Source organism: Duganella sp. CF458 (genome assembly GCF_900113115.1).
Lineage (GTDB): Bacteria > Pseudomonadota > Gammaproteobacteria > Burkholderiales > Burkholderiaceae_D > Rugamonas.
Window position 1 is genome coordinate 115,343 of sequence record NZ_FOOF01000007.1, and the last position, 56,506, is coordinate 171,848.

Consider the following 56,506-nt stretch of genomic DNA (forward strand, 5'->3'; position numbering starts at 1 on the left):
AATCCGCCCCGAATTTCGTGGCGAGCCAGTCACTATATGGGCTTCTTCAAAAAACGCTACACACTTTTTTCAATTAATGTGCTAATCTGCGCGCTCCATTAACCAAGGAGGTAGTAATGAAAAAAGGCGAACTGATTGCAGAATTTGCGAAGCGTACCGAAATGTCCGGCGCAGCCGCTAACGACGCAATTAACACCCTGATCGCGATCGTTACCGAGCGTCTGAAAAAGGGCGACACCGTTGGCATCACCGGTTTCGGCACCTTCTCCGTCGCCAAGCGCGCCGCCCGTAAAGGCCGCAACCCAGCAACCGGCGAAGCGATCAAGATCGCTGCATCCAAGACCCCTAAGTTCTCGGCTGGCGCGACCCTGAAAGCCGCTGTGAACCCAACCAAGAAGAAGTAATTCTTCGGGCTTACCGCCAGAACGGCGGTTCAAGGCTGGCCGGAAAGGCTTGTCTTGAACCGCCGTTTTTTATTGTGCACCGCACGGTGCTTCATCACGTTGAGGAGATATTTATGAGCATGGTTGGCTATCTTATCGCACTGCCGGAATCGAAGCTCGCCGAGCTGCGGGCAGACGAGGAACTGGTCGAGGAATTCCTGTTCCCCGATGACGGCGACAGTGAACCGGAAAACTCCATCGACCTCGATAAGGCCTGGCATGGCATCCATTACCTGCTGACCAGCGAGGTGGAAGGAGGGCCGGAGCCGCTTTCCCTGGCAGTCATCGGCGGCGAAGAATTTGGGCCGGATATCGGTTATGGGCCGCCCCGCTTCCTCACTTCAGCGCAGGTGCAGGCGATCGCAGAAGCACTCACGCCACTCGGCAGGCCGGAACTGGCTGCACGATTCGACCCGCAAGACATGGAGCGCAAGGAGATTTATCCCGCCATCATCTGGACCCGCGACGGTGACGAAGCCCTGGACTATGTGCTTGATAATTACGAGGTTCTGCGGGAGCACTTTCTCGATGCCGCCACCCGTGGCGATGCAGTGATCCAGCTTCTTGCCTGACCTGATTGGAGCCTATACTCTAAGGCTTGGGCGGCTTTCTTTTGTATGATGGCGCTTCATAACCCCACTAAACCAAAGGTAGACACCATGAGCCTGCAAGAACAATTCGACCAAGCGATGGCCGATTCCAAGAACCTGCCGGAACGCCCAGACAATATGACCCTGCTGAAGATTTACGCCCTGTTCAAGCAAGGCTCGGCAGGCGATGCCACCGGCGAGCGCCCAGGCATGACCGACTTCGTCAACCGCGCCAAGTTCGACGCATGGGCGGCATTGGCCGGCACCAGCCAGGACGACGCCAAACAGCAGTACATCGACCTGATCGAAAGCCTGAAGTAATCCTTCCGCCTACAGCGCCGCGTTTGTCAAAAGCAGGGCGGCGCTGCACACTGCAGCATTTGCAAAATAACCGACAGGCAAATGCTGGATAACCGTTCCAAGATCGCCGCGATCGTCCACATCGTCCTCGGCTCTTTTTCCTCGCTGTTGTCGGCCTGCCCGGCCATCAGCTCCGCGGTCGCCTATTTAAAGCGCTCGCTCGCCACTCACACGCCCCTGATCATCTTCAGCATCATCGTCTTGTTCAACGTTGCGGTCGGTACTGCGGTTGGCGGTTATTCCTTGAGGGTGCTGCTGCGTAAATAACGCACACCGCGGTCACTCCCGGCATAGCCCCTACCGTCAGCCAGGCAAGCCTGTCCCTGCCGGATGCTTTCACGAGCGCTACCAGATCGCTGCCCAGGCGCAGACAGCTCCGCCCTGCAACTTATTGCGCAATTGGCTGGCTGGACTGGCCGGCCTGAAGAACCTGGGCCACCTGAGCGCACTTGGCGCGGTAAAGCCCCCATCGGAATATTGCATCGGCGACCGCGTCGGCATTTTCTCCCTGATCAACCTGTCACAGGACGAAGTGCTCCTGGGCGACTTCGACTAGCAACTGGATGTGCTGCTGTCCGTCTTCAGCGTCGCCACCGTGGCCCACGTGCATAACTGGCTGGGGCGACTGTACATGCTGCCGGTCACGCTGCTGCACAAGATCATCATCAAGACCATGCTGAAGGGCACCAGCGTGCGAGCCAATGCGCGGGCGCGCTACCTTTTCCACCAGACATGCTAGAGTTGCGCTTTTTGCAATCCAATTCAACGCATGACATTTGAATTCCGCCGCGCGACGGCCGCCGACATCCCCGCTATGAGCGCGATCAGACTGGCCGTGCGAGAAAATGCGCTGGCCAACCCGGCCCGCATTACGCAGCAGATGTATGAGGATTACCTTGAGCGCCTTGGCCGCGGTTGGGTTTGCGAGCGCGAAGGAGTATTGATTGGCTTCTCTTACGCTGCACACGAAGATGACTCTATCTGGGCCTTGTTCGTGGCTCCCGAATATGAAGGACTAGGTGTCGGAAAGCGCTTGCTGCAGCTTGCGACGGATTGGCTGTTCACCTACGGTGCCCAAGCCGTCAAACTGTCAACCGCCGTCGGCAGCCGCGCTGACCGCTTCTACCTGGCCCAGGGTTGGCAACGCTGCGTGAGTGAAAATGGAATTGACGCCCATTTCCGGCTCGAGCGCAGCATATCGATCCGCCGTGCCGGGACCGACGACCTGGATGCGATGTGGGAAATCTTCCAGCCGCTGCTGGTGAGTGGCGACGCCTTCCCGTTCGGCGAGAGATTCGGGAAGTCCACCTTCCAGCTGCACTGGTTCAGCAGCCACCCGGCCTACGTCGCCTGCGCGGGCGAACAAATCCTCGGCATGTACAAAATGGGCGCCAACTACCCCGATCACGGCGCCCACGTCGCCAGCGCGACCTATGCGGTTGCCACGCAGGCGCAGGGCAAAGGCGTCGGCCGCGCGCTGGTCGAGCACAGCCTGGCGCAGGCGCGGCGCGAAGGCTTCCTGGCGATGCAGTTCAATTATGTGGTCAGCAGCAATGCGCCTGCGATGGCGCTGTACCGCAAGCTTGGCTTCAATATCGCCGGCACCTTGCCGCGCGCTTTCCGTCATCGCGAGCTTGGGCTGGTCGACGCCTACGTCTTACATCGCTTCCTGGAGAACCCATGAACGAACTCAGCACCAACATTCTGGAACACATGCGCCTCGTCACCGAGCAGCGGAGGGCGTAGTGAAAAAAGTGGTGCCGGCGGCGAATCCGGATGCCTACGTGGCAGCGCTGTCAGGCTGGCAGCACGACGTCGTGCGCGCGCTGCGCCAGGCCGTGCGGGAAGCCGCACCGGAACTGGAAGAGCGCATCAAGTGGACGCACCTGGTCTACTTCAGCAACGGGCCCGTGCTGTTGATCCGTGCCGAAGAAGAACGGGTGCTGTTCGGCTTCTGGCGCGGCAAACGCCTGCTGCACATCGAGCCGCGCATGACCGGCGGCGGCAAGTATGAGCTGCGCACGCTGGAACTGCGGGAAGACACGCCACTCGAGCGCGCAACCGTGCTGGAACTGGTGCGCGCTGCGGTGGCGCTGAACGAAACGGTGGGCGACCCCACCAGGGTCGCTTAAGCGGAAGCGAATACCGAACGCATCTTCTCCGCCACCTTGCCTTCGATGGCGCTCTTGAAGGCACCCATCAGGAAGCCGAGCTTGATATTCATGTGGGCGGCGCTCTCGGCCAGGGTCAGCGTGCCTTCCACGCCGCTGCGGCCGAATTTCAGGGTGTCGCCATGCCATTGGCAGGCCAGGTCGAATTCCTTGGCAATGCGTTGTGCGACTTGTTCTGCTGCTGCGCGCGCTTGCGCGGGTTCCAGGTTGTGGGCCTGGGTGATGTTGATATCGGCCATACTCTGCTAATCAAAAAGCACAAAAGGCGCTATTTTAACGCACGCACCTTTGTGCTGGATCAAAGGGCAGTGCCGCCGGCAGGGTAACCATGGTCATTCAACCGCCCTTGGGAGAGTGATCATGGATGAGAACATGTGCATGACTTTGCCTGTCAGCTTTGTGCCGACACCATCCGCCCTGTACCGCGCGCACCGCAAGTCGGCGCAACTGCTACAGCAGCCCAGCCGGCCCCGCCTGAAAGATACCGCGTTGCCGACGCGTGCCGCCGCGGCGCCGCCGGCCGGTGCGCGCGTGCTGATCTGGAAGCAGGATCCATCCGTCAGCGAACTCGGCCCCCGCAAGATCTTCCTGCCCGGCGTGATCCTGGAAGGGCCGCGCGATGCGCGCATCACTTACGGCCGGCCCGGCATTGCCCCGGTCAGCCCGAACGCCTTCGGCGACTTCATCATGGCGCCGGACACCGACCAGTTCGACGCCGTGCACGCCTTTGCCGTGGTGCGTTCGACCCTGACCATGTACCAGCGCGTGCTGTCGCGCGCCGACCAGGGCGCTCCCCTGCCATGGGCCTGGAACAACGGCAGCAACACCGATCCGCTGGAAGTCTTCCCGCACGGTTTGCCGAACGTGATGAACGCCTATTACAGCCGCAGCGACCGGGCCCTGAAGTTCGGCGACTTTGTGCCGACCGGCTCGACCGGCCGGGTGTTTACCTGCCGCTCTTTCGACATTGTGTCGCACGAAACCGGCCACGCCGTGCTGGACGGCCTGAAACCGAAATGGATCCTGAACAGCGCGCCGCCGCAAACCGGCGGCCTGCATGAATCCTTCGGCGACTTGACCGCCATCTTCCTCGCGCTATCCCAGCTCGACCAGGTGGAAGCGGTAATCGCGCAAACCAAGGCCGACCTGCACGACAAGACCTTCCTGGCCGATATGGCGGAACAATTCGGCCTGGCCCTCGGCCGCCCGAACGGCCTGCGCAATGCCGACAACGATCTCAAGCTGTCAGAAACCGGCAACGAAGTACACGCCATCTCGCAGGTGTTCACCGGCGCTGTCTATGACATCCTGGCCGACATTTTCTCCTTCGAACGGGCGCCCGGCTTACGTGACGATGCAGCCTGCCTGCATAGCGTGGCAGGGTATTTGTGCAGCCTGGTGCTGCGCGCCCTGGTGGCCGCGCCCGACACCAACGCCAAGTATGCGGACGTGGTGAACCAGATGCTGCGTATCGCGGCGGAGGACGGCAAACCGGTCGATTACGCCAACTTCATCCGCAACCGCTTCGCCCTGCGCGAGGTGGTGGTATCGCCCGTGCCGCTGACCGAAGACCAGCCGCAAAACCTGGAACTGCCGGCCATGGTGGAAGACGCTCCCGACGCGCGCCAGGACCGCCGCGCTTGCTGCGGCACCATGAACCATGCCGAATACTTCGACCTGGAAGGCGTGCTCGATGCCGAGCGCCAGGCTTTGGCCGCCTGGTGCAAGAATTACAGTACCCGGCATGGGGAGGTAGCCATCGAAAAATGAAGATCAGCGCGAGCGGCGCGGGCGGCTTTGCCGGCCTCAGCCAGCACTTTGAAGTTGACACGGATGCAAGCCCAGCCGGTCCGGCGCTGGAGGCGGCCCTCGCCTCCAGTGGTTTTTTCACGTCTACGGAAAATTTTTCGCCGCCGCTGGGTGCCGATTTGGGGCACTGGACTATCACCGCCGATGACGGCCGTCGACGACATAGCTTAAGCTTTGTCGAGACCGGCGCTCCGCCTTGGCAAAATCTGCTCGATTTGATCCGTTCTGCCGCCTGAAAGCAAGACTGTTAGAGGCGCGCCACGAATTTGCTTATTTAGATTGTATCTAAGCCCGAATTGTGAGAAATAGCGGATTGCCTTAAAATACAGTGCTTTGCTGAGCTTTTTCCAGCGCTCCAATATAGATAGGACTGTTATGACCCACGTTGTCACCGAATCCTGCATCGCCTGCCGCTATACCGATTGCGTCGATGTTTGCCCGGTAGATTGCTTCCGCGAAGGCCCGAACTTCCTGGCCATTGACCCGGACGAATGCATCGACTGCGCCGTGTGCGTGGCCGAATGCCCGGTCAACGCCATCTTCGCTGAGGAAGACGTGCCGTCCGACCAGCAGCAATACATCAAGATCAATGCCGACTTGTCGCGCAACTGGCCTTCGATCACCAAGACCAAGCCTGCCCTGCCGGAAGCCGAGCAGTTCAAGGACGTCAAGGAAAAGGCCCACTTGCTGAAGCGCTAAGCGCGCAGCATCACGCCTTCAGCAGCCTGTTATTCACCGTGCAACACCGCGCCTGACGCGGTGTTCGCTTATTCAGATGGAATGAGAATCATTATGAATGTCGTCAGCACCCCACCAGGCGGTCTCCACGAGACCGATGCAGTCATCATCGGCGCCGGCCCGGTCGGCCTGTTCCAGGTCTTCGAACTCGGCCTGCTGGAGATCAAAGCCCACGTGATCGACTCGCTCAGCGCCGTTGGCGGCCAGTGCGTGGAACTGTATCCGGACAAGCCGATCTACGACATTCCAGCCATTCCATCCTGCACCGGCCAGGAACTGACCGACGGCCTGCTGAAGCAGATCGAGCCGTTCGGCGCGACCTACCACCTGGGCCAGGAAGTGACCGTGGTGCAAAAGCGCGAAGACGGCCGTTTCGACGTCGAGACCTCGCTGGGCACCAAGTTCATCACCAAGACCATCTTCATCGCTGCCGGCGTGGGCTCGTTCCAGCCGCGCACCATGAAGGTGGACGGCATCGAAGCCTTCGAAGGCTCGCAGCTGTTCTACCGCGTGAAGAACCCGGCCCAGTTCGAAGGCAAGAACCTGGTCATCTGCGGCGGCGGCGACTCCGCGCTGGACTGGGCCCTGAACTTCGTCGGCAAGGCCGAATCCGTGGTGCTGCTGCACCGCCGTGAAGATTTCCGCGCTGCGCCGGCTTCCGTGGCCAAGATGAAGCAGCTGTGCGACGAGTACGAAATGCAGTTGATCGTCGGCCAGGTGTCGGGCATCGAGACCAAGGACGACAAGCTGTCCGAACTGCGCGTGACCGGCGCCGACGGCGTGACCCGCCGCGTGCCGCTGGACATGCTGCTGGTGTTCTACGGCCTGTCGCCAAAGCTGGGCCCGATCGCCGAATGGGGCCTGGACATCGAGCGCAAGCAGCTGAAAGTGGTGTCGACCGAGAAGTTCGAAACCAATGTGCCGGGCATCTTCGCGGTGGGCGACATCAACACTTACCCAGGCAAGAAAAAGCTGATCCTGTCGGGCTTCCACGAAGCCGCACTGGCCGCTTTCGGCGCTGCACCATATATCTTCCCGGACAAGAAGATCCACATGCAATACACCACCACGTCGCCAAAACTCCACAAGGTTCTGGGCGTCGAAACCCCGGTGTTCGACTGATCCGACCGATTCTTCGGACGCATCCTACAAAAAAGCAGCGGAAACGCTGCTTTTTTTGTTTTCATGCTCGTATTATGTTGGAATCATAGCGTCTTAGCCCTTGATTATGTACTTTCTTGGGGGTACTGCGGAATGCTGTAGGTCATGTATAAATGGCCTATAATTGAATCATCTTTGCGCATTGCCACAATTTTCAGCGGGACATACTATGCTTTACCAATTGCACGAAATGCAACGCTCTCTCCTGCATCCATTGATGCAGTGGGCTGAAGCCTCGTCCAAGCTGTTCACCAATCCTGTTTCGCCATTCGCGCACACCCCGTTCTCGCAGCGTATCGCCGCCGGCTACGAACTGATGTACCGCTTGGGCAAGGAATACGAGAAGCCGGAGTTCGGCATCACACAGGCTGTGGTCAATGGCAAGCAAGTCCACATCGACGAACGCGTGGTAGAGAACAAGCCCTTCTGCAAACTGCTCCACTTCCGCAAGGATTTGAGCGAGAAGGAGTTCAAGGCGCTCAAGCAGCCGACCGTGCTGCTGGTGGCGCCGCTGTCCGGCCACCATGCGACGCTGCTGCGCGATACCGTGCAGGCGCTGCTGTCCGAACACGACGTCTATATCACCGACTGGATCGATGCGCGCCTGGTGCCGCTGTCGGAAGGTCCGTTCCACCTGAACGACTATGTGAAGTATGTGCAGGAATTCATCCGCCGGCTCGGCCCGGACCTGCACGTGATTTCCGTCTGCCAGCCTACCGTGCCGGTGATGGCGGCAATTTCGCTGATGGCCACCGCCAAGGATCCGAAACTGCCGAAGACCATGACGATGATGGGCGGCCCGATCGACCCGCGCAAATCCCCGACCCAGGTCAACAACCTGGCAGTGGAAAAGAAGTTCTCCTGGTTCGAAAACACCGTGATCTATGCGGTGCCGCCTAACTATCCGGGCTTCGGCCGCAAGGTGTATCCAGGCTTCCTGCAGCACGCCGGCTTTATCGCCATGAATCCTGGCCGCCATGCACAGTCGCATCGCGAGTTCTACATGCACCTCGTGCGCGGCGACGACGAGCCGGCAGAATCCCACCGCAAGTTCTACGACGAGTACAACGCCGTGCTGGACATGCCGGCCGAGTACTACCTCGACACCATCAAGACCGTGTTTCAGGACTTCAGCCTGCCGCAAGGCACTTGGGAAGTCGATGGCGTATTCGTGCGTCCGCAGGACATCAAGAACGTAGCGCTGATGACCGTAGAAGGCGAGCTCGATGATATTTCCGGCGCTGGCCAGACCCAGGCCGCGCATGACCTGTGTTCCGGCATTCCGGCCAATATGCAGGAAGACTTCGTGGTGCCGGGTGCCGGCCACTACGGCATCTTCTCCGGCCGCCGCTGGCGTGAAATGGTTTGCCCTCGCATCTCATCGTTCATCAAGAAACACGGCTAAGGAGCCTGCCCTCCAGCCGGCCGGGCCCGCGTGCCCGGCTTTTATTACGGCAAACATTATACTTTTTTATATAATATGAAGATTGATCCCGTTGCCTTGCAGGCCGCCGCTGGACGCGCATCCGGACTGTTGAAGTCCCTGTCCAACCAGGACCGCCTGCTGCTGCTTTGCCAATTGGTCGATGGCGAACATTCCGTGGGCGAACTGGAAGTGGCAACCGGCGTCGTCCAACCAACCCTTTCGCAGCAATTGACTGTGCTGCGCAACGCCGGACTGGTCGCCACGCGGCGCGAAGGCAAGCAGATTTTTTATAGCATAGCCAGCGCAGAAGCGATGTCGGTACTACAAGTGCTGTACAAACTTTACTGTCCAAAGGAGTAGGGAAATGAGTACTTACTATGCGCCGCTGATAGGCGGCATCATGATCGGACTGGGAGCGGCCATGCTTCTGCTGCTCAACGGACGTATTGCCGGCATCAGCGGCATCGTCGGTGGCTTGCTTGGCCAGGCCTTTACACACCAGCCGGGTTCCGGCAGCGACGCCATGTGGCGCATCGCCTTCCTGGCAGGGCTGGTAGCGGCGCCCCTGCTCTATGGCGCCTTCACGGTGCTGCCGGCGGCACAAGTCGACGCCGGTGCCGGCACCCTGGTGGTTGCCGGCCTGATGGTCGGACTAGGCACGCGTTACGCCTCCGGCTGCACCAGCGGCCACGGCATTTGCGGGCTGTCCCGCTTCTCGCCGCGTTCATTGGCCGCCACCCTGACCTTCATGGCAGCCGGTTTCGCAACCGTCGCCGTGGTGCGAGGCCTGCTATGAGCACGCTCGCTTCCTTGCTGGCCGGCCTGGTTTTTGGCCTGGGCCTGGTGGTCTCAGGCATGACGAATCCCGCCAAGGTGCTGGGTTTCCTCGATATCTTCGGCAAGTGGGATCCCGCAATGGCATTCGTCATGGCAGGGGCGCTGCTGGTCGGCACCGTCTCATTTCATGTCGCAGGCAAGCGCACCCGCGCCATCCTCGGAGCTCCGATCAGCCTGCCGACAGCACGCGACATCGATCGCCGCCTCGTGCTGGGAAGCCTGGCCTTCGGGATTGGCTGGGGCCTGGCCGGCTACTGCCCTGGCCCGGTCATCACCTCGCTGGCGACGGGCGGCGGCAAGCCGTGGATTTTCTTCATCGCCATGCTGGGCGGGATGGCAATCTTCGAACTCTTCGAACGGCGCAAAGCCTAATTGACGGTGGGGCGGTCCGTGTCGAGGCGGCGCAAGTAGTCACGTTCGAACTTGGGCAAGTCGACGTCGCGGGCCGCTTCGTTGAATGCACGTTGTTGCGCCTGACCTGCGGCGGTGCGCTGGAAGCAGATATGGACGCTGCGCTCGTGGAACAGGTTCTCCGAGAACGCGATGCGTTCGCGCTCGGCACGGGTGAAGTGCGGGCCAGCGAGCAAATGGCGCAATACGCGCTTTTCAATCACCATCGCATCGAATCGTTTGCTGAGCAGCTTGCGCAGATTGGTCTCGTCGTTGACGCCCTCCTGCACGTGCAGCGCGCCGCGCCGCACCTGGCCATCGAACTCCTCGCCGTTCGAATATCCGGCCACGATGCCGATCCTGGCATCACGCAGTTCGCGCATGGTGGAGGCAATCACTGGCGCCTCCTTCAGGTACGCCAACACATTGATGGTGGAGCCGATCGGCGCGGAGAAGTGGCACTGGGTTTCGCGCTGCGGCGTACGCCAGACGGCCAGCAGGCCGGCATAGCGCGGATCGTTCATGCCCACTTCAAGGGTGCGCTTCCACGGGTAATAATCGATGCTGGCAGCGCTGCCCAGCCGGGCGAACACCGCCAACGAATAGGCGCCCGAAAGGCCGTTGTCCGGCAAGGAGGCAGACATGAACGGCGGCCATTCTTCCGATGCGAGCCGCACTGCGGAACCGGCGACAGCCAAGCCTTGCCAGCCAAGCAGCAAGCCAAGCCCCCAACCGATCACCTGCACAACACGCATGGTTACCCGCCTTGTGTAAAAAGGAGTAATGATCCCATGGAAGTTGATGCAAAGCAACTTCCGCAAAGGCAGCGCAGATATTGGATAATAGCGCTTTACCGTATCGCCTCTGACCGTGACTGAACCGAAGACCCTGGCCGACCGCATCGAGGACGTGCTGCCGCAAACCCAATGCACGAAGTGCAGCTACAAGGGCTGCCGGCCGTATGCGGAAGCGATTGCGTCCGGTGAAGCAAACATCAATCAATGCCCGCCCGGCGGCGCTGAAGGCATTCGCCGTTTATCCAGTGTTACCGGGCGTCCCGTCATTCCACTGAATCCCGTCAATGGCTTCGAGCGCCCACGCGCGGTAGCCTTCATCGACGAGTCGCTGTGCATCGGCTGCACGCTGTGCATCCAGGCCTGCCCGGTCGACGCGATCATGGGTGCGGCCAAGCAGATGCACACCATCATTCCGCAAGACTGCACCGGCTGCGACCTGTGCGTTCCGGCCTGCCCGGTCGACTGCATCGTCATGTACCCGCTCACCGAGACCACCGGATGGGATGCCTGGACGCAGCCGCAGGCCGACGAAGCGCGCGACCGCCACGACTTCCGCCTGGCGCGCCTGATCCGCGAGCGCGAAGAGAACGATGCACGCCTGGCTGCCAAGGCCCATGCGAAAGCCGCAGCGGTGGATCGCCTCAATCCGGAAAATGACCCCGAAGCGGCAGAGAAGGAACGCAAGCGCCAGATCATTGCCGCCGCCATGGCACGCGCCCGCCAACGCGGTGAAGGCAACCAAGACAAATGAATCCTGCAAAACGACTAGAGATCTTCACTCGCCTGCGCGAAGCCAATCCGAATCCCGAAACCGAGCTGGAATACACGACGCCCTTTGAGCTGCTGATCGCCGTGCTGCTGTCGGCGCAAGCGACCGATGTGGGCGTGAACAAGGCCACGCGCAAGCTGTACCCGGTGGCGAACACGCCGCAGGCGATCCTGGACCTGGGGCTCGACGAACTGACTGAATACATCCGCACCATTGGCCTGTACAAGACCAAGGCCAAGAACGTGATTGCGACCTGCCAGATCCTGGTGGAGCAATATGGCGGCGAAGTGCCGCAGACGCGCGAAGAATTGGAGCAATTGCCAGGCGTAGGCCGCAAGACCGCCAATGTGGTGTTGAATACCGCCTTCCGGCAAATCGCGATGGCGGTGGACACGCACATCTTCCGCGTCTCCAACCGCACCGGCATTGCGCCGGGCAAGAACGTGGATATCGTCGAGCAAAAGCTGATGAAGTTCGTGCCGAAGGAATTCCTGATGGACGCGCACCACTGGCTGATCCTGCACGGCCGCTACACCTGCATAGCGCGCAAGCCCAAGTGCTGGAACTGCACCATCGCCGACCTGTGCGAATTCAAAGGCAAGACCCCCGCCCCCGCCGACGCCTGAGCCCGTGTCCCACCTTGGGGCCACACCCGAATCGGGACACGGCCTCTTCCATTTAATGGTCGAGCTCGTGTCTCATTTCGGGTGTGACCCCATGGTGGGACACGAGTTCTACAGTAAGACCATATTGTCGCGGTGGATCAACTCGTGGCCCTCGACGTAGCCGAGAATCGCTTCAATCTCGGCGGAAGGCTTGCGCTTGATGCGGCGCGTCTCGGCGCTGGTGTAGTTGCTGATGCCGCGCGCGATGGCGTGACCGTCTTCGCCGACGCAGGTGATCACGGCGCCGCGGCCAAATTCGCCATGCACTTCGATCACGCCGATCGGCAGTAACGACTTACCTTCCTTCGCCAGCTTTTGCACCGCGCCGGCATCCAGCACGACCTGGCCTGCAGTGTGCAAGTGGTCCGCCATCCATTGCTTACGCGCCGTCAGGTGGCCGGTCTGCGCGGACAGTTCGGTACCAATACTTTCGCCGCCCGCCAGGCGGGTCAACACGTCGGCTTCGCGGCCGAAGGCGATCACGGTGTGCGCGCCGGACTTGGCGGCGCGCTTGGCCGCCAGGATCTTGGTCAGCATGCCGCCGCGCCCCAGCGAGGAACCGGCGCCGCCGGCCATGGCTTCCAGTGCCGGATCGCCGGCACGGCCGTGGGTGATCAGGTATGCCGCCGGATCCTTGCGTGGATCGGCGCTGAACAGGCCGCGCTGGTCGGTCAGGATGATCAGCGCATCGGCTTCAATCAGGTTGGCGACCAGGGCACCCAAGGTGTCGTTATCGCCAAACTTGATTTCGTCGGTGACGACGGTGTCGTTCTCGTTGATGATCGGGACCACGCCCAGGCGCAGCAAGGTGGTCAGTGTGGAGCGCGCATTCAGGTAGCGTTCGCGGTCGGCCAGGTCGGCGTGGGTCAGCAGCACCTGGGCGGTGCCGATGCTGTGCTCGCGGAAGCTGGTTTCGTAGATCTGGGCCAGGCCCATCTGGCCCACGGCGGCGCATGCTTGGAGTTCGTGGATGTCCGTCGGTCGCTTGTCGAAGCCCAGGCGCAGCATGCCTTCGGCTACGGCGCCGGAGCTGACCAGCACGACTTCCTTGCCCAGCGCACGCAAGGCGGAAATCTGTGAGGCCCAACGGGCGATAGCGGCATGATCGAGCCCACGGCCGTCATTGGTGACGAGCGAAGAGCCCACTTTGATAATAATGCGGGTGGAGTTCTGGATAAGCGAATTCATAGGACGGCAAAAGTCTGATCAAACAAAAGGTGGTGAAACTTCTGGTGATGCACCGGGCGGGGTGATGCCGGCTTGCCGCAGACAATGCGCGCCCCCACGGTTGGCAGGGGGCGGCAAAGATAAGAGGTTGTCTCGATTTTAATCGAGAACTTTGAAACGTGGGTCGTCCGGGTCGATGGAGGAGATGCCGCGGGCTTCTTCGGTCATCTGCACTTCTTCCGAGCGCTGCTCGGAGTAGCGCTGCTGCTCCAGGTGCAAGTAGATGGCATTGACCAGTTCCTGCGTGCCTTCGTGGGACAGTGCGGAGATTTCGAACACGGGGCCCTTGAAGCCGAACTTCTTGACGAAGTCCTTGACCTTCTTGGCGCGTTCTTCTTCGGGGACCACGTCCAGCTTGTTCAGCACCAGCCAGCGCGGCTTGTCGCCCAGCGCAGGATCGTACTTTTGCAGTTCCTTGACCAGGGCCTTGGCTTCCTTCACCGGATCGACAGTCGCCTCGAACGGTGCCAGGTCGACGATGTGCAGCAGCAGGCCGGTGCGCGACAGGTGGCGCAGGAACTGGTGGCCCAGGCCCGCGCCTTCGGAGGCACCCTCGATCAGGCCAGGAATGTCCGCGATCACGAACGACTTCTCGTGCGACACGCGCACCACACCCAGGTTCGGGTGCAAGGTGGTGAACGGGTAATCGGCGATCTTCGGACGGGCATTCGACACTGCGGTAATGAAGGTCGACTTGCCGGCATTCGGCATGCCCAGCAGGCCCACGTCCGCCAGCACTTTCAGCTCCAGGCGCAGCTCGCGGCGTTCGCCGTCTTTGCCGTCGGTCTTCTGGCGCGGTGCGCGGTTGGTCGAGGTCTTGAAGTGGATGTTGCCCCAGCCGCCCTCGCCGCCCTTGGCCAGCAGTTCCATCTGGCCGTGTTCGGTCATGTCGGCGATGATTTCGCCCGACACTTCATCGATCACCAGGGTGCCGACCGGCATGCGCAGGAAGATATCGTCTGCGCCTTTGCCGTAGCAGTCGGAGCCGCGGCCGGATTCGCCGTTGCCGGCGCGGTGCATCTTGGAATAGCGATAGTCCACCAGCGTATTGACGTTACGGTCGGCTACCGCCCAGATGCTGCCGCCTTTACCACCGTCGCCGCCATCAGGGCCGCCGAACGGACGGAATTTTTCACGGCAAAAAGAGGCGCAGCCATTGCCGCCACTGCCGGCGATAACTTCGATGCGTGCTTCGTCAATAAACTTCATGTGAACCACCTTTAAAACTAAAAAGGCCCTACCACTGGCAGAGCCTTTTGGAGAGAAGGCTTGCGCCTTACTTTACCTGTTAGCGCGCTGTATTAAGCAGCAGCGATGACGGTAACGTACTTCTTGCTGTCCGGACCCTTGGTCACGAACTTCACAACGCCGTCCACCAGTGCGAACAGGGTGTGGTCCTTACCGGTGCCTACGCCTTCGCCAGCGGACACTGGGGTGCCGCGTTGACGGATGATGATGCCACCAGCATTGATGGTCTGGCCGCCGTACACTTTAACGCCAAGGCGTTTTGATTCAGAGTCGCGACCGTTGCGGGTAGTACCGCCGCCTTTTTTGTGTGCCATTTAGTTACTCCTTGATAGCTCGGTGAGTCTTGATAACAGCGATTAGCCGTTGATCGAAACGATTTGGATTTCGGTGAAGTTTTGGCGATGGCCTTGACGCTTCTGGTAGTGCTTACGACGACGCATCTTGAAGATACGTACTTTGTCGTGACGACCTTGAGCGACTACTTTCACCAGAACCGATGCACCTGCAACCAGAGGAGCACCAAACTTGATGCTGTCGCCCGCGCCTACGGCGAGAACCTGGTCGATAGTGATTTCGGAACCAATGTCAGCCGGCAACTGTTCTACTTTAATTTTTTCGCCAGCAGCAACTTTGTATTGTTTGCCGCCGGTTTTTATGACCGCGTACATGATTGGAAACCTCTTAAATTGTTAATAAGTCCCACTTGCTCGACGCCCAAAAACAACAGGCAAAAGCCGGGGAACCGCTGATTATACATAGTTCCTGGAAATCGGTCAAAAGGTATTGTCGACGGGCGGCCGTCGTGGTATGTCGGCAACGAGTAACGTATAATCGCGGCACTCTTACCAACCTTACCAGTAGGTTTGCCTTGTCGAACAACGCCCAGAACAACATCATGAGCACCATTGCCGCCGATATGGACGCGGTCAATTCGGTGATCCGCCAGCGCCTGCACTCGGAAGTGGCGCTGGTCAACCAGATTGCTGAATATATCATCAGCGCGGGCGGCAAGCGTATCCGACCAGTCCTGGTCCTGCTGGTAGCGAATGCCTATAGCTATAAGGGCGTGGGCCACCATGAACTGGCCGCCGTGGTGGAGTTCATTCACACCGCCACCCTGCTGCACGACGACGTTGTTGACGAATCGTCAATGCGCCGCGGCCGCCAGACCGCCAATGCGCTGTTCGGCAATGCCGCCTCGGTGCTGGTGGGCGACTTCCTCTACTCCCGCGCCTTCCAGATGATGGTGTCGCTGGATTCGATGCGCGTGATGCAGATCCTGTCCGATGCAACCAATGTGATCGCCGAGGGCGAGGTGCTGCAGTTGCTGAATATGCACGACCCGGACGTGTCCGAGGAAAGCTACCTGCAGGTGATCCGTTCCAAGACCGCCAAGCTGTTCGAAGCGGCGGCGGAACTGGGCGCGCTGGTGGCCGGTGCGTCGGACGCCGACATCGCGGCCGCCGGCGAATACGGCCGCTCGCTGGGTACCGCCTTCCAGTTGATCGACGACGTGCTGGATTACGCCGGCGATGCGACTGAAATCGGCAAGAACGTGGGCGACGACCTGCGCGAGGGCAAACCTACCCTGCCGCTGATCTGGCTGATGGAAAACGGCACCGAAGAACAGCGCGCCCTGGTCCGCTCCTGCATCGAGAACGGCGACGAACAGCACTTCGACACCATCCTGGCCGCCATCACCAATAGCGGCGCACTCGATTACACCCGCCGCGCCGCCGAAGTAGCCGCGCAGCGCGCCATCGACGCGATTGCAGGCGTGCCGGACGGAGTCTATAAACAGTCCCTGCTGCACCTGGCCCGCTTCTCGGTGGACCGCAGCCACTAAAGAACAAGGCGCCGAAAACGGCGCCTTTTTTCTTACTGCGCCTTGATCGCAGCAATACGCCGTTTGGCGAAATAGGCCTTCCACGCATGCGGCGCGACGGAGGGGTAGCGCAGCTTGCCCAGCGCCAGCCACGCATCGCGGTAGGCCAGCCAACCACGCTGCTTGTCAGGCGAGATTTTCATCTGGCTCATTTCACGCTCGGCAGCGGCGGCATCTTCCGTTGTGAAGGACGGCAGCTTTCCGGCCTCGAAATCCAGCAGGGAGCTGAGGATCTCCTCAATTTGCGCCGGTTCTGCCGCCTGGCGCCGCACCTGCTGCAGCGCGGATTTCTCGCCATCGCTCCAGCGCGTCGATATGGTGTCGATGCGTGCGTTGCGTTCCTGGTCGATCAAGTCCAGCCGGATCGCAGCACAGCGCGACTGCAGGTGGCTATTCGCCGCGTCATCGCACATATCGATCTTCGGTGACGGACCTTCCTTACCGGTTTGCATACGTGCCAGCCTGGCCAGGCGCTCTTCAATCTCGGTCGGTTCGGAACGGCATGCGGCCATCTTCGCCACCGCATAGTTACGCGGAACACCCAGGCCGTTCGCGTACAGCATCATCAGGACATCCTGGCTATCCGCCGCAAAGGCGCAATGCCGCGCTTTCACATAATCGAAATGTACGCCGATGCCGTAGTACAGCTTGTCCGCGCTGCAGTCCTTCAGGGCCGCAGCCTGGTCCGCCGTCGGGCGATGCGGGAATGGGAAGGTGGCCAGCTTGTGGATCTCGCATTCCGAGCTATCGGCATGCGCACTGGCCGCCAGCGCAAGCAAAGTGGTAGCGAAGGCTTTGCGCACTTAAAGGATCTCTTTGACCGTTTCGGGTGGGCGGCACAGGCGCACGCCCTTGTCGGTCACCACGAAGGGGCGGTTGATCAATTCCGGATGCGCCATCATGGCGTCGACCAGCTTAACTTCCGGCAGCGATTCGTCGCCCAGGCCAAGCTGGTCATACAGCTCTCCCTTGTTGCGCATGGCGCCGCGCGCCGTCAGGCCGGCACGCGCGATCAGGTCGACCAGCACTTCGCGCGACGGAGGCGCTTTCAGGTATTCGACGATTTCCGGCTCAATGCCCGCCTCGCGGATCAGCGCCAGCGCGCCACGCGAATTGCTGCACGAGTTGTTGTGATAAATGGTGATTCCCATGGTGCAAATGAAGTTAATCCAAAGCCGCACTATAGCATTTGCAAAGGTGTTGATAAATCCACAAAATTATGTGTAGAATTAATTACACCAGTCGGGGTGTAGCTTAGCCCGGTAGAGCGCTACGTTCGGGACGTAGAGGCCGGAGGTTCGAATCCTCTCACCCCGACCAGATTCACTGCATTGGTTTCCGGCTCGCCCGATAGCCGGCGCCAGGATTGATGACGACTTCCCCGCTGACGATGTCCGGCATCAGGATAACGGCTGCGTTTTGCGCCCGCTCCACCGAGGCGGCGAGTGCAGTGCCGTCGATATGGGCTTGCGGTGGCGTCTCGGCTTCCCACCCATGCACATGGAGCGCCACGCCGCTCCACCAGGGCTGCCAGCTCCCTTCGCGCGTCTCGAACAACAGCTTCAGGCCAGATGGCGATTCCTCACATCGAACGCGCTGGCGCAGGAACCTGCCTCGCTGATGGGCCATGGTGACGCCATCATCTGCATAAATGTCACCGTGACAGTCGGTGCCGGGATAGACGTGAAGCTCCAGCCGCCCTTCAGGGACGATGGCAGTGCTTTGGACCAGGGGCTGTTTCGGGATGATCGCGCCAGGGCGCACGTAGACCGGGATGTTGGCGAGGTCCGGCGTGACGGTTACGCTTTTGCTATCCAGCCGCTGCCCGCTCCAGTAGTCGTACCAGCCTTTGCCTGGCAGGTCCACTTTGTAGTCTCCCGGCGACTCCAGCGTTGGCGATGGCGCCACCAACAGGTCGCCGCCCACCATGAACTGGTCCTCCGATCCGCCAAGCCGGTCGCCATTCGCCAGCACGGCGGGGAAATTAAGGAAGACAGGCCGCAGCATGGGAATGCCGGTGCGGCTGTTCTCTTCCGCAGCGCCATACAGGTAAGGCATCAGCCGGTAGCGCTCCGAGATGAAGCGTCGGCGGATGTCGACGTGCGCAGCATCCCCCACCCATGGTTCCTGGTCTGGCCGGCCAGTTTCCGAATGGGCGCGGAACAGCGGCATGAAGGCGCCAAGCTGGAACCAGCGCGTCAAAAGCTCCGCGGACGGTCGTTCGCCAGCGTAGCCGCCTACGTCATTGCCGGCGTAGGAGAAGCCGCTCAAGCCAAGGTTGACCAGCTGCTGCACGCCCATTTTGAGATGCTGCCAGCTCGATACGTTATCGCCGCTCCACGTCGCGGCGTAGCGCTGGCCGCCGGCATAGGTGGCACGGGTCAGCACAAATGGGCGCGTATCGGGCTGCAGCCGGGCCAGTCCTTCGTAGGTGGCGCGTGAATTGAGCTGGCCATAAACGTTGTGCAGTTCGGCATGGGAGGTGCGTCGCGGCGCGAAGTCGTCGCTTTCGATCCGGTGCTCGACGTCGAGCGGCATGGTCTTGCTTGGCACGTTGAAGATGGAAGGCTCATTCATATCGTTCCAGAAGCCTGCCACACCGTCGCGCACGAATCCGGAATACAGGTCGCCCCACCAGCGGCGGGCCTGGACGCGGCTGAAGTCGGGGAACACCGCGGCGCCGGGCCATACATCGCCCGAGTAATACTGGCCGCCCGGCAGTTTCAGAAACAGGTCTTGCGCCGCGCCGCTGTCGTAAGCTGCGTAACCCTGCCCGGGCGCGTTGGCGATATGCGGATCCGTTATCAAGACCAGGCGCATGCCCTGCCCGCGCAGGTCTGTCGCAAGCTGTCGCAGGTCCGGAAAGGCAGCGCGGTTGACGGTGAACGGGCGCGAGCGGTCCTGGTAATCGATATCCATGTAGATGACATCGGACGGAATCCGTTCACTGCGCAGGCGCTGCGCGATCGCGCGCACTTCGGAGTCGCTCTTGTAACTCCACTTGGATTGCTGGAATCCCAGCGCCCATTGCGGCATCAAGGGCGCGGTACCTGTCAGGTGCGCATATTGCTGCAACACTTCCTTCGGTGCAGGACCCGCCATCACGTAGTAGTCCACGGGGCCGCCTTCGCCGCTGATCGACAGCACACCGCGTTCAGCCTTGCCGAAATCGAAGGTGGTACGCCAGGTGTTGTCGAGGAAAAGGCCGTAGGCTTGGCCACGGTCGCTCACCGTCATGAAAAACGGAATGGTCTTGTAGAGCGGATCGGTCGCCTGGGTGAACTTGTAGGTGTCCGAATTCCACATGGTGTAGGCACCGCCCTTGCGGTCGAAGGTGCCGGTTTTGTCGCCCAGGCCGAAAATATGGTCGTCGCTGCTCAAGCGACCGCGCATGCGGAATCCGCCTTGCGGCGACAACGCGGCGCGGCCAGCAAGATCCGCCAGCAACAGCTTTCCGCCACCATCGAGCACGTCCGTCCGCAAAGTGCGCAGGTCGATGCGTGCGCCGATATTCTCGCTACTCACTTGCACCGCCTCGCCGTTGCGCGTGACCTTCAGCGGCAGCCGGGCGCGGCGCGCTGCGGCCGGCACTGCCCATGAAGCATCTTCCGGCAATTTCCCCCGTCCCATGCGGATGCGCACGATGCCGCTTGCCGGCGCGGATACTTCGAGCACCACGCCGCCGCGCGACAGCACTATGCGGTCCACGGTTTCCGCGTGCAGCGCTCCCGCCGCACACAGTGCCAAAACCGCTACAACACTACTGGGCTGCATACATGGTCGAATACTTCGCGCCAAAGTAAAGGATGAAGGCATAGCAAGCGGCTGGCAGCATGAACGATGCCTGCACGCCAATGGCGTCTGCCAGTGCGCCTTGTGCGAAAGGCACCAGCGCGCCGCCGACAATAGCCATGCACAGGATGCCCGAGCCCTGGCCGGTGTACTTGCCCAGCCCGTGCAGCGCCATGCTGAAGATGGTCGGGAACATGATCGAGTTGCACAGGCCAACCGCGAGGATCGCCCACATGGCCACGCTACCCTTGCCGAAGGTCGCCGCGAGCACCAGCCCGATCGCCACCAGCGAGTTGACGGCCAGCGTCTTGCCGGGACTGGCCACGCGCATCACCGCGAACCCGATGAAGCGGCCTATCATGGCGCCGCCCCAGTAGATGCTGACGTAATGCGCCGCGTCGGCGTGCGCCAGGCCGGCGATATGCGACTCGCCGAGGAAGTTGATCAGGAAGCTGCCGATACTCACTTCGGCGCCAACGTACAGGAAGATGCCGATCGCGCCCAGCACCAGGTGGCGATGAGCCCAGGCCGAACCATGGCCCTCGCCGGCCAGCGACACATCTTCGCTGTCCGCAACCTGCGGCAGTTTGGCCACAAAGAACAGCACCGCCAGCAGTACCAGCGCAGCGGCCAGCGCCAGGTAAGGGCCGCGCACGGTGGCCGCATCGGCGACAGCCCCCACTGCCGCACCGGCGGTCGACAGGATCAGCAAGCCGCCAATGGCGGGGCCGATGGTGGTGCCGAGGGAGTTGAAGGCCTGCGTCAGGTTCAATCGGCTGGATGCCGTGCGCGGTGGGCCGAGCACCGTGACATACGGATTGGCAGCGACCTGCAGGACTGTGATGCCTGATGCCAGCACGAAGAACGCCAGCAGGAACAAGCCATAGCCGCCGAACGAGGCCGGGTAGAAAAGTACGCAGCCTCCGGCCGCGATCAGCAAGCCGGCTACCGCGCCCTTCTGGTAGCCGATGCGGCGAATCAGGGCGCCCGCCGGAATCGATACAATGAAGTAGGCGCCAAAGAAGCAGAGCTGTACCAGCATCGCCTGGAAGTAGGACAGGGTGTAGATCGCCTTCAGGTGCGGGATCAGCACGTCGTTCAACGAGGTAATCAAACCCCACATGAAAAACAGCAGCGTGACGATGACCAGCGCGCTGGTGTTCGTTCCGTTCCGGGCGCCGCCTGCCGCTTGTGGCGGCGCAGCAGGCGTGGTGTTGGGTGCCATGGATGCCATGATTGTCTCCTCAATTTTTATAGTTACATGCCGGCAGGTGGATGCGGCAGGTCGCGGCCATGCGTGCCCCATCCGGCGGTGTCAGGCTGCGGTGCAAGCTTGAACGACAGGGTACCAGCACTTTGCAGTTGTTCCCAATCCAGCCATACGCGCGACAACGGGCGACCGCTCCACTGTACCGACTGCACGAAGCGGCGTTCGCCCGGCTTGGCCTCCGGTGCTTCGATGCGCAAGGTGCGGCCCTGCGGCAGGTCGATTTCGGCCCGTGCAAAGCGCGGCGCGTGCAGCAGGAAGCGCCCGCTGCCCGGTGTGTCCGGATACAGGCCCAGTGCGCTGAACAGGTACCAGGCCGACATGGTGCCCAGGTCGTCATTGCCGGTGACCCCGCCTGGTCCGTTGCCGAACAGGGTTTCCGCTGCGCGCAGCACAGTGGTGGTTTTCCACGGTTGCCCCATCAGGGTATACATCCACGGCGCGTGCAGGTCCGGCTCGTTGTTCGGGTTGTAGCGGAACTGGCTGTAGTAGCTGTAGGCACCCACCACCCAGGACCTGCGTACGGCCGACGGATCGGCCAGCACGACGTCGTAATCGAAGAACTGGTCAAGGCGCTGCAAGGCTTTAGCCTGGCCGCCCATGGCCGCTGCCAGGCCTGGAACATCCTGCGGCACCAGCCATTGGTACTGCCAGGCCGTGCCCTCATGGAAGCCTCGCTCGGCACGGGGGTCGTAACTGCCATTCAGGTCGGTGAACCAGCTGCCGTCCAACACGCGCGGACGCGGGAAGCCGCGTTGCCCGGTCGGGGCGTCGATCACCGACGGGTCCCACACCTTGCGCCAGTTAAGGGCGCGCTGCTCGAGCAAATGGCCATCTTTCGCCTGGCCGAGCGCCTTGGCCATGATCGCCAGCGAACTGTCGGCCAAGGCATATTCCAGCGTGGCCGAAGCGCCGTGGTGGGGGTCGATGTCCATGCCTTTGGAGACGAAGCCGCGGTCATATTGGACGAAGCCCTGGCTCAGGTAGTTTGGATTGCCGGCCCGGCCTTGGGCGCGGATGCGCGATGGCGGCACGCCGAAAGCATTTTCGCGCAGCGCGACGTAGGCTTCGCGCTCACGGCCTTTCAGTGCGCCGAAGCGCCACAGGTCGACCAGGAACGGCGTGACCGGGTCGCCGGTCATCACATTGCTGTCGAAATTGGCGTAGCCCCAACGCGGCAGCCAACCACCCTGCTCGCGGATCTTCAACACCGAGTTGGCGATGTCGCGCGAGCGCTGCGGACGCAGCAAGGCAAGCAGCTGGTTCTGCGCGCGGTAAGTGTCCCACAACGAGAAGAACTCGTAGTAGGTCCAGTCGTTAGCGGCGTGCAGCTCCCCGTCATAGCCTCGATAGCGGCCATCGGCGTCGTTTCCTGTCAGCGGCTGCAGCAGTGCGTGATACAGGGCGGTGTAGAACACGGTGCGGTCGTCGTTGCTGCCGCCTTCAATGCGTACGCTGCCCAGCTCCTTCTGCCATGCAGCCTGCGCCTTTTCCCGCATTGCGTCAAAGGTAAGCGGCTTGGCGCCCGCCATGCCTTCGGCTTCCAGGTTGATGCGCGCGCCTTCCGCATCGACGTGGGAAATCGCGCTGACCGCCGTCACCGCCTGGCCGTTCTTGAGGTCGAAGGTCAGCCAGACGCCGTGTGGGCGGCTGTCACCTTGCTGGCTCGGCCCCTTCAAGCCCGGCCACCCGCCGCGGTCGTCCCAGATGCCGTTGGCGACGAATGGCCGGTCGAACACCATGCGGAACCAGGTGGTGTATTGGGCACCGCCGCAGAAGCTTTTGGTGACGATCTTGCCTTCGACGCTGCGTTCGTCCAGCACGCGAACCTCGCTGCCAACCACGGAATGGCGTTCGTTGGCCTGGCCCAGGTTGAGCAGCACATGGCCGCTGGAGATGCCGGCGGCGAAGGTGTAGCGCTCGGCGGCGGCGCGGGTCAGCGCGGTGGCTTCGGCGGTAATCCCGCCATAACTGGTGAGCTGCACCTTGTAGTAGCCGGCTTGGCCAACCTCACCCTCGTGGCTGTAGTTGGCGGCGTAGCGCTTGTAGTTGAAGCTCTCCGCCTTCTTGGTATCGAAATCGCCGCCGGGGCCGATGCTGCCGGTGACCGGCAATACCGAAAGCTGACCGCCCTGCTCCCAGCATCCGGCGCCGGACAGGAAGGAATGACCGAAGCCGCGAATGCGCGCGTCGCTGTAGTGCCATCCGGCGTAATGCTCACCGGTCGGGCTGACCTGGATCATGCCGAAAGGAGCCGAGGCGCCGGGGAAAGTATTACCTTCGTCCTGGGTTCCGATGAAGGTATTGACCGGCATCTCGGCCGGTGCGGCGCCCAGCGGCAGCGCGAACGCAGCCAGCAGGACTGAGCAAAGTGTGAAGCGGATTGCTTTCATTACGAGACCTCTCCTTCGAGCAATGCGAATAACTGCTGCATGGCGGCGGGCGGCGGCGGTGTTGCTCCGGACTGGAGGCAGGCGGCGGAACCGGCAGCCAACGCAGCGTGCAGGTGGGACTGCAGCGCACGGCCCGGATGGCGCGCAAGGCTGTGCAACAGGCCGGCCACGCTGGCGTCGCCCGCGCCAACCGTATCGACCACAGCGACCGCAGGCGCGCGGGCATCGGCGCGCTGATCGCCATGGAACAGGCTTGCGCCCTGGCCACCGCGCGTGAGCAGGCAGTACGCCGAGGGCGCGGCTGCACGCAGCTGCTGCAGCGCCTCGTCCAGCGGCACGCCGGGGAACAGGCCGCGCAAATCGTCGTCGGAGACCTTGATCACGTCGGCCAGTTCCGCCATGCTGCGCAAGGTCGGGGCATACCGCTCGTCCATCAGGTTGCGGTAGTTAGGATCGTAGCTGATCGCCACGCCCTGCTCCTTCAGCTTTTCAGCCAGCGCCACCAGGTTCGAAGCCAGGGGCTCGCGCGCCAGGCTGATGCCGCCGAAATGCGCCCAGCGCAGGTCGCGCGACCAGTATTCCGGCAGCACCTCCTGATCAAAATGCAGGTCGGCGCTGTCGTCGCCGATAAAGAAATAGCGCGGCGGCTCGCCCTGCTCCACGATGGCCAGCAGCGGCGAGCGCTCAACGCGCTGCAACAGGCGCAAGTCCAGGCCCACAGCCTCGCTGGCCGCCCACAACGCATCGCCGAATCGATCGCGGCTGATGGCGCCGGCGAAGGCGGTACGTTCGCCCAGCACCGCCAGCGCACGCGCCACGTTCCACACCGAACCGCCGACGCGGCTGACCCAGCGCTCGTCGCCCTGGTGAATCATGTCGGTCAGCGCCTCTCCGGCGCACAGCATCAGTGGTGCGTCACGCATGATCGACCGCTCCCAACGCCGCCACGATGTCGTAGCAGGCACCCATGGTGTGGTAGTCCACTTTACCGGCCGGGCTCTTTTCGTCGCTCAGTTTGCGGTTGTCGCCGGACAGGATGCGGTACCAGGCACCATGCTCGTGGTCGACCAGGTGGGCCCAGCTATAGGACCAAAGGCGCTGGTACCAGTCCCAGTACTCGGCCTTGCCGGTGCGAGTGGCCAGCATGGCCGCAGCAGCCGTGCTCTCGGCCTGCACCCAGAAATACTTATGTGGATCGCAAACGGTCAGGTCCGGTGCCAGCGAGTAAGCCAGGCCACCGTGGACGACATCCCATCCGTTATTCACCGCAGCCTGGAACAGGCGCTCCGCGGTCGGCAACAGCCAGCCCGGGTCCTTGTTCAGCACCCCGCCGCGCGCTTCCAGTAGCAGCAGCAGCTTGGCCCATTCGGTGAAATGGCCTGGCTGGTAGCCCCATGGGCGGAACAGGTTTTCCGGATCGTCGATATTGAAGCGCCAGTCCGGCTGCCAGTTTGCGTCGTAATGCTCCCAGATCAAACCACCGCAACGTGCCGCCTGGCGCTGGGTGATGTTGAAAGCGACAGTGTAAGCGCGCTCCAGGAAGCGCTGCTCGCCGGTGGCCTGGTGCGCTGCCAGCAGTGCTTCGCAGGCGTGCATATTGGCGTTCTGGCCGCGGTAGCTCGAAAGCACGCTCCAGTCCGGAGAGGCTTCGTCGGCGTAAAGGCCGTCCTGCTCGTTCCAGAAGCGCTTTTCCATCAATTCGAACGTTTCGCCGATCCAGGCGCGCGCTTCTTCCAAACCCGCCATCGTGGCGTGCGCATACGCGAGCAGCACGAAGGCCTGGCCGTAGGCATGCTGGGTGCCGTCCTCCACTTCATGGCCGTTCAACATCCAGGCGTAGCCACTACCTTCCGGGTCGCGGTGTACGTCACGCAGGAAGCGCAGCGCATGGCGCGCGCCTTCCTGGTAGGCCGGGTCCTGGAAATGGCGGTAAGCCATGGAATAAGTGAACACGAAGCGCGTGCTGCTGACCAGATGCCGGTGCCGGGCGTCGTAGACAGTGCCGTCGTCCTTGAAGTAGTGATAAAGGCCGCCGGCCGGATCGATCGCGCGAGGGTGGTAAAAGCGCATGGTGTGGCGCGCGTGCTCGAGCAGGACGTTCGGGTCGCGGAAATTCGGGAGACTGGTCATGTTGGGCCTGGTGGAAATGCTAGTCGTCGCAACTGCTTTCGCGCACGATCAGTTCGACTGGCATGGTTATCTGGGAGGTGTTTTCTTCGGGTTTCTGGAGTAGCAGTTCGATGCCCGCCCGTCCAAGGTCTTCCTTGTCCACGTGGATGGTGCTGAGCGGGGGAATGGCGGCGGCGGCGCTGCTGATATCGTCGAAGCCGACAATCGCAATGTCATGCGGGACCTTCATGCCCTCGTTCAAGCAATGCTTCATGGCGATCAGCGCTGTGCTGTCGTTGTAGCAAAACAGGGCGTCGGGCCGTTTAGGAAGACTGAGCAGGCTGCGCATGGCTTCCACCACGGCGTCGTCGCCCTCGCCCATGGTGGGAACGATGACTTCCAGGTCCGGATCGGCAAATACCCTGGCATCGAACAGCGCCTGGCGGAAGCCGCGGTTGCGCTGCTGGATGCTGTAATGGGCCAGGGAGCCGGACATCATCGCGATGCGCTTGTGGCCGCAGCGCAGCAAGTGCTGGGTAGCCAGGTAGCCGCCACGCGCATTGTCAGGGTTAATCGAGGTGAAGCCGCGACGGTGCATGTCGACCAGCACGATAGGCTTGCCGGACTGCTGCAAGGCTGCCAGTACTTCCGGCTCGAAGAAGCCCGCGCACAGGATGGCATCGGGCTGGTGCACGCGAATCAGGCCCTGCACCGGCTCGGCTGGTCCGACCGCGATAAAGGACAAGGCAATGCCCTCGCGCCGGCAGGCCGCTTCGGCGCCATGCAGGACCGGGGAGTAGAACTGGCTTGATGCGAGCGTATTGTGCTGGCTGTGCAACAGGAAGGCGATACGGCGGATCCGCCCCTTCTTGAGCTGACCAAAGTCGTAGCCCATTTTCTCGGCGGCCTGGCGCACCTGGTTGCGGGTGACCTCGGTCATGCCGGCCTGGTTCTTCAATGCGCGCGAGACCGTGCCGATCGACAGCCCGGTGGCTTCTGCGATGTCGCGCAAGGTCACCAGGCTCACGGCTGCACCCTTTGACGGGAATTCAAGTGCATGAAGAGTCTCCATATTCAGTTTAATAAACGCTTCTTTTGAGCGCTTTCAGACGGCTTGGCCTATGCCTTTTTTGCGTCTGTACATGGGTAGGTTTTATATCAGCCGCCTTTTACAAGCGTCAACAAAAGCAGTAAAAATCGCAGTCTTTTAGCTTGTTTTAGTAAACACTGGCTTCGCCGGTTAGTGAGCGCAGGCGCAGCGATTTTCGCAGCGTCGCCAGGCTGGCTTTCGATGCAATTCGCAAGGTCACGGATTCTCCAGGCAGCAGGGTCATTGCGTTATCGGCAATCTCGGCGTCCACCCTGGCAAATTCGATCCAGACAGCGCGGGCGAGCTTCGCCGCACGCATCTCGAGTACGAAACCGTTGCCGTCGCGGCGCAGCACTGCATGCAGGCCGGGATCGGGCCAGTGCATGTCCTTCGCAGCCTTGAAGTAGACCACGCGGCGCGAGGCCGGCTCACCCTCCGCCCGCAAGTCGAAGACCGCAACCGTTGATGCCGGATCGGCACCGCCCAGCAAATCCCCGTCCGTGTAGCTGGCCAGCTTTGCCGCCGACAACGGGGTGAGTTCGACTGGCCTGCGCTCGTCGCGCAACACCCTGCCGTCAAGCGTCATCAGCCGCAAGCGGAGCTCGCCCCGCGCCTGATGCGTGCGGTCGTTGAGCAGGCTGATTTTTGTGTTGCCTTGCGCGTCTCGCAACGCGGCAACGGCAACCGGTGCGTAGAAGCGACGCGCATGGAACTGCAGTGCCTTCCAACGCCCAAACCAATCCACGCTCGACCACGAGGCGCCTGGCCAGACATCATTGAGCTGCCAATACAGCGAGCCCATCGTGTAAGGCCGGCTGGCACGGTGATGCAGCGCCGCCAGTTCGATACCCTCCGCTTGCGCCGCCTGGCCAAGATAGACAAAATGGGCGAAGTCCTTCGGCTCACCGAACTCGTAATTCACGTACTTCATCAAGCGTTCATTACCTTTTCCGGCCATGAATTTCTGGTGCGCCTCGATGACGGGGGCGGCGATGCCTTGCTCGACATGCTTGGCGAAGGCATCGATCGTGCGTTGCACCGGCCAAGCCTGAAGGCCATACTCCGACATGAATCGCGGCGTGATCTCCAGGTACTTTGAAGGCGGATGCGCCGGGTTGCCCCAAACCTCCCAGTAGTGCATGTCGCCGCTGGCAGGCGTGTTGGCCACTTCGGCCAAGTCGTCGCTGGGCGAGCCGGCCCAGTAGGCGATGCCGCCGCCCTCTTCCGCCACGACCTGGCGCAGGTCGGTGCCGAAAAGCTGTACATAGCCGTTCCAGACTTTGGTGGCGAAGGCCGGATCGGCCTGCATCATTTCCTTGCCGGGGCCCCAGTATTTCCAGGCGATTTCCTCCTCGTTATTGCCGCACCACAGGGCAATGCTTGGATGGTTGCGCAGGCGCCGCACGTTGTCGCGCGCTTCCGCAACCACGTTGGCACGAAAGGCATCGTCATAGGCCGGCGGCATGCCGCCGCCGAACATGAAGTCCTGCCATACCAAAAGACCCAGTTCGTCGGCGAGGTCAAAGAAATCCTCGCTCTCGTAATAGCCTCCGCCCCAACTGCGCAGGAAATTCATGTTGGCGTCGCGCGCCGACTGCAGCACGCGGCGCAATTGCGCCTTGCTTATGCGCGGCTGGAACATATCGAAAGGGATGCTGTTCGCGCCTTTGGCGAATACCGGAATGCCGTTCACTTCGAAATAGAAGCTCTTGCCCTTGTCGTCCGGCTCACGCCGCAAGGCGATGCTGCGCAAGCCGGTGCGTGCGCTGGCCGCGGCTACCGCCGCCTTGCCATCGCCGATCTCAGCCTCAAAGCGGTACAGTGGCTGTGCGCCATACCCGTTCGGGAACCAGCGTTGCGGACGCTCGATGCGCACAGGGAGCTCGATGCGATTGTCGCCCGCGCGCAATTCGACGCGGCGCAGCGCCGCCAGGGAGCGCTTTCCGCCAGGCGTGGTTTGCCACAGGCGCAAGTCGAACGCTCCGTCACGCACAGCTTGCGCCGACACGACGGCCACGATGTCGGCGCGCGCTTCGTCGACGCGATCCTGCCGCAATTGCAGGTTGTCGATGCGCACCGCATCCCAACTCTCCAGCACGACCGGTTTCCAGATGCCGGCGGTAACGTAGCGCGGCCCCCAGTCCCAGCCATAGTGGTAGCCGGGCTTGCGGGCGAAGTTGCCGGTCATCGCATCCGGCGGCTCATCGCCGTACGGCGAAGGATAATTCCCGGCCAGCTTGCGCGGCATGACCCGCACGGCCGGCAGCAGCCGTACGATCGGCGAACGCAATACGATGCGCAGTTCGTTGCCCTTCGCGCGCAGCTTGCCCTGTACCGGAATGCGCCAGGTGCGGAAGGCGTTATCGGCATCAAGCAGCTTTTCACCGTTCAGCCAGACCTCGGCAAAGGTATCGAGGCCTTCAAACACCAGGTCACTGCGCGCTGCCTGGCGCGGCGCATCGAAGCGAGTTCGGTATTCCCAGTCGGCGAGTCCTATCCATTGCAAGCCGGCTTCCGGCGCGCCTACGTAGGGATCTGGAATCAGCTTGTTCGCAAACAGGTCGGTGTGCACCGTGCCGGGCACCTTCGCGGCATGCCAGGGCAACGCTTCGGGATGCGCAGCCAATTGCGTGTTGCCTGGCATAAGGCGGAACGTCCAGCCGCTATCGATAACGGAACGCTGCGTTGTGCCTGCCCACGCGACTGCGGTAACCACCGTCAGGCACAGGCCCAATAGCAAGGCCATCATGGAACGCCAGTACAGGTGCGTACTCGTGGCGCCTTCGCCTTCCAATGCCGCGATTGTGCTCTTGCCGACTCGGTTGTGCAGGTTCATTGCGACACCCAAAACAGGAAAAAACCTCCCCAGCCGCGAGGCATGGGGAGGAAGGAGGGAAGCATCAGAACTTGTAGTTCAGGCCAAAGTAGGCAACGCGGCCGGCATATCCGTTGGAGTAGAAACGGTCCTTGGTGTCGTTGCCGAGGTGGGAGCGCGTTTCTTCCTTGGTCAGGTTCAGCACCGAGGCGGTCAGGCTCAGCTCCTTGGTGATGTTGTAGGCAACGTTCAGGTCGACCTGGTAGTACGGCTCTTCATACACGTTCAAGCCATTGACCAGTCCATCCACCACTTCGCCGCGACGGTTGTACGAAGCTCGCGCCAGGAACTTGTCGGTTTCGTAGAACACGGTCAGGTTCATCTGGTTCTTGGCGCTGCCGACCAGTGGCGACTCGCCGATCTTGGTGCCGTCCGCCATCGTGATGTCGGCCTGGTTGGTCTTGTTGTACGTATAGTTGAACTGCACGCCGAGCCCCATGTCCAGCGTATGCTGCGCGTACAGTTCCACGCCCTTGGACACGCCGTCGCGGCCACCGGCGCTGGTCGAGTAGCGCTGTACGACCACGTTCTGGCCGCCCACGTTCATGGTCACGTCGCGTACCACGGGCACGGCGAAGTTGCTGACGTTCTTGCGGAACAGGCCAAGGCCGAGCACCGAGCCGCGGTGGAAGTACCACTCCAAGCCCAGGTCGACCTGCTTGGCCTTGTATGGCTCGAGCTGCTTGTTGCTGCCGGCGCCGAACCAGCCTTGCTGGTCGCCGCCGCCGATCAGGCGTCGGTCGTTGACGTATTCCTGGCTGTAGTACTGCAGGCCGCCGGGAAATGCGATGTCGTTGTAGCTTGGACGCGAGATCACTTTGGATGCTGCCGCCCGCAGCAGCAGGTCTTTGGTCAGGTCATACGCGACGTTCAAGCTGGGCAGCACATCGTTATAGGTGCGATCAAGCGAACTGACCACAAACGACGAGTCGCGCGCAATGCTGTCCGGCAGGCGGGTAAAGCCGCTGGTGCACCCGGAGCCGGCAGGCGCGCCCACAGCCGGCAGGCCGCCCGCCAGGCAAGGTGCCGGGCTGCCATTGGCGCCGTTGAAGAAGTAATCGTTGTAGCTTTCCACTTGGTCGGTCGAATCGGCATGCTGCCTGGTGCGCACGAAACGCAGGCCGACGTTGCCCCGCAGGCGTTCGGTCTTCACGTTGGCCTGCAGGTAGGCCGAGGAGATTTTCTCGTCGACGTTGTAGACGAAATTGTCTTCGTTACGTGTCTGCATCTGGCCGTAGCTCTGGTTCAGGAAGGAGATATAGGCCGGGTAGTTAATCGCCGGGAACGCGCTGGTGTTGATGCCCCCTGCCAGGTTGCCCAGGGATTGGCTGTACAGGAACTGCGGCTGGAACTTGTTCGCAGTCGGATCGCAGCCAGCCTGGTAGCGATTATCGTAGTCCGTGGGGTCGGCGCCCTGGCAAACCCAATAGTTGTTGCCGGTGGCGCGGTGGGTGCCGCCCTTGCGGTACTTGGCGCCGAACTGTAGCGAATCCAGCCAGCTGCTGTCGGTGTGCCAGGTCATGTCGGCCTGGGCGTATTTCTGCTGCGTGCTGTTCCTGGTCCACGAAGAGGAGGTGGAACCGAGATCGATTTCGCCGATGCCCTTGGCCAGGTTGGCCATCAGCTCCGGCGAGAACGCCATGGTCGGCGTGCCGGCCGTGCTCCAGGAACTGGCGTAGTTGCCAAGGGTCCAGCTACCGTCCGCATTTTGCACGCGCGGCTTGATCGGCATCGTCATCTGCATCCGCGGCCCGCCACTGGCCCAGGTACGGCCGAACTTGAAGATACCGTCCAGCGACTTGCCGCGCCATTCCGCTTCAAAGTCGGCGGTCTGGGACAGCGACTTTTCCTGGTTGTAGCTGCCGGTGATCTGCGGCGTCGGGATGGTGCAATCGTCAGGACCCCAGCCGCCTGGCTGCTGGCCGGCCGCCGCAGCTTGCGCTTCGCTGCAGTAGTAAGCCTTGCCGGCGTGGGCGCTGTACTGCGCGCCGGTGACCAGGGTGCCGCTGCGGTCGAAGGTCAGGCCGTCGAGCATGCGGCCGCCCGGCCAGTTGCCGTCGCCGTTGTAACGTGCCAAATTCCACTCGGGGACCTTCAGGATGTTTGTCTGCGAGTCCTGCGACAGGTTGAAGCGGAAGTAGTTGGCTGTCAGGATCAGGTTGCGGACCGGCTTGAACTGCAGGGTCATCTGGCCGCCCTTGCGCTCGCGCTCCTCGTTCTTCACGCTCAGGTTGACCGACGTCGGCATCATGAAGTTGGTGTAGTACTTGCCGCCCTGGTCGTAGAAGCCGGACTGGCCCCACCAGTAGGAGCTGAGGTCGGAAGGCTTGCCATTGACGTCGGTGGCCGGGTGGGCGTCGTAATCGTCGCCATACCATTGCCAGTTTTCGGTACTGGCGCCCATGGTGCGGGTGGTGCGCTTCTGCTTGGTCAGGCCGACCAGGATGCCGAAGCGGTTGTCTTCATCATGCCAGGCGTACTGGCCGGAGAACTGGCCGTCGGTCTTCTTGGTGGTGTCGGCCCAGGTCCCTTCGGCGGAAACAAAGCCGGAGCCGGACTTCACCTCCAGTGGACGACGGGTATGCAGGATCACGGTGCCGCCAACGCCGCCCTCGTCGATGCGCGCTTCCGGAGTCTTGAACAGCTCCGCGCTGGACAGCATGTTCGACGGCAGCAGCGTGTAGTTGAACGACCGCGATGGATCGCCGTTGGATTCGGCGGTGGCGATGTAATTGCCGTTCAACTGGGTCAGGGTCAGCTCCGACGACAGGCCGCGCACGCTGACGTTCTTACCCTCGCCGCCGCTGCGGGTCACCACCACGCCCGGCACGCGCTGCAGCGCATCGGCCACGTTCTTGTCCGGGAATTTGCCGATGTCTTCGGCGGTGATCACTTCAACGATCGAGTTCGCATCGCGCTTCTGGTCGAGGCTCTTCTCGATCGCATATCGGTAACCGGTGACAACCACGGTATTCGGATCGGCCTTCTGGTCGGACGCGGTCTGCGCCTGGGCGCTTGCAAGGGAAAGCAGTGCCACGCTCACCGCCATGGCGATGGGTGTGGCGCGGCAGCCGCGCTGCCGTGAAGCGAGTTGGGTTCTGAACGTCATGCGTGTCTCCTGGTTATGCCCTATTGCGGGCTCTATATGGCGGTAGCAAGCCTCGAATCACCGATTTACTAAACGATGTTGATGTTGTCTGCATATCGACGGGATCGCGTCCACTCAGGAGAATTCTTACAAAGGAGACCATGGCACTTCAACAAACTTTCAAAGTTTGAATGAAGTTTAGTTTTGATTAGTAAACAAGAGTGCGGCAGAATTGCGACAGCGGCTTTTCGCCCTGGAGTGACGTGTGCCGCTATTTGTTTAGTGTGGAAGTATTTCCGGAGAAATGCAGATACCCCCAACGGCTCGGAACGTGCATGTCGATCACGCCTTGCGGCGACCATACCCAGTTGTCTTCCTTCGCCTGGCCCGCGGTCCATTCCACGCGGCTGAAGTTGATGCGCCAGATGGTTCCGTGAGCGGGAGGCGGCACTGCCTGGCGCGAGGCGAAGGCGCTTAGGGGATACGCCATTTCCACCGTCCAGCCGCGGTCCTTGTCATCGGGCTTATTCAAGCTGCCCTGCACGGCAATGGCGGTCTTCAAGCCTTCAATGTCCCAACTGTTGTCCGGCTGGCCGTCTTCGTTGTAGGGCTTGGGCAGGAACAGGTCCCAGCCCGTGTTGAAGGCGTTGATCTCGAACTCGTAATAGCTCCTGGATGCCGGCAGCGGCTTGACGAAGACCTCGAAGTCGTTGTCCTTGAAGATGACGGAATCGCGCTGCGTCAGCGTGGCCTTCACTTCGGGCTCCTCCAATTCGGCCCCGATGTAGAGGTATTGGTCGTCCCACAGCATTTTCACGCGCGTGCGGAACTTCGGACGCGGCCTGCTGTCGCCTTCGATGTCGACGAAGTCGGAAGTCCACGGCGCGTTTTGCCACGCCGGGTCGTCCAGCTTTCCGTCGACATGGATAGGGCCCGCAGCCCGCAGACATTCATAGGCGAGCGGCGCGGAATCCTCAGCCGCAGCGGGAATGGCGGCCGCCAGTGCGGTCCCGAATACGACAGCAAATACCTTCTTCATCATAGTCCCCTCCACATTTGAGCAAAAAACTTATATCAAGGAGACAAGACCGGTTCAACAGGCCCGTAAATTTAAGCCGAACTTTAGCGAACTTTAGTAAACTTGTGGCGTCCTTCCAGCATCCCAGGTGTCACCGTGCCTATCATTCATCCGACTTTGGTCGACATCGACATCCGCAGCTACGGCGAGCGGTGGACGGCGGACCAGCACACGTTCGCCCAACTGGTGCTGCCGCTCTCGGGCGAAGTAGAACTCGATATCGAGGGCCGGGGCGGCCGCCTGAATCCATTGAAGGGAGCCGTCGTCGTGGCAGGGGCATGGCATTCCCAGCAAAGCAATGTTGAAAATCACTCCCTCATTGTCGACGTGGACCAGGCAGCCGTGTGCCAGCCGATCTGGGAACAACTGGCAGACCGTCCCTTCCCGGACATCAGCCCGGCTGCGCGCAAGCTGGTCGAATTCATGCAGCTTTCGATCGCAGGGCGCGCCGCACCGCCTTCGCTGCTCCAGGGCTGGGTGCCGCTGCTGCTCGATACGCTTACGATGGAGCCGCCGCGCCTGCAATCGCGGCTGGCTGCGCTGCTGGCGCATGCCGAAGCGAATCTTGCGCTACCCTGGACGACAGAGTCGATGGCGCAGCTTGCGCGAATGAGCGTAAGCCGCTTGCATGCCTTGTTCCGGGACGAACTGGAAACCAGCCCACGCGCCTGGCTTCTCTCGCGGCGGCTCAATCGTGCCTGCGAGTTGTTGCGCCATACCAGCCAGCCGATTGCGGATATCGCACTGAGTACCGGTTTCGGCGACCAGAGCGCCCTCACCCGCGCCATGCGCGTCCAGCTCGACACCACGCCGGCGGCCTACCGTCGACTGGAGCAGGAGCCGGCGACAAAAAACCAGTAGACCGCGCCAAGACCATTCGGCGCGCGACTGCCACCATATCCCTATTTGGGAGATGGTCGTTGAATATTTCACTTGGCATTATTGCCGGCATCATCGCCGGCGCATTCTGGGGATTGGTGTTTCTCGCACCCGAGCTGACACGCGGCTTCACGCCGATCCAGCTTTCGGCGGGCCGTTACGTGGCTTACGGACTGATCGCCGCCATCCTGGTTTCGCGCTCGTGGCGCCGCCTGTTCGCCACGCTGACCTGGCGCGAATGGAAGGCACTGGCCTGGCTCAGTTTTACGGGCAATATCATCTACTACTTTTTCCTGGCGAAGGCCGTGCAGACGGGCGGCATAGCCATGGCCTCGATCGTCATCGGCTTGCTGCCCGTGGTGATCACCCTGGTCGGCAGCCGCGATGCCGGCGCCGTTCCCTTGCGCAGCCTTTTACCTTCAATTGCCCTCAGCACCGCTGGCCTGTCCTGCATAAGCTGGCAGCACCTGCAATCCGGTTCGCCGGCGGGCTTGCTGTACGCAAGTGGCGCTCTCGCCTCCTGGACGGCCTACGCAGTCGGCAACAGCCGGTGGCTGGCCCGCCTCCAGTCCGTCACGCCGCATGAATGGAGCATGCTCACCGGCCTGGTTACGGGTGCGGAAGCGCTCCTGCTCGCGGTGCCGGCACTGTCATCAGGTGCGCCGCAGCACAGCGCTTCCGAATGGCTGTACTTCGCGGCCGTGGTCACCAGCGTGGCCATTCTCTGCTCGATCATCGGCAACGGCTTCTGGAACTACGCCAGCCGCGCCCTGCCGCTGACGCTGACGGGCCAGATGATCGTGTTCGAAACCCTGTTTGCCGCCCTCTATGGCTTCCTGTGGGAAGCGCGCTGGCCAACCATCGTCGAGACCCTCGCGATGGGATTGCTGGTGTCCGGTGTCGCGTCCTGCGCCCTCGCCCATGGGCCGAAGCGCACGTCCGTGGCGCCCACCTTATAGTGATAAGATCTGGAGATTCGTCCACGACAAACGGCCAGCATGACAAGCATCCGCCAGAACTTCTTCATGATCCTTGCGACAATGGTCATGTTCGGCGCTGCGCTGCTGATCAACGAACTCCTGTTCAAGCAGCTGGAATTCGCGGAAGGTATCAACTGGATCTACCTCCCGGCCGGCGTGCGCCTGCTGGCCACCTTGCTGTTTGCCGAAGCAGGGGCGATCGGCCTGCTGGCGATCTCCTGGCTTTACTGCTTCCTGGTCCTGTTCCCGAATGAACCGGTGCGTGCTTTTGCGGGCGGCATCCTGGCCAGTGCCGCGCCCTACCTGGTCTACCTTGGCGCCAAGCGCTGGCTTGACCTGAAAGGCTCGCTGGCCAACCTGGCCGCCTGGCAGGTGCTGGTCTGTGCTATCGCATACTCCATAGCCAGCCCCTTGCTGCATCATATCTGGTTCGCCCTGTACGAGGGACGCGACCAGTTGCTGGGCAGCTTTGCCGTCATGGCGCTCGGCGACCTGACGGGTACCGTGCTCCTGCTGTTCTTCACGAAATGGGTGATGCGGCTCTCCACCCAGGCGCCCCCGCAGCAGGAGCCCTAGAACAAGGCCTGCTGCGCCGTGGTCAGCGCTGTGAAGCTGTCGTGCAGCGGCAGCAGGATGGCGTCCGCGATCGGCTGCAACTGCTTGTCGAGGTAGTGCTGGTAATCGATCGGCGAACGCTGGACTTCCAGCGGTTCCGGGCCGCTGGTGGTGATCACATAGCTGATGCGGCCGCCATTCTGGTAGCGCAGCGGCCGGCCTTGTGCCTTGTTGAATTCATCGGCCAGGCGCGCCGCGCGCACCTGCGGCGGCACGTTGACCTGGTATTCGTCCAGCCGGTGGCGCAGGCGCTTGCGGTACACCAGCAGGTCGTCATTTGCGCCGGACAGCGTATTGCGGGCGTATTCGCGCACGAAGTCCTGGTAAGGCTCGTTCCGGAAGATGCGGGCGAACAGTCCTTGCTGGAATTGCTGCGCCAACGGAGTCCAGTCGCTGCGCGCAACTTCGAGTCCGCGATAAATGATGTCGCCGTCGCTGGTCAGGCCCGCATAGCGTTTCTTGCTCCCCATGTCGGTGCCACGGATGGTCGGCATGAAGAACTTCCGGTAATAGGTATCAAACTCGATTTCCAGAAAGCTCTCCAGCTTGTACTTCTTGTGCAAGCGGTTGTTCCACCATTTGTTGATCTTGGCGACCAGCGCGCGCGCAATGGCCAGCGCTTCTTCCGTTTCATGCGGGCGCTTGAGCCAGATGAAGATCGAGTCGGTATCGCCGTAAATCGCTTCATACCCTTCCTTTTCCACCAGCTCGCGCGTGAGCTTGAGCAGCTCGTGGCCGCGCAGCGTGACGGAAGAAATCAGTTGCGGATGGTAGAAACGGCAGTCGGTGGAGCCAAGCACGCCGACGAATGAGTTCATCAGCAGCTTCAGCGCGGTCGACAGCGCATCGTTCTTTTCGCACTTGGCGGCATCGCGCCCTTGCCAGAGCTGGGTGGTGATGGCAGGCAGGCAGTGGCGCGTGCGCGAAAACTGGGCGCCGCGCATGCCCGGCACGGCGTCGTCATCGACCTCGCCTTCGACCATGCCAACAGGATCAACCAGGAAAGAACGGATGATGGACGGGTACAGGCTCTTGAAGTCCAGCACCACCACCGAGTCGTACAGGCCCGGACGCGAATCCATCACGAAGCCGCCAGGCGATGCGACGGCCGGGATCTCGCCCACATTCGGTGCCACATAGCCTTCGCGATGCATGCGCGGCAGGTACTGGTGGCTGAAGGCGGCGATCGAACCACCCATATGGTCGGGCACCAGTCCCGTGACGTGGGAGCGCTCCAGGATGAAGTCCATCACGCGCGTCTTCTCGAAAATTCGCGTAACCAGCTCGCAGTCCTTCAGGTTGTAGGTGGCCAGGGCCGGCTTGTCTTCCCGGAAGCGGCGCTCAATCTCGGCCATCTTGTCGTAATCGCTGCCGATGTCCTTGCCCTCCCCCAGCAAGGCTTGCGACACGTTCTCCAGGCTGAAGGACGGGAAGGTCCAGGACGCGGCGCGCAGGGCCTCGATGCCGTCGATGGCGATGCGGCCCGGGATGGTGGCGAATACATAGCCGTCTCGCGCCTGGTGGGTGCGCCATTCGACCGCGCGGCCTTCGCGCCCAAGCAATAGCGGAACCTTGTATTTGTCGGCGTTATTTTGCAGCGTTTGCAGGTCGAACTGCACCACGCTCCAGCCGATGATGGCGTCCGGGTCGTGCACACGGAACCATTCGTTGAGCTTTTCGATCACCCGGCGCGGCGTCGGGCAGTACTGCAGGTCGAAATCCACTTCGGGCGCCGCGCAAGGCTCTTCGCCCAGCATGTAGACCTGGCGCTGGCCGCAGCCTTCCAGCGCGATCGAATACAGGTCGCCGAAAGCGCTGGTCTCGATATCCAGCGACACCATGCGCAGGCGCGGGCGGTAGTCGGGCGCCGGCCGCAGCTTGCCGCCTTCGAATTCGACGCCTGCGGTGATGAAGCGCTCCATCAGGTAGCGCTCCGGCGGCTTGATGTCCGCCTCGTACAGGCGGATGCCGCGCTCGCCCAGCTTGCGCTCCAGCGCCAGCAGCTGCTTGTAATGACTGGCGTAGATGCCGACCACCGGCTCGCGCTGGAAAGTCTTGAGCGCCACTTCGCGCACATCGATGCCAGGCATGTCGGCCACCAGGGTGGCGATCGTGTCGCGCAGCGAAGCCTCGGCGAAAGCCACCGAAGCTTGTGCTGTCAGCAATATTTTGCGGGGGCCGTCGTCGGTCGCGAGCCAGAACTCGATTTCCGTGCCATCGCGGGCATCGCGCCAGGCGCGGGTGAGGATAAAACCAGGCATGCCGAAATTATACTGTATGAACACACAGTAAACTTGCAACATTAAGATAAGGTTGATAGAATAGTATGTTGCCTTGTATCAAGAGCAGGCAACCTAACTAGAAATAGGAATACTTAAAATGATCAAGCAAATCACCGCTGCCGCCCTGCTGGCAGTTACCTCCTTCGCAGCTTCCGCTGCTGAACCATCGTTCTACGTCGGTGGCGACGTAGGCTCCAGCAAGCCAAAAGACGTCAACAGCGAAACCAGCTACGGCGTGTTCGGCGGCTACAAGTTCGACGAGAACTTCGCTGTTGAAGCCGGCTTCCGCCGCCTGGGCAACTGGGAAGAAGACGGCATCGACGACAAAGTCACCCAGCTGTCCCTGTCCGTACTGGGCTCCGTCCCAGTAGCCGACCAAGTGGCCGTGTACGGTCGCCTGGGCTACAACCGCGTTGAAGAAAAGTTCGACGGCGATAAAGAGTCCAAGAACAAAGTCCTGTTCGGCCTGGGCGTGAGCTACCAGATCACCAAGGAAATCTCCGCACGCGTTGAATGGCAGCGTCCAGTCAGCCACTCGCGCAACATCAGCGTAGGCGTGGCTTACCACTTCTAAGCTTTTGCTTTGCATGGAAAGCCGCCGGACCTGGTCCGGCGGCTTTTTTCATTTGGGCTGCAGTGAAGCGAGGGCCGCTTCCAGCACTTCGTCGCGGCCGGCCCGCACGCCTTCGACCGTTTGCATGACCAGATGCTGCGGCTGCACGCCCACGCCGACGAAGGCGCGGCCATCCGGATAGGTATCCTGCTTGGTGCAGATGCGCGCACTACCGCCACCCGGCAGTTTGATGTGCAGCGGCTGGCCTGTGCTGCCGCCGGTAGCTTCGCCCACCAGGGTTCCGCGCTGCATGACGTCGAAAGCCACGGCAAAATCCTCGGCCGCCGAGAAGGTTGCCGCGCTGGTCAGTACCAGCACCGGCTTTTTGTACTGGCGCTGCGGGTCGGGCTGCACCGCATCGGGCGCCTCGGCATACATCGGCTGCGCCTTGTCCCAGGCGCGCCAGGTTGGCTTGTAATCGCGGGTGGACCAGCGGCTGGTCAGGAAAGCCTTGTCGTCCAGCGTGGACAGGATCTTGTAGCCCACATCCGAATTGCCGCCGCCATTACGGCGTACGTCGATCACCAGCGCCGAGGACTTGGCAATTTCGTCAAAAGCCGCCATCCACGCGTCGGCGGCACTGTTGTCGTCAAAGCTATTCAGCGAGACGTAAGCCACGTCGCCCGGCAGCATGCTGAATTCAAAAGAAGGCGAGTTGACCGCGGCGGCCTTGCGGGCATCCCTGCCCACGCGCGCAACCTGCTGCTCGAACTGCTTGCCGGCGGCGTCGCGGAAAGTCACGCGTGCTGCCGAACCGACGGCGCCGCGCAGGAGCTGGCTGCCAAACGTGCGCAACGCTTCGTCCTGCGGTGTGGAGGCGCTCAAATACGGAGCGATCTCGCGTGCGGCGTAAGTCTTCACTTCGGTGCCATCCACCGACACCACTTCCAGGCCAGGCATGATGCCTTTGGCGCGCAAGCCGGGATCCAGCACCTCGGTCACGATCACGCGGCCTTCGATGGGGCGCGTCACCAGCAGCGGCAGGCCGCCCATGCGTTCAGCCAGTTCCCCTGGCGGCATGACGTTCGTGTGGCCGTCTTTCAGCTTCGCCACCAGCTCCATCAGCACGCGGTAATACTCCTCGGTGCTGCGGGTCGCGCGTACACGCGGCAAGGTGTCCAGGTACAGCTTGTCCCAGTCCAGCTTTTCGAGGGTCCCGGTATCGACGAAGTTGTATTTCACTTCCGACCATAACTTGGACAGGCCGGCGACCTTTTCGTCCTCGCTGATGTTTTCTTTATAAGATCCGGCCAGCGCTGCGGTCTCCCACTGCATGGCAGGCTGCTGCTGCGCCATCGCGCCGGTGGCCGCCAGTGCCAGGACCAGCGCCGCTACATGGCTTTTTGCCATTTTGTCTCCTGATTAAGCTGAATGCCCAGCATTCTAGAGGCCCGGCGGCATAGACGCTACCCTGTTACAAGCCTGATACTTTTCGTACAGGGGACGGCTGTTAGAATCCATCCTCGAAGTTCTTCATTTTCCTTTCGAGACCATGCGACGACTTGCACTTCCCATGCTGGCAGCCCTGCTGGCGGCCCCCGCGTTTGCGACTGCCCCTACCCCTATTACCCTCGACCAGGCCATGTCCCACCCGGACTGGATCGGTACACCCGTGGAAACCGCGTGGTGGAGCTGGGACGGCAAGCAGATTTTCTATAAGCAAAAGCGCATCGGCTCCTCGCTGCGCGACACCTTCCAGGCCGGCGACAAGCCACGCCTGGTGGCGGACTCCGAGCTGTCCAAGCAGGATAGCCCGAACATGGTGTTCAACCGCGAGCGCACGCGCGCCATCGTGCTGCGCAATGGCGATTTGTTCGAACGCGACCTGAAATCCGGCGCCTTGCTGCAGATCAGCCGCGGCACCGCCAACGCTTCCACGCCGCAGTATTCGGCCGATGGCCGCAGCGTGCAGTTCAAGGTCGGCAACGACTGGTTCAACTGGAATCGCGCCGACCGCCTGGTCTCCCCAGTCGCCTTGCCGCGCGCTGCAAAAGATCCCTCCGCCGCACAGGATGAAGACTACCTGCGCGATATGCAGCTGCGCCTGATCACTACCCTCAAGCGCCAGAAGGATGAACGCGACGAAACGCGCGCGCGCGCCAAGGCTGAACGTACAGCCGACGCCACCCGCGCTCCTACGCCGCTCTACTTCGGCGAGAAAGTCTCGATCGATGCTTCTTCCCTGTCGCCGGACGGCCGCTGGCTGGTGGTCGCCATTTCGCCGAAAAGCAGCGAGAACGGCCGCGTCGGCAAGATGCCGCGCTACGTGACCGAATCGGGCTACGAAGAATTCGACGACCAGCGCACCCGCGTTGGCCGCAACCTGCCGCTGGCTCTGTCGCTGAAACTGGTTGACCTGCGCACCGGCGTCATCAAGGACCTGTCGCTGGACTCGCTGCCGGGCATCGCCACCGACCCGCTGGCCAGCCTGCGTGAAGCAGCCAAGCAGCCGGCGCTGAAAGGCAATCGCGCCACCCGCCTGGAAGCCGATGAAGGCGACGGCATCGCCTGGAGCAACGATGGCGCCAAGGTCGCCGTCATGCTGCGCACTGTCGACAACAAGGATCGCTGGCTGGCCGGCATCGACCTCGATGGCGCCAAGCTGAAGTCCCTGCACCGCCTGACCGACAACGCCTGGATCAATTACAGCTACAACGACTTTGGCTGGCTGCCCGACAACAGCACGCTGTGGTTCATGTCCGAAGAAACCGGCTACGCCCACCTGTACACCCTGGGCGCGGACGGCAAGCAGCGTGCCCTGACCAGCGGCAAATGGGAAGCCTCGAGCGTGAAGTGGAATGCCGACGGCACCCTGGCCTATATGCTGTGCAACCGCCGCACGCCGGGCGAATACGAGGTGTGCTCGACCTCGGCCAAGGACGCCACCGTGCGCGAAGTGACCCAGCTCAATGGCGGTGTCGAACAGTTCGACCTGTCGCCGGACCAGCGCAAGCTGCTGGTGCACTATTCCTCCGCCTACGTGCCTTCGCAACTGGCGACCGTGCCTGCCGCCGGCGGCGCGGCGACCAAGCTGACCGATACCCGCAGCGCCGAATACAAGGCACGCGAATGGATCCAGCCGCAGATGGTGGCCGTGCCTTCGACCCACGGCGCCGGCCAGCCAATCTGGTCCAAGCTGTATCGCCCGGCTGCGCTGGAGCCGGGCAAGAAGTACCCGATCGTGATGTTCGTGCACGGAGCCGGCTACCTGCAGAACACCCACAACCGCTTCCCGAACTATTTCCGCGAACAGATGTTCCACAACCTGCTGGTTGAAAAGGGCTACATCGTGCTGGACATGGACTACCGCGCATCCAAAGGCTACGGCCGCGATTGGCGCACGGCGATCTACCGCCAGATGGGCCATCCTGAACTGGACGATTATGTGGACGGCGCAAAATGGCTGGCAGCGAACCACCAGGGCGATATCGACAAAGTCGGCATCTACGGCGGCAGCTATGGCGGTTTCATGACCTTCATGGCGCTGCTGCGCGAGCCGGATTTGTTCAAGGCCGGTGCCGCGCTGCGTCCGGTGACCGACTGGACCACCTACAACCACGGCTACACCGCCAACATCCTGAACACGCCGGACATCGATCCGGAGGCTTACCGCAAATCCTCGCCGATCGAGTACGCGGACAAGCTGAAAGGCCACCTGCTGATCGCCCACGGGATGGTGGACGACAATGTGTTCTTCCAGGATTCGGTGCGCATGGCGCAGCGCTTCATCGAGCTGAAAAAGGATAACTGGGAACTGGCGGCGTACCCGCTGGAGCGCCATGCCTACGTTCAGCCTGAGAGCTGGTACGACCAGTACCGCCGCATCTACAAGCTGTTCGAGAGCACCCTCAAGTAGGCTTGGCCACGCTGCTTGGCAGCGTCTGGAAATCGTCTGTCTGATACAGCGAGTGCCAGGCTGCCAGCAGCGCCGGCGGCGGCGTGACCAGCTTGCGCGCCGTCAGGTCCAGCCAGCCGCCCGAGCTGTTGATCCGGGCGGACAGCTTCCCATCACTGCGATACACATCGCTGCGCAGCATCCAGCGGCTGCCGTCCTGCGACATCCCGGCCAGCGCCAGCGTCACGGTGATGGTATCCATCAGCAGCACTTCCTTGAAATACGCGATATCGTCCTTCATCACGACAGGACCGATGTTCAGGCGCTTGAATTCCGCCATCGGGAAACCATTCTCACCCAGGAACATCATGCGGATATCGCCTGCCTTGTTCAGGTAAGCCGTGTTGGCCATATGGCTGTTGAAATCCATATCGCCCCAGCCAGCCAGCATCTTGCGTTCAAACATTGCTACTCCCTTTTATTCGGCTGCGAGGAAGTCCAGCAAAGTCAGGGCCACGATCTTGGTTGCCTTGCGCAAGTCTTCCAGCAGCAGTTTTTCATCCGCCTTCTTGGCATTCGATTCGGGCACGCTACGCGGCCCAGCGCCATATAGTACTGCCGGAATGCCTTGTTCGCCGTACAGTCGCGCATCGGCGTACAACGGCGTGCCAACGGCAGGGATATCCTCCCCCAGCACCTGGCGTGCGTTCTTCTGCAAATTGGCCACCAGCTTTTCACCGGCCGGCAGCGGGCGCAAGGCGTGGGACAGCAGCAGGCGTTTGACCTCCAGGCGGATGCCGGGTTCGTCCTGCACCGCCTCTTCGATCAGCTTGCGCACTTGGGCTTCCACCGCGACCGGGTCTTCTTCCGGAATCATGCGGCGATCCATCTTCATCACGACCTTGCCCGGCACCACATTGGTATTGGTACCGCCGTCGATGCGGCCCACCAGCATGGTCGGCGAATCGATGCCAGGTACTTTGGACTTGATCTTTTTCAGTTCAGGCAACTGGCCGTAGATCGCGTTGAGGATTCTTGTTGCCGCCTGCAGCGCATCGTGGCCCGTTTCCGGCATGGCGCCGTGGCCGGATTTACCGTGCACCGTGATCTCCAGCTGGAGACAGGCATTGTGCGCGGTGACGATGTTGTAGCTGAAGCCTGCCGCAATCACGTAATCCGGCTTGGTCAGTTTTTCGCGCAGCAGGAAGCCTGGTCCCAGCAGGCCACCGAATTCCTCGTCATAGGTAAAGTGCAGCTCGACGCCGCCTTTCAGCTTGACGCCCAGCGCTTCCAGTGCGCGCACCGCGAAGATGTAAGTGGCGAAATCGCATTTCGACACGGCTGCGGCGCGGCCGTAGATGTAGCCGTTGTCGATCAAGCCGCCATAGGGTGGATAGGTCCAGCCTTCGCCCGGCGGCACCACATCGCCATGGGCGTTCAGCGCGACGGTCGGGCCGCCTGCCGCATAGGGGCGGCGGATGATCAGGTTGGTGATCGATTCCATGCCGTAATCGCGTACTTCCTGCTCCGGCACGGCGTGCTTTTCCGCGTTCCAGCCATAGGCCTTCACCAGTTCCGCCACCGTTTCCGCATGCGGCGTGTTGTTACCGGGCGGGGTATCAGTTGGCACGCGCAGCACTTGCTGCAGGAAGGCCACTTCTTCCTCGAAGTGGTGGTCGATCCATTGGGTCAGTTTGTCGTTCATCATTTTGCTCCGGCAGCGAACCATGCGCCCAGTTCGGCACGTTCCGCTTCAGTCATATTGGTCAGGTTACCGATCGGCATATCCCTCTGCTCCACCGCGCGCTTGTGGATCTGGGCCGCACGCTGGTGGATCTGGTCGGCCGTGTCGAACATGACGCCAGCCGGCGCAGTGGCAAAGCCCGGCTGGGTTGGCGTCGCCGAATGGCAGGCCAGGCAGCGCTGGTCGACAATGGTTTTCACTTTCGCGAATTGCGCAGCCGGATCCGCCGCAGGCTTCACGGCGGCAGGCTTGGGCGGCGCAATCACCACGGCAATCGCCGCCAGCAGCGCCACACCGATCGCGGGATAGCGCCACTCGACACGTCCCTTGTGGCGCAGGTTGAAAAAGTGGCGGATAAAGACGCCGGCCGCCATGATGAAGCCGAGCACCAGCCAGGCATTTTTGTTCTGGTAAGTCATCGCATAGTGGTTGCTGATCATGATGAACAGCACCGGCAGCGTGAAGTAATTGTTATGCACGCTGCGCTGCTTGGCCTTGATCCCGTGGATAGGATCGGGCAGGCTGCCCGCCTGCATCGCCTGCACCATCTTGCGCTGGCCCGGGATGATCAGCATCGCCACATTGGCCACCATGATGGTGCCGATCATGGCACCGATATGGATGAAGGCCGCACGGCCGCTCAAGAGGTGCGTCAATGCATAAGCCGCAGCAACCAGCAGCAGGAACACCACCAAGCCAAGCCATTTCTCGCTCTTGCCCAGCGGGGAGCGGCACAGCGCGTCATACACCACCCAACCAGCAACCAGGAAGCCGATGCCGATGCCGACCGCCTGCAGGCTGGAGAGGTCGGCCACCTGTTTGTCCACCATCATCGCCTGCGCGTTGAAGTAATAGGCGATGGTCAGCAGTGCAATGCCGGACAGCCAGGTGGAATACGCCTCCCACTTGAACCAGTGTAGTTCCTTCGGCAGTTCGGCCGGTGCAACGAGATACTTTTGCGGATTATAGAAACCGCCGCCGTGCACCGCCCACAATTCGCCGGACACGCCCTTCTTCGCCAGGTCCGAGCCGGGTGCCGGCGGGCGGATCGAATTATCCAGCCATACGAAATAGAACGACGCGCCGATCCACGCTATACCCGTGATGATGTGCAGCCAGCGTACCAGCAGGTTCGCCCATTCCAGGCTGTAGGGCAGCAGGTATTCCATGTAAATCCTTGAGTTGAAGAAGTGGCAATCTATCGAAGATACGCGTTTTCGAGCCCCCGCAACATGAAATATGTCGTATATTCAAGATATTCGAATTCATATACGTACGCAAGATGTCCGGCCTGCCGCAACACCTCGATATTCACCTCATCCGCATCCTCTACCTGCTGCTGGTCGAGAAGAACGTATCGCGCGTGGCGCTCAAGCTGAATCAGCCGCAGCCTTCGATTTCGGCTTCGCTGCGCAAACTGCGCGAACTGACGGGCGATCCACTGCTGGTGCGCGGCGCGCGCGGCATGGTGCCGACCCAGCACGGCGAAAGCCTGCTCAAGCCGGCCAAGCGCATCCTGGACGAGACGGAATCGCTGTTCGTGAAAAAGACGCCATTCGTGGCGCAGGAAGAAGCACGTACTTTCAATATCGCGGCCCCGGACTACCTGGACAGCCAGTTCCTGCCGAATGTGGTGGCGATGCTACGTCGCGGCTCGCCCAAAAGCCGCGTGGTAATCCACTCGATCGGCCCCGGCACCGACTACCTGCGCCTGCTGTCGGACGGCGACATGGACCTGGTCATCGCCAACTGGGACGAGCCGCCGCAGCACCTGCACATTTCCAAGCTGTTCGAAGATCCGATCATCTGCGCCATGCATGCCGGCAGCCCCTACGCCAAGCGCACCGCGAGCGACGCGATGTCGCTGGACGACTATCTCACCCTGCCCCACGTCGCGCCATCGCAGATGGTGCCGGGCTACGGCGGCGTGATCGACTCCTTCCTGGAACGCCAGGGCATGCGGCGCAATGTGGCAGTGGAATCGGCCTATTTCAGCCTGATCCCCTACATGCTGGCGCAGACCGACCTGGTGCTGACCACGGGCCGGCAGTTCCTGCGCTTCTACGAGAATTCGCTGCCGCTCAAGGTGTTCACCCCACCGGTCAAGTTCCCGCCGATGCGCTTCTACCAGCTCTGGCACGAACGCGTGCACCAGGCCCCCGAGCACAAATGGCTGCGCGACCAGGTCACCGCCGCCGCCAAGGCTCTCTTATGACAGGTATATAGGGCTGCTTATGGTGGGCGACGCTGATCGGGATATGATCGATTGTTCAAGATAGGACAACTGCGATGACCACCACTCTCCCTGAACTGAACTCCTGCGACCTGGCTGCTTTTGTTGAGCATTTGCGCGGCATTTATGAGCACTCGCCATGGATTCCCGAACGGGCGGCGGCTCAGCGGCCCTTTGCGTCGTTGCCCGCGCTGAAGCAGGCCTTGCAAGGTGTGGTCACGGGCGCTGCCGAAGCCGAGCAGCTTGGACTGATCCGCGCTCACCCGGAATTGGCAGGCAAGGCCGCCATCGCCGGCGAACTGACCGCCGAGTCGACCAGCGAGCAAGCCAGGTCCGGCCTGAACCTGTGCAGCGCGGAGGAATTCGCGACCCTGCACCAGCTGAACGCTGACTACAACGCCAAGTTCGGCTTCCCCTTCATCCTCGCCGTCAAAGGTCCTACGGGACAGGGCTTGACACGTGAGGCCGTCATCGCCACCTTTGCGCGCCGCCTGAAGAACCAGAAGGCCGACGAAATGGCGGAATGCCTGCGCCAGATCCACCGTATCGCGGAAATCCGCCTCAACGACCTGCTGGGCGCGAAACTGGAATTCGGCCCGCAGATCATGCAATGGTCGGAAGACCTGGCGCAATGGAGCGATGACGAAGCCGCCCTCACCTGTGCCTACATGACCGACGCTCACCGCGCCACCGCTGCGCAACTGGCCACCTGGATGCGCGACGCCGGCATGCAGGTCGAAATCGACGCTGTGGGCAACGTGGTCGGCCGCTACCTGTCCGATGCTCCTGGCGCAAGAACCATCCTCACCGGCTCGCATTACGACACCGTGCGCAACGGCGGTAAGTACGACGGCCGCCTCGGCATCCTGCTGCCGATCGCCATCGTGCGGCAGCTGCACGCCAAGGGCGAAAAGCTGCCGTTCAATTTCGAAGTGATCGGTTTCGCCGAAGAGGAAGGCGTGCGCTTCCGCAGCACCTTCCTGGGCAGTAATGCCGTCACCGGCAAGTTCGACATGTCCCTGCTGGATGCCGTGGACGCCGATGGAATCAAGATGCGCGATGCGCTGGCCGCAGCCGGCCACGATGCCGCCGCTATTCCATCCATCGCGCGGCGCCGCGCAGATATTGCCGCTTACGTCGAGGTCCATATCGAGCAAGGACCGGTGTTGCTGGAGCACGGCCTGCCGGTGGGCGTCGTCACCGCGATCGCCGGCAGTTCGCGCTTCCTGGTCGATCTGCAAGGCGTTGCCAGCCACGCCGGCACCACGCCAATGCATATGCGCAAGGACGCGGCTGCGGCAGCGGCCGAAGTCGTGCTGCTGGTCGAGCAGCGCTGCGCGCAAGGGGAAGCATTGGTGGGCACCGTTGGCCAGCTTCAAGTGCCTGGTGGATCAGTCAACGTCATCCCGGGCGCATGCAAGCTGTCGCTCGACATTCGCGCTGCCGACGATGCAGTGCGCGAGGCAGCGGTGCGCGATGTGCTGGACGGCCTGGCGGCAATTTGCGCGCGCCGCAATATCGAATTCAAGGTGGAAAAGATCGTCGAAGCCAACGCTGCACCATGCGCGCCATGGTTGATGCGGCAATTGGGCGATGCGGTCCAACGCAGCGGCCTGCCACGCTTCGACCTGCTGTCCGGCGCCGGCCATGATGCGATGGCGATTGCAGCACTCACCGACGTATGCATGCTGTTCACACGCTGCGGCAATGGAGGCATCAGCCACAACCCGCTGGAAACCATGACGGCCGATGACGCTGAGATCGCCGCGCAGGTACTGCTCGACTTCCTGCGCAGCTTCAAACCGCAATAAGACAAGCTACCGTCGCAGCGCCGCGAGAATTTCCTCGTTGTGCTGGCCGACGGCAGGAATCGCATGTGGCGCCGCCGGCGTCGGCGTGGCGGAGAAACGCGGGGCGGCGTTCGCCTGCAATACCCCTTCGGTGGCATAGGTGCCACGCGCTTGCAGATGCGGATGCCGCGCGGCCTCCGATGGCGCCAGCACCGGCGCGAAACAGGCATCCGTCCCTTCCAGCAACGCACACCATTCGTCGCGCGTGCGCATTGCAAACAACTCCGCAAACGCTGCCCGCTGCAGCGGCCACTGGCCCGCCGCATGCTGGGATGCGAAACGCCGGTCTTCGGACAATTCGAGCTTATCCAGCAGCAGCTTGTAGAATTTTCCTTCCAGCGCTCCGACCGTGATGTCCCGCCCGTCCTTGCAGCGATAGGTGTTGAACCAATGCGGGCCATCCAGCACCGATGTGCCGCGCTGTTCGCGCATCAAGCCGACCGCCGACAAGTCGAGCAGGAGGTTCATCATGTGGGCCGAGCCGTCGACGATGGCAGCGTCAATCACTTGTCCCTTGCCGCCGCCGCGCGCGTGCAGGATGGCGGAAACAAGACCCAGTGCGAGATAAAGCGCGCCGCCGCCAAGGTCGCCCACCAGCGTTGGCGGCGTTACCGGCGGCGCGTCGCCCGCCCCGGCGTAATGCAGCGCACCGGAAAGTGCAATGTAGTTGTTGTCATGCCCTGCCGCCTGCGCCAGCGGTCCGTGCTGTCCCCAGCCGGTCATGCGACCGTATGCCAGACGGGGATTGCGAGCCAGGCAAACTTCCGGCCCAAGGCCAAGACGCTCCATTGCGCCGGGCCGCATGCCTTCGATCAAGCCATCGGCATCTTCAATCAGCTGCAGCACGATGTCGATGGCGCCGGGGTCCTTGAGGTCCAGCGCCAGCGAGCGCTTGCCACGGCGCAGGATGCCGGCGGTCGGAATCTCCGCCGGTCCCGGGCGCTCGACCACGATCACTTCCGCGCCCAGGTCCGCCAGCAGCATGCCGCAAAACGGTCCCGGGCCGATGCCCGCAATCTCGACGATCCTGACTCCGGACAGCACGCCCATCTCAACGCTCCGTGTAGTAAGTAGTCCCGGTGGCAGCCATTGCTTTCAACTGCGCCGGCACCGCAAAGCGGTCGCCATGGGCGGCCGCCAGGCGTTCGCACTGCGCCACAAAAGCTGCCGAACCGGCATTGTCGACCATGCTCAATGGACCACCGCGGAATGGCGGGAAGCCCCAGGCGAGGATAGCACCGACATCCGCGTCACGCGCGCAACGCAGCACGCCTTCGTCCATGCAGCGTGCGGTTTCCACGGCCTGCACGATAGTCAGGCGCTCCACCACCTCGCTCACGTCGGGCTGCACTGCGGCGCGCGGGAACAACTCCGCCAGGCCGCTCCAGAGCGCCTTCTTGCCCCCTTCCGGATAATCGTAAAAGCCCTTGCCGGCCTTCTTGCCGATGCGACCCAGTTCCACCATGCGCGCGGCGACTTCGTGGCCTGGACGTCCCTTGTATGCGTCGCCCAGGTCAAGGCGGGTTTGGCGGTCGATTTTCCAGATCAATTCGGACGACACTTCATCGGTCAACGCCAGCGGGCCGACCGGCATGCCGGCCTGCAGGCCGGCGTTCTCGATCAGCGCAGGCGCCACGCCCTCCGCCAGCAGCGCCAGGCCTTCCAGTACATAGGTCGAGAATACGCGGCTGGTGTAGAAACCGCGCGAATCGTTGACCACAATTGGCGTCATGCCCAACGCACGCACCAGGTCCATCGAACGCGCCAACGTCGCATCCGAGGTCTGCTTGCCGACGATGATTTCGACGATAGCCATGCGGTCCACCGGCGAGAAGAAATGCAGGCCGATGAAGTTGGCCGGGCGTGCGCTCGCCTCCGCCAGGCTGGTGATCGGCAAGGTCGAGGTGTTGGACGCGAAAATCGCATCGGTGCCCAGGACAGCCTCCGCACGACGCGTCACGTCAGCCTTGATGCCGCGATCCTCGAACACAGCCTCCACCACGAGGTCAGCCCCGGCGAGCAGCGCGAAGTCGCTTGTCGGGGTGATGCGCGCCAGCAGCGCCTCCGCTTTGTCGGCGGAAACCTGGCCGCGTTGCTGCTGCTTGGCGAGCAGCGTCGCAGAATAGGCTTTGCCTTTCTCCGCCGATTCCTGCGCAGTATCGAGCAGCACCACCTCGATGCCCGCCTTGGCAGCGACATAGGCAATGCCGGCCCCCATCATGCCCGCACCCAGCACGCCAATCTTGCCGTACTTCTGCTGCGGCACGTCTTTCGGACGCGATGCCAGCTTGTTTGCCTCGTTCATGCTGAAGAACAGCGTGCGGATCATATTCTTCGCTTCCGGCGACAACACCGTTTGCACGAAGTATCGGGCTTCCGTCATCAAACCGGTATCGAGGTCAGTGATCAGGCCTTCGTATACGCAGGACAGGATATTGCGCGGCGCCGGATAGTTGCCGTAGGTCTTGGCACGCAACATGGCGTTGGCGGCCATGAATACCTGTTGCACGGCCGGCGAAGACACTGCGCCGCCAGGGATCTTGAATCCCTTGGCGTCCCACGGCTGCTGCACGCCACCCGCGGCAATTGCACTTTCCAGCCAGGTGCGTGCCGCCGCTGCTTCCGTGCCGGCCGCAACCACTTCATTCAGGATGCCCAACTCGCGCGCCGCAGCGGCAGTCAGGCGTTTGCCTTCCAACAGCAGCGGCAGTGACTTCTGGATGCCGACCAGACGCGGCAGGCGCTGCGTGCCGCCCCCGCCTGGCAGCAGGCCAAGCGTAACCTCCGGCAGGCCGAAACGCGCCTTGGGGTTATCCGCCGCCACACGATAATGTCCGCACAGCGCCACTTCCAGCCCGCCACCAAGCGTCGTACCCGGCAGCGCCATGGCGACCGGCTTGCCGCAGTTTTCCAGCTTGCGCAGCGCACGATCCAAGCGCACCACGCGCTCGAACAGTACCTCGGCGGTCTTGGCGGACAGCAGCCATTCCAGGTCGCCGCCGGCGATGAAGTCCGGCTTGGCGGACGTCATCAGCACGCCCTTCACCGCGGCATCGGCAACCACGCGGTCCACCAGCTCGCACAAAGCAGTGCAGCTTTCCTCATTCAACACATTCTGGCTGCGGCCCGGCATATTCCAGCTCAGGGTGGCAATGCCATGGGAGTCCAGGTTGTAATCAATCATTCTCTGTCTCCCTTAAATGCGCTCGATGATGGTGGCAGTACCCATGCCCGCGCCAACACACAGCGTGGCCAGGCCGGTTTGCAGGTTGCGGCGCTCCATCTCGTCCAGCAAGGTGCCGAGGATCATGGCGCCGGTCGCGCCCAGCGGGTGCCCCATGGCGATCGCGCCGCCGTTCACGTTCATCTTCTCGTGCGGCACATTCATCACCTCCATGAACCGCAGCACCACGGAGGCAAAAGCCTCGTTCAATTCATACAGGTCGATGTCGGACGCCTTCATGCCGGCCCGCTTCAATGCTTTTTCGGCGGCGTAGCTTGGGCCGGTCAGCATGATGGATGGTTCGCTGCCGATGGATGCAAAGGAGCGGATGCGGGCACGCGGTTTCAGCCCGGCGCGCTGGCCTGCTTCCCGGGTGCCGATCAGCACTGCCGCAGCGCCGTCCACGATGCCGGAGCTGTTGCCGGCGTGGTGTACGTGCTGCATCTGCTCGATCTGCGGATAGCGCTGCGTAATGACGGAGTCGAAGCCGAAGTTGGCGCCCATGTCGGCAAACGATGCCTTCAGCGCTCCAAGCGATTCGACGGTGGTCTCAGGGCGTACCAGCTCGTCGCGCGCCAGCATGGTCAAGCCGTTGCGGTCCACCACAGGAACGACAGAGCGCGTGAAGCGGCCCTCCTGCCATGCGCGATGAGCGCGCTGCTGCGACTCGACGGCATAGGCGTCCACGTCGCGACGGCTGTAGCCCCAGATAGTTGCAATCGCGTCGGCCGAAATCCCCTGCGGGACGAAGTAGGAATCGAAAGCGCTTTGCGGATCGACCGGCCATGCGCCACCCGAAGAACCCATCGGCACGCGCGACATGGCTTCGACGCCGCCGCCGACCACCATGTCGGACTGGCCGGACATCACCTGCGCCGCAGCCATGTTGCATGCCTCCAGGCCGGAAGCGCAGAAGCGGTTGATCTGCACGCCGGCGACCGATTCGGCGTAGCCGGATGCCAGCGCCGCCACACGGCCGATACAGGCGCCCTGCTCGCCGACCGGCTCCACGCAGCCCAGCACAACGTCGTCGATGATCGCGCTGTCGAAGTTGTTGCGGCTGACCAGCGCGCGCAGCGCGGTCTCCGCCAAACGCAGCGGCGTTACACCGTGCAGCGAACCATCCTTTTTTCCCTTGCCGCGCGGCGTGCGCACGGCATCAAAGATATAAGCTTCCAAGCTGGTCTCCTTTACAGCGTGCGGCTGATCAGTTCTTTCATGATTTCATTGGTGCCGCCATATACGCGCTGCACGCGTGCGTCGGCCCAGGCGCGGGTGATCGGGTATTCCCACATATAACCATAGCCGCCGTGAAGCTGCACGCACTTGTCCAGCACGCGGAACTGCATCTCGGTGGTCCAGTACTTGGCCATCGACGCGGTCGCGGCATCGAGCTTGTCTTCAATCAGCAGTTCCATGCAGCGGTCCACGAACACGCGGCACATCTGCACCTCGGTCTTGATCTCGGCCAGCGTGTGGGCGATGGTCTGGAATTCGGCAATCGGTCGCTTGAAGGCCTTGCGGTCGCGCGTGTATTGCACGGTCCATTCCAGGCCGGATTCGGCAGCTTGCACGGCCATGATGGCGATCTGCATGCGCTCCCATGGCAGTTCCTGCATCAGGTACTTGAAGCCCATGCCTTCCTCGCCCAGCAGGTTCTTGGCCGGCACGCGCACGTTTTCGAAGAACAGCTCGGAAGTGTCCTGCGCCTTCATGCCGGCCTTCTTCAGGCGCTTGCCTTTGCTGAAGCCTCCCATCGAGGTGTCGACCACGAACAGGCTGATGCCCTTGGCGCCGGCCGTTGGATCGGTCTTGGCGACCACGATCACGCAGTCGGCATTCCAGCCGTTGGTGATGAAGGTCTTGGAGCCGTTCATCACGTAATAGTCCCCGTCGCGGATCGCGGTCGTCGTCACGCCTTGCAGGTCGGAGCCGGTGCCTGGCTCGGTCATCGCAATCGCGCCGATCATTTCGCCGGTGGCCAGCTTGGGGATGTAGTGCGATTTCAGGAACTCGCTGCCGTAGTGCAGGATGTAGGGTGCGACGATTTCCGAGTGCAGCATGAAGCCTGGACCGGAGGCGCCTACGCGCGCCTGCTCTTCGATCAGCACCATGCTGTAGCGGCGGTCCACGCCCACGCCGCCGTACTGCTCGGGCATCGTAGGGCACAGGAAGCCTGCGGCGCCTGCCTTGAGCCAGGCATCACGGTCCACATAGCCCTGCTCTTCCCAGCGCTCGTGGTGCGGGGCGATTTCAGTTTCCATGAAGCGGCGCGCGGATTCGCGCAGCATGTCGTGTTCTTCAGTGAATAAGGTGCGAGGGATCATCAGGCAGGGTCTCCGTTGATGTTATAGGTCAGTTGACCGAAATAGTATCGGTCAGTTGACCTATTTGTCAATCGACGGGATAATTCGTGTCTTATGAAGAAAAAGTCAGACACGCCCCTGCAGGCAAAGGAATCCAACACCACCACCAAAGGATTTGAGCGCGCCAGTGCGATCCTGGAAGCGGCACGGTTGTTGCTGGCGCACGACGGTTATGCAGCGCTGGCCATGCGCAGCGTGGCGCAGCAAGTGGGCGTGAGCCTGTCGACGGTGCAGCACTATTACCCGAGCCGCGACGCCCTGATTGAAGCCCTGCTGGAGCAGACTTTCGCCCGCTACCAGGCCGGCATCGACGAACGCGTCGCCGCCACCGGCTCCGGACCGCGCGTGGAGCTGTTCGAATCGATCATCGATTACTTCCTGGCCGATCTGCGCGACCAGGTGTCAAGTGGACTGTTCTTCGAAATCGCAGCGCTGGCGAACCGTCATCCGGTCGCCACCAAGCTGTTCGACACCATGATGACCCGCGCCCGCAGGACGCTGCGCAACCTGATCCACGAAATCGACCCGGCTCTGTCGATGCAGCAGTGCGAGATCCGCGGCACGCTGATCGTGGCGCAGATGCTGGGTACCATGCTTTTCATCTCCGAAACCCGCCCGCAGCACAAAGAGCTGGAAGACCTGGCGCATGAAGCGACGCTCGCCATCACACGCATCGCTTTCGGCCGCTGATCACATGGTTGGTTTTCGTTAGAAACGTGCAGCGATCGCGTTGCGTTGCTGCTCTACGGCTTTGCCATCGGCGCCGCCAACGGTGAAGTAGAGGAAAGAACCGCCCTGGATTTCGCCGCATTTCACGATAGCGCGGTTGCCGCCCAGATTTCCATACGCTGAATCATTTGCCTGCACCACATGGGTGTAATGGAGCGATTCCAGCACGAGCTTGGCCTTGTTGGCGCAACTGGCCAACGGCATATCGAGCACTTTATGATGGGACCACAGGTTGGGCGGTGCCACTGCTTCCGTGGCGACGTTCTTGCCGCCGGACTGGTGGCAAGCGGTCAATGCCAAAGCGACGAGAAGGACTGCAGGGTATTGGGTCATGCGGAGCTTTCGTTGTAAAAAAGGATCCGCAGTATGGGTCGCCGGTTCTCCAAAATCAAGCAATTGCCGCGGTAATCGATGGCGTGATTTACCGCGGCCCAGGTGTCACACGACGCCTGCGCGCTCAAGCATGGCGTGAAGCAGGACGTTGCAGCCGGCTTCGAGATGCTCCTTCTTTGCGTCTTCGATCTCGTTGTGGCTGATGCCATCCTTGCAGGGGACGAAAATCATGCCGGCTGGGGCGACGCGGGCGGCGTAGATGGCGTCATGACCGGCGCCGGAGACCACGTCCATCGTGGAGTAGCCTAGTTTATCGGTCGCCTTGCGCACGGCACCAACGCAATCCGGATGGAACGGGCATGGCGGATAGTAGGACACGCGCTCGATCTTGACCGGCAGGCCGGTTTCGGCGGAGGTCTTGTCGATGAAGGCCAGCATGTCTTCGTGCATCTTGTTCAGCAGCTCGTCATTCACATTGCGCAGGTCGATGCTGAATTTGACCTCCCCGGGAATCACGTTGCGGCTGTTGGGGAAGACCTGCATCATGCCGACCGTGCCGCGTCCATAAGGTGGGTAGCGGTTGGCGATGGCGACGACTTCGGGAATGATCTGGGCT

Annotated in this window: 55 protein-coding genes and 1 tRNA gene (1 of these 56 only partly in view); 28 read left to right on the forward strand and 28 right to left on the reverse strand. The window is 61.9% G+C overall.

Translation table 11 applies throughout. The annotated features are described in order from the left end of the window. Positions 1-116: 116 nt before the first annotated feature. From BM269_RS12415 to BM269_RS12450, 8 genes are all read left to right on the forward strand, one after another. A complete protein-coding gene (locus tag BM269_RS12415; protein WP_057261775.1) occupies positions 117-404 on the forward strand; it encodes an HU family DNA-binding protein in 288 nt (95 codons plus the stop codon). A 113-nt stretch (positions 405-517) separates the two neighbouring features. Further along, on the forward strand, positions 518-1,015 hold the full coding sequence (locus BM269_RS12420) for a YfbM family protein (RefSeq protein WP_090437338.1): 498 nt from the start codon (positions 518-520) through the stop codon (positions 1,013-1,015). A gap of 87 nt (positions 1,016-1,102) precedes the next feature. Further along, a complete protein-coding gene (locus BM269_RS12425; protein ID WP_028100729.1) occupies positions 1,103-1,354 on the forward strand; it encodes an acyl-CoA-binding protein in 252 nt (83 codons plus the stop codon). Between the two features lie 81 nt (positions 1,355-1,435). After that, positions 1,436-1,660: a hypothetical protein gene (locus BM269_RS12430; RefSeq protein ID WP_090437339.1), complete on the forward strand. Its 225-nt coding sequence runs from the start codon at positions 1,436-1,438 to the stop codon at positions 1,658-1,660. Positions 1,661-1,784: 124 nt separating this feature from the next. Further along, on the forward strand, positions 1,785-1,949 hold the full coding sequence (locus BM269_RS30110) for a DUF2867 domain-containing protein (RefSeq protein WP_211482687.1): 165 nt from the start codon (positions 1,785-1,787) through the stop codon (positions 1,947-1,949). Between the two features lie 9 nt (positions 1,950-1,958). Further along, positions 1,959-2,132: a DUF2867 domain-containing protein gene (locus BM269_RS30115; protein WP_211482688.1), complete on the forward strand. Its 174-nt coding sequence runs from the start codon at positions 1,959-1,961 to the stop codon at positions 2,130-2,132. Positions 2,133-2,162: 30 nt separating this feature from the next. Further along, on the forward strand, positions 2,163-3,077 hold the full coding sequence (locus BM269_RS29805) for a GNAT family N-acetyltransferase (protein ID WP_229204621.1): 915 nt from the start codon (positions 2,163-2,165) through the stop codon (positions 3,075-3,077). A gap of 61 nt (positions 3,078-3,138) precedes the next feature. Then, complete coding sequence (locus tag BM269_RS12450) at positions 3,139-3,525, forward strand: DUF1801 domain-containing protein (RefSeq protein WP_090437340.1); 387 nt, start codon at positions 3,139-3,141, stop codon at positions 3,523-3,525. Here BM269_RS12450 and BM269_RS12455 read toward each other — a convergent pair. After that, positions 3,522-3,803 carry a polyhydroxyalkanoic acid system family protein gene (locus BM269_RS12455; RefSeq protein WP_090437341.1) on the reverse strand — a complete coding sequence of 94 codons (282 nt, stop codon included), beginning with the start codon at positions 3,801-3,803 and terminating at the stop codon, positions 3,522-3,524. The genes BM269_RS12450 and BM269_RS12455 overlap by 4 nt on opposite strands. A gap of 121 nt (positions 3,804-3,924) precedes the next feature. Here BM269_RS12455 and BM269_RS12460 point away from each other — a divergent pair, with 121 nt between their 5' ends. From BM269_RS12460 to BM269_RS12495, 8 genes are all read left to right on the forward strand, one after another. After that, positions 3,925-5,334: a gluzincin family metallopeptidase gene (locus BM269_RS12460; protein WP_090437342.1), complete on the forward strand. Its 1,410-nt coding sequence runs from the start codon at positions 3,925-3,927 to the stop codon at positions 5,332-5,334. Next, on the forward strand, positions 5,331-5,609 hold the full coding sequence (locus tag BM269_RS12465; RefSeq protein WP_090437343.1) for a protealysin inhibitor emfourin: 279 nt from the start codon (positions 5,331-5,333) through the stop codon (positions 5,607-5,609). The genes BM269_RS12460 and BM269_RS12465 overlap by 4 nt, the downstream gene beginning before the upstream one ends. Positions 5,610-5,748: 139 nt before the next feature. Continuing rightward, positions 5,749-6,072, forward strand: coding sequence for a ferredoxin FdxA (fdxA, locus tag BM269_RS12470; protein WP_028100735.1), 324 nt, complete (start codon positions 5,749-5,751; stop codon positions 6,070-6,072). A gap of 93 nt (positions 6,073-6,165) precedes the next feature. Beyond that, a complete protein-coding gene (locus BM269_RS12475; protein ID WP_057261782.1) occupies positions 6,166-7,233 on the forward strand; it encodes an NAD(P)/FAD-dependent oxidoreductase in 1,068 nt (355 codons plus the stop codon). 208 nt (positions 7,234-7,441) lie between these two features. After that, on the forward strand, positions 7,442-8,677 hold the full coding sequence (locus BM269_RS12480) for a polyhydroxyalkanoate depolymerase (RefSeq protein ID WP_090437344.1): 1,236 nt from the start codon (positions 7,442-7,444) through the stop codon (positions 8,675-8,677). 75 nt (positions 8,678-8,752) lie between these two features. Beyond that, positions 8,753-9,058 (forward strand): ArsR/SmtB family transcription factor, encoded by a 306-nt coding sequence (locus BM269_RS12485; RefSeq protein ID WP_090437345.1) that lies wholly within the window; start codon positions 8,753-8,755, stop codon positions 9,056-9,058. Positions 9,059-9,062: 4 nt separating this feature from the next. Further along, positions 9,063-9,494 (forward strand): YeeE/YedE family protein, encoded by a 432-nt coding sequence (locus BM269_RS12490; RefSeq protein ID WP_090437346.1) that lies wholly within the window; start codon positions 9,063-9,065, stop codon positions 9,492-9,494. Continuing rightward, on the forward strand, positions 9,491-9,907 hold the full coding sequence (locus BM269_RS12495) for a DUF6691 family protein (protein ID WP_090437347.1): 417 nt from the start codon (positions 9,491-9,493) through the stop codon (positions 9,905-9,907). The genes BM269_RS12490 and BM269_RS12495 overlap by 4 nt, the downstream gene beginning before the upstream one ends. Here BM269_RS12495 and BM269_RS12500 read toward each other — a convergent pair. Continuing rightward, complete coding sequence (locus BM269_RS12500; RefSeq protein ID WP_229204623.1) at positions 9,904-10,680, reverse strand: substrate-binding periplasmic protein; 777 nt, start codon at positions 10,678-10,680, stop codon at positions 9,904-9,906. The two genes, BM269_RS12495 and BM269_RS12500, sit on opposite strands and share 4 nt — an antisense overlap. A gap of 115 nt (positions 10,681-10,795) precedes the next feature. Between BM269_RS12500 and rsxB the strand changes: the two genes are divergently transcribed. Both rsxB and nth read left to right on the forward strand, forming a co-directional pair. Further along, on the forward strand, positions 10,796-11,473 hold the full coding sequence (gene rsxB / locus BM269_RS12505) for an electron transport complex subunit RsxB (protein WP_090437348.1): 678 nt from the start codon (positions 10,796-10,798) through the stop codon (positions 11,471-11,473). Beyond that, positions 11,470-12,117 (forward strand): endonuclease III, encoded by a 648-nt coding sequence (gene nth / locus BM269_RS12510; RefSeq protein ID WP_090437349.1) that lies wholly within the window; start codon positions 11,470-11,472, stop codon positions 12,115-12,117. The genes rsxB and nth overlap by 4 nt, the downstream gene beginning before the upstream one ends. A 108-nt stretch (positions 12,118-12,225) precedes the next feature. On the opposite strand, the gene proB is transcribed toward nth, so the two are convergent. The 4 genes from proB to rplU form a co-directional block, all read right to left on the reverse strand. Beyond that, positions 12,226-13,344: a glutamate 5-kinase gene (proB, locus tag BM269_RS12515; protein WP_090437350.1), complete on the reverse strand. Its 1,119-nt coding sequence runs from the start codon at positions 13,342-13,344 to the stop codon at positions 12,226-12,228. Between the two features lie 138 nt (positions 13,345-13,482). Then, positions 13,483-14,592 carry a GTPase ObgE gene (gene obgE, locus BM269_RS12520; RefSeq protein WP_090437351.1) on the reverse strand — a complete coding sequence of 370 codons (1,110 nt, stop codon included), beginning with the start codon at positions 14,590-14,592 and terminating at the stop codon, positions 13,483-13,485. 92 nt (positions 14,593-14,684) lie between these two features. After that, positions 14,685-14,945 (reverse strand): 50S ribosomal protein L27, encoded by a 261-nt coding sequence (rpmA, locus tag BM269_RS12525; protein ID WP_055933040.1) that lies wholly within the window; start codon positions 14,943-14,945, stop codon positions 14,685-14,687. Positions 14,946-14,987: 42 nt separating this feature from the next. Beyond that, on the reverse strand, positions 14,988-15,299 hold the full coding sequence (rplU, locus tag BM269_RS12530; protein WP_055933037.1) for a 50S ribosomal protein L21: 312 nt from the start codon (positions 15,297-15,299) through the stop codon (positions 14,988-14,990). Between the two features lie 227 nt (positions 15,300-15,526). Here rplU and ispB point away from each other — a divergent pair, with 227 nt between their 5' ends. Beyond that, positions 15,527-16,477: an octaprenyl diphosphate synthase gene (gene ispB, locus BM269_RS12535; protein WP_090437507.1), complete on the forward strand. Its 951-nt coding sequence runs from the start codon at positions 15,527-15,529 to the stop codon at positions 16,475-16,477. A gap of 32 nt (positions 16,478-16,509) precedes the next feature. On the opposite strand, the gene BM269_RS12540 is transcribed toward ispB, so the two are convergent. Together BM269_RS12540 and arsC are read right to left on the reverse strand one after the other, a co-directional pair. After that, a complete protein-coding gene (locus BM269_RS12540; RefSeq protein WP_090437352.1) occupies positions 16,510-17,319 on the reverse strand; it encodes a hypothetical protein in 810 nt (269 codons plus the stop codon). Further along, positions 17,320-17,667 (reverse strand): arsenate reductase (glutaredoxin), encoded by a 348-nt coding sequence (gene arsC, locus BM269_RS12545; RefSeq protein ID WP_090437353.1) that lies wholly within the window; start codon positions 17,665-17,667, stop codon positions 17,320-17,322. It abuts the gene before it with no gap. 92 nt (positions 17,668-17,759) lie between these two features. Here arsC and BM269_RS12550 point away from each other — a divergent pair. After that, positions 17,760-17,836: transfer RNA gene (locus BM269_RS12550), tRNA-Pro, on the forward strand. A gap of 3 nt (positions 17,837-17,839) precedes the next feature. On the opposite strand, the gene BM269_RS12555 is transcribed toward BM269_RS12550, so the two are convergent. The 9 genes from BM269_RS12555 to BM269_RS12595 form a co-directional block, all read right to left on the reverse strand. Beyond that, positions 17,840-20,224: a glycoside hydrolase family 31 protein gene (locus tag BM269_RS12555; protein ID WP_170860360.1), complete on the reverse strand. Its 2,385-nt coding sequence runs from the start codon at positions 20,222-20,224 to the stop codon at positions 17,840-17,842. A 52-nt stretch (positions 20,225-20,276) separates the two neighbouring features. Then, a complete protein-coding gene (locus BM269_RS12560; protein ID WP_229204637.1) occupies positions 20,277-21,533 on the reverse strand; it encodes a sugar MFS transporter in 1,257 nt (418 codons plus the stop codon). A gap of 32 nt (positions 21,534-21,565) precedes the next feature. Continuing rightward, positions 21,566-23,968 carry a GH92 family glycosyl hydrolase gene (locus tag BM269_RS12565; protein WP_090437356.1) on the reverse strand — a complete coding sequence of 801 codons (2,403 nt, stop codon included), beginning with the start codon at positions 23,966-23,968 and terminating at the stop codon, positions 21,566-21,568. Next, complete coding sequence (locus BM269_RS12570) at positions 23,968-24,891, reverse strand: carbohydrate kinase family protein (RefSeq protein ID WP_090437357.1); 924 nt, start codon at positions 24,889-24,891, stop codon at positions 23,968-23,970. Before BM269_RS12570 ends, BM269_RS12565 begins: the two co-directional genes overlap by 1 nt. After that, positions 24,884-26,098: an AGE family epimerase/isomerase gene (locus BM269_RS12575; protein WP_090437358.1), complete on the reverse strand. Its 1,215-nt coding sequence runs from the start codon at positions 26,096-26,098 to the stop codon at positions 24,884-24,886. Before BM269_RS12575 ends, BM269_RS12570 begins: the two co-directional genes overlap by 8 nt. 19 nt (positions 26,099-26,117) lie before the next feature. Then, positions 26,118-27,149, reverse strand: a complete 1,032-nt coding sequence (locus BM269_RS12580) for a LacI family DNA-binding transcriptional regulator (protein WP_090437359.1) — start codon at positions 27,147-27,149, stop codon at positions 26,118-26,120. Between the two features lie 145 nt (positions 27,150-27,294). After that, positions 27,295-30,003, reverse strand: coding sequence for a beta-mannosidase (locus BM269_RS12585; RefSeq protein ID WP_229204624.1), 2,709 nt, complete (start codon positions 30,001-30,003; stop codon positions 27,295-27,297). Positions 30,004-30,067: 64 nt separating this feature from the next. Continuing rightward, positions 30,068-33,151 (reverse strand): TonB-dependent receptor, encoded by a 3,084-nt coding sequence (locus BM269_RS12590; protein WP_170860361.1) that lies wholly within the window; start codon positions 33,149-33,151, stop codon positions 30,068-30,070. Between the two features lie 250 nt (positions 33,152-33,401). Next, positions 33,402-34,172: a carbohydrate-binding family 9-like protein gene (locus BM269_RS12595; RefSeq protein WP_090437360.1), complete on the reverse strand. Its 771-nt coding sequence runs from the start codon at positions 34,170-34,172 to the stop codon at positions 33,402-33,404. Between the two features lie 132 nt (positions 34,173-34,304). Here BM269_RS12595 and BM269_RS12600 point away from each other — a divergent pair, with 132 nt between their 5' ends. From BM269_RS12600 to BM269_RS12610, 3 genes are read left to right on the forward strand one after another with little or no spacing between them, the layout of a single operon-like run. After that, positions 34,305-35,069 (forward strand): AraC family transcriptional regulator, encoded by a 765-nt coding sequence (locus BM269_RS12600; RefSeq protein WP_229204625.1) that lies wholly within the window; start codon positions 34,305-34,307, stop codon positions 35,067-35,069. Positions 35,070-35,128: 59 nt separating this feature from the next. After that, positions 35,129-36,046 (forward strand): DMT family transporter, encoded by a 918-nt coding sequence (locus tag BM269_RS12605; RefSeq protein ID WP_090437361.1) that lies wholly within the window; start codon positions 35,129-35,131, stop codon positions 36,044-36,046. Between the two features lie 39 nt (positions 36,047-36,085). Then, a complete protein-coding gene (locus BM269_RS12610) occupies positions 36,086-36,643 on the forward strand; it encodes a hypothetical protein (RefSeq protein ID WP_229204626.1) in 558 nt (185 codons plus the stop codon). Here the strand turns inward: BM269_RS12610 and BM269_RS12615 are convergent. Next, positions 36,640-38,943 carry a DNA polymerase II gene (locus tag BM269_RS12615; RefSeq protein WP_090437512.1) on the reverse strand — a complete coding sequence of 768 codons (2,304 nt, stop codon included), beginning with the start codon at positions 38,941-38,943 and terminating at the stop codon, positions 36,640-36,642. The two genes, BM269_RS12610 and BM269_RS12615, sit on opposite strands and share 4 nt — an antisense overlap. Positions 38,944-39,061: 118 nt before the next feature. On the opposite strand from BM269_RS12615, the gene BM269_RS12620 reads away from it, so the two are divergent. Then, positions 39,062-39,538: an outer membrane beta-barrel protein gene (locus tag BM269_RS12620; protein WP_090437362.1), complete on the forward strand. Its 477-nt coding sequence runs from the start codon at positions 39,062-39,064 to the stop codon at positions 39,536-39,538. 48 nt (positions 39,539-39,586) lie between these two features. On the opposite strand, the gene BM269_RS12625 is transcribed toward BM269_RS12620, so the two are convergent. Beyond that, complete coding sequence (locus BM269_RS12625; protein WP_090437363.1) at positions 39,587-40,927, reverse strand: S41 family peptidase; 1,341 nt, start codon at positions 40,925-40,927, stop codon at positions 39,587-39,589. A 142-nt stretch (positions 40,928-41,069) separates the two neighbouring features. On the opposite strand from BM269_RS12625, the gene BM269_RS12630 reads away from it, so the two are divergent. After that, positions 41,070-43,433: a S9 family peptidase gene (locus BM269_RS12630; protein ID WP_229204627.1), complete on the forward strand. Its 2,364-nt coding sequence runs from the start codon at positions 41,070-41,072 to the stop codon at positions 43,431-43,433. On the opposite strand, the gene BM269_RS12635 is transcribed toward BM269_RS12630, so the two are convergent. The 3 genes from BM269_RS12635 to BM269_RS12645 are packed head-to-tail and all read right to left on the reverse strand — an operon-like array spanning position 43,426 to position 46,325. Further along, positions 43,426-43,878, reverse strand: a complete 453-nt coding sequence (locus BM269_RS12635; protein WP_090437364.1) for an acyl-CoA thioesterase — start codon at positions 43,876-43,878, stop codon at positions 43,426-43,428. The genes BM269_RS12630 and BM269_RS12635 overlap by 8 nt on opposite strands. Before the next feature lie 12 nt (positions 43,879-43,890). Beyond that, the gene (locus tag BM269_RS12640; protein ID WP_090437365.1) at positions 43,891-45,120 is read right to left on the reverse strand and encodes a M20/M25/M40 family metallo-hydrolase; all 1,230 of its coding nucleotides are present in this window, start codon (positions 45,118-45,120) and stop codon (positions 43,891-43,893) included. Beyond that, on the reverse strand, positions 45,117-46,325 hold the full coding sequence (locus BM269_RS12645) for a urate hydroxylase PuuD (RefSeq protein ID WP_090437366.1): 1,209 nt from the start codon (positions 46,323-46,325) through the stop codon (positions 45,117-45,119). Before BM269_RS12645 ends, BM269_RS12640 begins: the two co-directional genes overlap by 4 nt. Before the next feature lie 113 nt (positions 46,326-46,438). On the opposite strand from BM269_RS12645, the gene BM269_RS12650 reads away from it, so the two are divergent. Both BM269_RS12650 and BM269_RS12655 read left to right on the forward strand, forming a co-directional pair. Next, positions 46,439-47,371, forward strand: a complete 933-nt coding sequence (locus BM269_RS12650) for a LysR family transcriptional regulator (protein WP_090437367.1) — start codon at positions 46,439-46,441, stop codon at positions 47,369-47,371. 74 nt (positions 47,372-47,445) lie between these two features. Next, on the forward strand, positions 47,446-49,200 hold the full coding sequence (locus BM269_RS12655; protein ID WP_090437368.1) for an allantoate amidohydrolase: 1,755 nt from the start codon (positions 47,446-47,448) through the stop codon (positions 49,198-49,200). Positions 49,201-49,206: 6 nt separating this feature from the next. Here the strand turns inward: BM269_RS12655 and BM269_RS12660 are convergent, their stop codons facing one another. From BM269_RS12660 to BM269_RS12675, 4 genes are read right to left on the reverse strand one after another with little or no spacing between them, the layout of a single operon-like run. Continuing rightward, positions 49,207-50,289: a CaiB/BaiF CoA transferase family protein gene (locus BM269_RS12660; protein WP_090437369.1), complete on the reverse strand. Its 1,083-nt coding sequence runs from the start codon at positions 50,287-50,289 to the stop codon at positions 49,207-49,209. A gap of 1 nt (position 50,290) precedes the next feature. Then, complete coding sequence (locus tag BM269_RS12665; protein ID WP_090437370.1) at positions 50,291-52,423, reverse strand: 3-hydroxyacyl-CoA dehydrogenase NAD-binding domain-containing protein; 2,133 nt, start codon at positions 52,421-52,423, stop codon at positions 50,291-50,293. Between the two features lie 12 nt (positions 52,424-52,435). Continuing rightward, positions 52,436-53,641: an acetyl-CoA C-acetyltransferase gene (locus BM269_RS12670; RefSeq protein ID WP_090437371.1), complete on the reverse strand. Its 1,206-nt coding sequence runs from the start codon at positions 53,639-53,641 to the stop codon at positions 52,436-52,438. 11 nt (positions 53,642-53,652) lie between these two features. Next, positions 53,653-54,789 carry an acyl-CoA dehydrogenase family protein gene (locus BM269_RS12675; RefSeq protein WP_090437372.1) on the reverse strand — a complete coding sequence of 379 codons (1,137 nt, stop codon included), beginning with the start codon at positions 54,787-54,789 and terminating at the stop codon, positions 53,653-53,655. Positions 54,790-54,882: 93 nt separating this feature from the next. On the opposite strand from BM269_RS12675, the gene BM269_RS12680 reads away from it, so the two are divergent. Next, positions 54,883-55,518: a TetR/AcrR family transcriptional regulator gene (locus BM269_RS12680; protein WP_090437373.1), complete on the forward strand. Its 636-nt coding sequence runs from the start codon at positions 54,883-54,885 to the stop codon at positions 55,516-55,518. 18 nt (positions 55,519-55,536) lie between these two features. Here the strand turns inward: BM269_RS12680 and BM269_RS12685 are convergent, their stop codons facing one another. Then, positions 55,537-55,890: a hypothetical protein gene (locus BM269_RS12685; protein WP_139232725.1), complete on the reverse strand. Its 354-nt coding sequence runs from the start codon at positions 55,888-55,890 to the stop codon at positions 55,537-55,539. Positions 55,891-55,995: 105 nt separating this feature from the next. Next, positions 55,996-56,506: the final stretch of a Zn-dependent hydrolase gene (locus tag BM269_RS12690; protein ID WP_090437375.1), read on the reverse strand. The gene runs 725 nt beyond the window's last position; the window shows 511 of its 1,236 coding nt (coding positions 726-1,236); its start codon lies off the right edge, out of view; its stop codon occupies positions 55,996-55,998.

Excerpts from the sequence above, each read along its gene's own strand:
- BM269_RS12660 (WP_090437369.1), bottom strand. The coding sequence starts at position 50,289 with ATGGGCGTGCTGTCCGGAGTCAGGATCGTCGAGATTGCGGGCATCGGC.
- BM269_RS12635 (WP_090437364.1), bottom strand. The coding sequence starts at position 43,878 with ATGTTTGAACGCAAGATGCTGGCTGGCTGGGGCGATATGGATTTCAAC.
- BM269_RS12420 (WP_090437338.1), top strand. The coding sequence starts at position 518 with ATGAGCATGGTTGGCTATCTTATCGCACTGCCGGAATCGAAGCTCGCC.
- rplU (WP_055933037.1), bottom strand. The coding sequence starts at position 15,299 with ATGTACGCGGTCATAAAAACCGGCGGCAAACAATACAAAGTTGCTGCT.
- BM269_RS12485 (WP_090437345.1), top strand. The coding sequence starts at position 8,753 with ATGAAGATTGATCCCGTTGCCTTGCAGGCCGCCGCTGGACGCGCATCC.
- BM269_RS12570 (WP_090437357.1), bottom strand. The coding sequence starts at position 24,891 with ATGCGTGACGCACCACTGATGCTGTGCGCCGGAGAGGCGCTGACCGAC.
- BM269_RS12685 (WP_139232725.1), bottom strand. The coding sequence starts at position 55,890 with ATGACCCAATACCCTGCAGTCCTTCTCGTCGCTTTGGCATTGACCGCT.
- BM269_RS29805 (WP_229204621.1), top strand. The coding sequence starts at position 2,163 with ATGACATTTGAATTCCGCCGCGCGACGGCCGCCGACATCCCCGCTATG.
- ispB (WP_090437507.1), top strand. The coding sequence starts at position 15,527 with ATGAGCACCATTGCCGCCGATATGGACGCGGTCAATTCGGTGATCCGC.
- BM269_RS12500 (WP_229204623.1), bottom strand. The coding sequence starts at position 10,680 with ATGCGTGTTGTGCAGGTGATCGGTTGGGGGCTTGGCTTGCTGCTTGGC.
- proB (WP_090437350.1), bottom strand. The coding sequence starts at position 13,344 with ATGAATTCGCTTATCCAGAACTCCACCCGCATTATTATCAAAGTGGGC.
- BM269_RS12425 (WP_028100729.1), top strand. The coding sequence starts at position 1,103 with ATGAGCCTGCAAGAACAATTCGACCAAGCGATGGCCGATTCCAAGAAC.
- BM269_RS12480 (WP_090437344.1), top strand. The coding sequence starts at position 7,442 with ATGCTTTACCAATTGCACGAAATGCAACGCTCTCTCCTGCATCCATTG.
- nth (WP_090437349.1), top strand. The coding sequence starts at position 11,470 with ATGAATCCTGCAAAACGACTAGAGATCTTCACTCGCCTGCGCGAAGCC.
- BM269_RS12590 (WP_170860361.1), bottom strand. The coding sequence starts at position 33,151 with ATGACGTTCAGAACCCAACTCGCTTCACGGCAGCGCGGCTGCCGCGCC.
- BM269_RS12655 (WP_090437368.1), top strand. The coding sequence starts at position 47,446 with ATGACCACCACTCTCCCTGAACTGAACTCCTGCGACCTGGCTGCTTTT.
- BM269_RS12560 (WP_229204637.1), bottom strand. The coding sequence starts at position 21,533 with ATGGCACCCAACACCACGCCTGCTGCGCCGCCACAAGCGGCAGGCGGC.
- BM269_RS12565 (WP_090437356.1), bottom strand. The coding sequence starts at position 23,968 with ATGAAAGCAATCCGCTTCACACTTTGCTCAGTCCTGCTGGCTGCGTTC.
- BM269_RS12665 (WP_090437370.1), bottom strand. The coding sequence starts at position 52,423 with ATGATTGATTACAACCTGGACTCCCATGGCATTGCCACCCTGAGCTGG.
- BM269_RS12460 (WP_090437342.1), top strand. The coding sequence starts at position 3,925 with ATGGATGAGAACATGTGCATGACTTTGCCTGTCAGCTTTGTGCCGACA.
- BM269_RS12620 (WP_090437362.1), top strand. The coding sequence starts at position 39,062 with ATGATCAAGCAAATCACCGCTGCCGCCCTGCTGGCAGTTACCTCCTTC.
- BM269_RS12645 (WP_090437366.1), bottom strand. The coding sequence starts at position 46,325 with ATGGAATACCTGCTGCCCTACAGCCTGGAATGGGCGAACCTGCTGGTA.
- BM269_RS12455 (WP_090437341.1), bottom strand. The coding sequence starts at position 3,803 with ATGGCCGATATCAACATCACCCAGGCCCACAACCTGGAACCCGCGCAA.
- BM269_RS12610 (WP_229204626.1), top strand. The coding sequence starts at position 36,086 with ATGACAAGCATCCGCCAGAACTTCTTCATGATCCTTGCGACAATGGTC.
- BM269_RS12615 (WP_090437512.1), bottom strand. The coding sequence starts at position 38,943 with ATGCCTGGTTTTATCCTCACCCGCGCCTGGCGCGATGCCCGCGATGGC.
- BM269_RS12495 (WP_090437347.1), top strand. The coding sequence starts at position 9,491 with ATGAGCACGCTCGCTTCCTTGCTGGCCGGCCTGGTTTTTGGCCTGGGC.
- BM269_RS12415 (WP_057261775.1), top strand. The coding sequence starts at position 117 with ATGAAAAAAGGCGAACTGATTGCAGAATTTGCGAAGCGTACCGAAATG.
- BM269_RS12640 (WP_090437365.1), bottom strand. The coding sequence starts at position 45,120 with ATGATGAACGACAAACTGACCCAATGGATCGACCACCACTTCGAGGAA.
- BM269_RS12595 (WP_090437360.1), bottom strand. The coding sequence starts at position 34,172 with ATGATGAAGAAGGTATTTGCTGTCGTATTCGGGACCGCACTGGCGGCC.
- BM269_RS12680 (WP_090437373.1), top strand. The coding sequence starts at position 54,883 with ATGAAGAAAAAGTCAGACACGCCCCTGCAGGCAAAGGAATCCAACACC.
- BM269_RS12475 (WP_057261782.1), top strand. The coding sequence starts at position 6,166 with ATGAATGTCGTCAGCACCCCACCAGGCGGTCTCCACGAGACCGATGCA.
- obgE (WP_090437351.1), bottom strand. The coding sequence starts at position 14,592 with ATGAAGTTTATTGACGAAGCACGCATCGAAGTTATCGCCGGCAGTGGC.
- BM269_RS12490 (WP_090437346.1), top strand. The coding sequence starts at position 9,063 with ATGAGTACTTACTATGCGCCGCTGATAGGCGGCATCATGATCGGACTG.
- BM269_RS12675 (WP_090437372.1), bottom strand. The coding sequence starts at position 54,789 with ATGATCCCTCGCACCTTATTCACTGAAGAACACGACATGCTGCGCGAA.
- BM269_RS12650 (WP_090437367.1), top strand. The coding sequence starts at position 46,439 with ATGTCCGGCCTGCCGCAACACCTCGATATTCACCTCATCCGCATCCTC.
- BM269_RS12585 (WP_229204624.1), bottom strand. The coding sequence starts at position 30,003 with ATGAACCTGCACAACCGAGTCGGCAAGAGCACAATCGCGGCATTGGAA.
- fdxA (WP_028100735.1), top strand. The coding sequence starts at position 5,749 with ATGACCCACGTTGTCACCGAATCCTGCATCGCCTGCCGCTATACCGAT.
- BM269_RS12625 (WP_090437363.1), bottom strand. The coding sequence starts at position 40,927 with ATGGCAAAAAGCCATGTAGCGGCGCTGGTCCTGGCACTGGCGGCCACC.
- BM269_RS12580 (WP_090437359.1), bottom strand. The coding sequence starts at position 27,149 with ATGGAGACTCTTCATGCACTTGAATTCCCGTCAAAGGGTGCAGCCGTG.
- BM269_RS12630 (WP_229204627.1), top strand. The coding sequence starts at position 41,070 with ATGCGACGACTTGCACTTCCCATGCTGGCAGCCCTGCTGGCGGCCCCC.
- BM269_RS12575 (WP_090437358.1), bottom strand. The coding sequence starts at position 26,098 with ATGACCAGTCTCCCGAATTTCCGCGACCCGAACGTCCTGCTCGAGCAC.
- BM269_RS12430 (WP_090437339.1), top strand. The coding sequence starts at position 1,436 with ATGCTGGATAACCGTTCCAAGATCGCCGCGATCGTCCACATCGTCCTC.
- rpmA (WP_055933040.1), bottom strand. The coding sequence starts at position 14,945 with ATGGCACACAAAAAAGGCGGCGGTACTACCCGCAACGGTCGCGACTCT.
- BM269_RS12465 (WP_090437343.1), top strand. The coding sequence starts at position 5,331 with ATGAAGATCAGCGCGAGCGGCGCGGGCGGCTTTGCCGGCCTCAGCCAG.
- arsC (WP_090437353.1), bottom strand. The coding sequence starts at position 17,667 with ATGGGAATCACCATTTATCACAACAACTCGTGCAGCAATTCGCGTGGC.